The organism is Hallella colorans, assembly GCF_003096815.1.
Taxonomy (GTDB): Bacteria; Bacteroidota; Bacteroidia; order Bacteroidales; family Bacteroidaceae; genus Prevotella; species Prevotella colorans.
The window spans coordinates 57,672-105,304 of record NZ_QENY01000010.1 but is presented as its reverse complement, the minus strand read 5'-3'; the positions used below and the strand labels follow the sequence as shown (position 1 = coordinate 105,304).

General features: G+C 48.3%; 39 protein-coding genes and 1 tRNA gene (1 of these 40 only partly in view). 18 read left to right on the top strand and 22 right to left on the bottom strand.

The features are described 5' to 3' along the window. The first annotated feature begins 155 nt into the window (after positions 1-155). Positions 156-1,757, top strand: coding sequence for a helicase (locus C7379_RS06640; RefSeq protein WP_243406736.1), 1,602 nt, complete (start codon positions 156-158; stop codon positions 1,755-1,757). Positions 1,758-1,859: 102 nt separating this feature from the next. On the opposite strand, the gene C7379_RS06635 is transcribed toward C7379_RS06640, so the two are convergent. Both C7379_RS06635 and C7379_RS06630 read right to left on the bottom strand, forming a co-directional pair. Further along, positions 1,860-2,222: a hypothetical protein gene (locus tag C7379_RS06635; RefSeq protein WP_002561010.1), complete on the bottom strand. Its 363-nt coding sequence runs from the start codon at positions 2,220-2,222 to the stop codon at positions 1,860-1,862. A 12-nt stretch (positions 2,223-2,234) separates the two neighbouring features. Next, positions 2,235-3,470: a site-specific integrase gene (locus C7379_RS06630; RefSeq protein WP_002561011.1), complete on the bottom strand. Its 1,236-nt coding sequence runs from the start codon at positions 3,468-3,470 to the stop codon at positions 2,235-2,237. Positions 3,471-3,836: 366 nt separating this feature from the next. On the opposite strand from C7379_RS06630, the gene surE reads away from it, so the two are divergent. Next, positions 3,837-4,613 (top strand): 5'/3'-nucleotidase SurE, encoded by a 777-nt coding sequence (gene surE / locus C7379_RS06625; RefSeq protein WP_116616572.1) that lies wholly within the window; start codon positions 3,837-3,839, stop codon positions 4,611-4,613. Between the two features lie 11 nt (positions 4,614-4,624). After that, complete coding sequence (gene lpxB / locus C7379_RS06620) at positions 4,625-5,794, top strand: lipid-A-disaccharide synthase (RefSeq protein WP_116616571.1); 1,170 nt, start codon at positions 4,625-4,627, stop codon at positions 5,792-5,794. Positions 5,795-5,891: 97 nt separating this feature from the next. Here lpxB and C7379_RS06615 read toward each other — a convergent pair whose 3' ends face one another. The 4 genes from C7379_RS06615 to rsfS all read right to left on the bottom strand — a co-directional run bounded on the left by C7379_RS06615 (position 5,892) and on the right by rsfS (position 10,137). After that, positions 5,892-6,500 carry a porin family protein gene (locus C7379_RS06615; RefSeq protein WP_116616570.1) on the bottom strand — a complete coding sequence of 203 codons (609 nt, stop codon included), beginning with the start codon at positions 6,498-6,500 and terminating at the stop codon, positions 5,892-5,894. A 181-nt stretch (positions 6,501-6,681) separates the two neighbouring features. Further along, entirely contained in the window at positions 6,682-7,551 is an 870-nt protein-coding gene (locus C7379_RS06610) for a phosphatidate cytidylyltransferase (protein WP_116616569.1), read from the bottom strand. 118 nt (positions 7,552-7,669) lie between these two features. Next, positions 7,670-9,724: an ATP-dependent zinc metalloprotease FtsH gene (ftsH, locus tag C7379_RS06605; RefSeq protein ID WP_116616568.1), complete on the bottom strand. Its 2,055-nt coding sequence runs from the start codon at positions 9,722-9,724 to the stop codon at positions 7,670-7,672. Positions 9,725-9,777: 53 nt separating this feature from the next. After that, the gene (gene rsfS, locus C7379_RS06600; RefSeq protein ID WP_116616567.1) at positions 9,778-10,137 is read right to left on the bottom strand and encodes a ribosome silencing factor; all 360 of its coding nucleotides are present in this window, start codon (positions 10,135-10,137) and stop codon (positions 9,778-9,780) included. A 342-nt stretch (positions 10,138-10,479) separates the two neighbouring features. Here rsfS and C7379_RS06595 point away from each other — a divergent pair. The 5 genes from C7379_RS06595 to C7379_RS06575 all read left to right on the top strand — a co-directional run bounded on the left by C7379_RS06595 (position 10,480) and on the right by C7379_RS06575 (position 16,636). After that, a tRNA-Gln gene (locus C7379_RS06595) sits at positions 10,480-10,550 on the top strand. Positions 10,551-11,443: 893 nt separating this feature from the next. Then, positions 11,444-11,767, top strand: a complete 324-nt coding sequence (locus C7379_RS06590; protein ID WP_133241878.1) for a hypothetical protein — start codon at positions 11,444-11,446, stop codon at positions 11,765-11,767. Between the two features lie 149 nt (positions 11,768-11,916). Continuing rightward, positions 11,917-14,100, top strand: a complete 2,184-nt coding sequence (locus tag C7379_RS06585; RefSeq protein ID WP_243406735.1) for a TonB-dependent receptor — start codon at positions 11,917-11,919, stop codon at positions 14,098-14,100. Positions 14,101-14,176: 76 nt separating this feature from the next. Continuing rightward, positions 14,177-15,814 carry a hypothetical protein gene (locus tag C7379_RS06580; protein ID WP_243406734.1) on the top strand — a complete coding sequence of 546 codons (1,638 nt, stop codon included), beginning with the start codon at positions 14,177-14,179 and terminating at the stop codon, positions 15,812-15,814. Between the two features lie 93 nt (positions 15,815-15,907). Continuing rightward, entirely contained in the window at positions 15,908-16,636 is a 729-nt protein-coding gene (locus C7379_RS06575) for a M15 family metallopeptidase (RefSeq protein ID WP_243406733.1), read from the top strand. A gap of 74 nt (positions 16,637-16,710) precedes the next feature. On the opposite strand, the gene C7379_RS06570 is transcribed toward C7379_RS06575, so the two are convergent. The 5 genes from C7379_RS06570 to C7379_RS06550 form a co-directional block, all read right to left on the bottom strand. Continuing rightward, a complete protein-coding gene (locus C7379_RS06570) occupies positions 16,711-17,316 on the bottom strand; it encodes a glutathione peroxidase (protein ID WP_116616563.1) in 606 nt (201 codons plus the stop codon). 303 nt (positions 17,317-17,619) lie between these two features. Further along, positions 17,620-19,626: a DUF349 domain-containing protein gene (locus tag C7379_RS06565; protein ID WP_116616579.1), complete on the bottom strand. Its 2,007-nt coding sequence runs from the start codon at positions 19,624-19,626 to the stop codon at positions 17,620-17,622. Positions 19,627-19,794: 168 nt separating this feature from the next. Then, positions 19,795-20,721: a magnesium transporter CorA family protein gene (locus C7379_RS06560; protein ID WP_116616562.1), complete on the bottom strand. Its 927-nt coding sequence runs from the start codon at positions 20,719-20,721 to the stop codon at positions 19,795-19,797. Positions 20,722-21,049: 328 nt separating this feature from the next. After that, the gene (locus C7379_RS06555; protein ID WP_116616561.1) at positions 21,050-22,504 is read right to left on the bottom strand and encodes an aminoacyl-histidine dipeptidase; all 1,455 of its coding nucleotides are present in this window, start codon (positions 22,502-22,504) and stop codon (positions 21,050-21,052) included. Between the two features lie 34 nt (positions 22,505-22,538). Beyond that, positions 22,539-23,528 (bottom strand): lysylphosphatidylglycerol synthase transmembrane domain-containing protein, encoded by a 990-nt coding sequence (locus C7379_RS06550; protein WP_116616560.1) that lies wholly within the window; start codon positions 23,526-23,528, stop codon positions 22,539-22,541. A gap of 1,046 nt (positions 23,529-24,574) precedes the next feature. Between C7379_RS06550 and rsmA the strand changes: the two genes are divergently transcribed. From rsmA to C7379_RS06515, 7 genes are all read left to right on the top strand, one after another. Next, positions 24,575-25,369 carry a 16S rRNA (adenine(1518)-N(6)/adenine(1519)-N(6))-dimethyltransferase RsmA gene (rsmA, locus tag C7379_RS06545; protein WP_116616559.1) on the top strand — a complete coding sequence of 265 codons (795 nt, stop codon included), beginning with the start codon at positions 24,575-24,577 and terminating at the stop codon, positions 25,367-25,369. A 19-nt stretch (positions 25,370-25,388) separates the two neighbouring features. Next, complete coding sequence (locus tag C7379_RS06540) at positions 25,389-25,859, top strand: GAF domain-containing protein (RefSeq protein WP_116616558.1); 471 nt, start codon at positions 25,389-25,391, stop codon at positions 25,857-25,859. Positions 25,860-25,952: 93 nt separating this feature from the next. Next, complete coding sequence (gene frr / locus C7379_RS06535; RefSeq protein WP_116616557.1) at positions 25,953-26,513, top strand: ribosome recycling factor; 561 nt, start codon at positions 25,953-25,955, stop codon at positions 26,511-26,513. Between the two features lie 148 nt (positions 26,514-26,661). Continuing rightward, positions 26,662-27,600: a ribosome small subunit-dependent GTPase A gene (gene rsgA, locus C7379_RS06530; protein ID WP_116616556.1), complete on the top strand. Its 939-nt coding sequence runs from the start codon at positions 26,662-26,664 to the stop codon at positions 27,598-27,600. A gap of 330 nt (positions 27,601-27,930) precedes the next feature. Continuing rightward, entirely contained in the window at positions 27,931-28,221 is a 291-nt protein-coding gene (locus C7379_RS06525) for a hypothetical protein (protein WP_116616555.1), read from the top strand. Positions 28,222-28,397: 176 nt separating this feature from the next. Beyond that, entirely contained in the window at positions 28,398-29,552 is a 1,155-nt protein-coding gene (gene mnmA, locus C7379_RS06520) for a tRNA 2-thiouridine(34) synthase MnmA (RefSeq protein ID WP_116616554.1), read from the top strand. A 64-nt stretch (positions 29,553-29,616) separates the two neighbouring features. After that, entirely contained in the window at positions 29,617-29,934 is a 318-nt protein-coding gene (locus C7379_RS06515) for a heavy metal-binding domain-containing protein (RefSeq protein WP_116616578.1), read from the top strand. A gap of 75 nt (positions 29,935-30,009) precedes the next feature. On the opposite strand, the gene C7379_RS06510 is transcribed toward C7379_RS06515, so the two are convergent. The 11 genes from C7379_RS06510 to C7379_RS06455 form a co-directional block, all read right to left on the bottom strand. Next, positions 30,010-30,690, bottom strand: a complete 681-nt coding sequence (locus C7379_RS06510; RefSeq protein ID WP_116616553.1) for a hypothetical protein — start codon at positions 30,688-30,690, stop codon at positions 30,010-30,012. A gap of 126 nt (positions 30,691-30,816) precedes the next feature. Continuing rightward, positions 30,817-31,587, bottom strand: a complete 771-nt coding sequence (locus tag C7379_RS06505) for an inorganic diphosphatase (protein ID WP_116616552.1) — start codon at positions 31,585-31,587, stop codon at positions 30,817-30,819. A gap of 98 nt (positions 31,588-31,685) precedes the next feature. Next, positions 31,686-33,038, bottom strand: coding sequence for a glucose-6-phosphate isomerase (locus tag C7379_RS06500; protein WP_116616577.1), 1,353 nt, complete (start codon positions 33,036-33,038; stop codon positions 31,686-31,688). A 193-nt stretch (positions 33,039-33,231) separates the two neighbouring features. Then, positions 33,232-34,227, bottom strand: a complete 996-nt coding sequence (locus C7379_RS06495; protein ID WP_116616551.1) for an NAD(P)H-dependent glycerol-3-phosphate dehydrogenase — start codon at positions 34,225-34,227, stop codon at positions 33,232-33,234. Between the two features lie 211 nt (positions 34,228-34,438). After that, positions 34,439-36,175, bottom strand: a complete 1,737-nt coding sequence (gene lysS, locus C7379_RS06490) for a lysine--tRNA ligase (protein WP_116616550.1) — start codon at positions 36,173-36,175, stop codon at positions 34,439-34,441. Between the two features lie 734 nt (positions 36,176-36,909). Then, positions 36,910-37,107, bottom strand: a complete 198-nt coding sequence (locus C7379_RS06480; protein WP_116616548.1) for a hypothetical protein — start codon at positions 37,105-37,107, stop codon at positions 36,910-36,912. 119 nt (positions 37,108-37,226) lie between these two features. Beyond that, positions 37,227-37,421, bottom strand: a complete 195-nt coding sequence (locus tag C7379_RS06475) for a hypothetical protein (RefSeq protein WP_116616547.1) — start codon at positions 37,419-37,421, stop codon at positions 37,227-37,229. A 1-nt stretch (position 37,422) separates the two neighbouring features. Continuing rightward, a complete protein-coding gene (gene menB / locus C7379_RS06470) occupies positions 37,423-38,250 on the bottom strand; it encodes a 1,4-dihydroxy-2-naphthoyl-CoA synthase (RefSeq protein ID WP_036893456.1) in 828 nt (275 codons plus the stop codon). 58 nt (positions 38,251-38,308) lie between these two features. Then, positions 38,309-39,982 carry a 2-succinyl-5-enolpyruvyl-6-hydroxy-3-cyclohexene-1-carboxylic-acid synthase gene (gene menD, locus C7379_RS06465; protein WP_336469918.1) on the bottom strand — a complete coding sequence of 558 codons (1,674 nt, stop codon included), beginning with the start codon at positions 39,980-39,982 and terminating at the stop codon, positions 38,309-38,311. 8 nt (positions 39,983-39,990) lie between these two features. Beyond that, the gene (locus C7379_RS06460) at positions 39,991-41,040 is read right to left on the bottom strand and encodes an isochorismate synthase (RefSeq protein ID WP_116616545.1); all 1,050 of its coding nucleotides are present in this window, start codon (positions 41,038-41,040) and stop codon (positions 39,991-39,993) included. A gap of 15 nt (positions 41,041-41,055) precedes the next feature. Continuing rightward, positions 41,056-41,499: a PaaI family thioesterase gene (locus C7379_RS06455; protein WP_116616544.1), complete on the bottom strand. Its 444-nt coding sequence runs from the start codon at positions 41,497-41,499 to the stop codon at positions 41,056-41,058. A 142-nt stretch (positions 41,500-41,641) separates the two neighbouring features. Here C7379_RS06455 and C7379_RS06450 point away from each other — a divergent pair, with 142 nt between their 5' ends. The 3 genes from C7379_RS06450 to C7379_RS06440 all read left to right on the top strand — a co-directional run. Then, on the top strand, positions 41,642-42,673 hold the full coding sequence (locus tag C7379_RS06450) for an o-succinylbenzoate synthase (protein ID WP_116616543.1): 1,032 nt from the start codon (positions 41,642-41,644) through the stop codon (positions 42,671-42,673). After that, positions 42,652-43,632 carry an AMP-binding protein gene (locus tag C7379_RS06445; RefSeq protein WP_116616542.1) on the top strand — a complete coding sequence of 327 codons (981 nt, stop codon included), beginning with the start codon at positions 42,652-42,654 and terminating at the stop codon, positions 43,630-43,632. Before C7379_RS06450 ends, C7379_RS06445 begins: the two co-directional genes overlap by 22 nt. A 384-nt stretch (positions 43,633-44,016) precedes the next feature. Further along, on the top strand, positions 44,017-47,633 hold the 5' portion of the coding sequence (locus tag C7379_RS06440) for a hybrid sensor histidine kinase/response regulator transcription factor (RefSeq protein ID WP_116616541.1). 451 nt of this gene lie beyond the right edge of the window; 3,617 of the gene's 4,068 nt are visible here — the first part of the coding sequence; the start codon lies at positions 44,017-44,019; its stop codon lies beyond the right edge, outside the window.

Below are 47,633 nucleotides of genomic sequence, written 5' to 3'. Positions count from 1 at the left end.
GGAGAGAGCATTGCCTCAAGATCCCAGAATAATGATGCCTGACGGACTTTGGATGGAGATTTATACATCGTTGAATTGCAAGATTTTACTATACAAAGGTACAAAACTTTGTAGAAATATGCAAGTTTGGAAACGATTATTTTATTGATAACCAGATGATTAAACACTTTTCAAGGGGAGACTATATAGATAAACTTCCTTCAATTGATATTCTAATCGTTGATGAGTTTTATAAGGCAAGTACAAATTTTGATCTTGAAAGAAGCTCCACTTTACTCAGTTCAATGGTAGAACTCGGAAAGAAAGCTAAACAAAGATATTATCTTGCCCCAAATATCCATGAAATAGAAGAAAATGTATTCACTGAAGGGATGACATTTCTGCGTATGGATTTTAAGACCGTTGTAACGCATGCATGGCGGTTATATAAAAGCAGACCAAAGAATGAAGATAAACAGAGTTTTAAGACACGTAAACTTATTGAATTAATAAATACAGGTATAGGTAAAGCTTTGATATATACCGGCACATATAAGGGAATTGAAGAAGTAACAACAATTCTTAACAGAAATTTATATAATAAAGACTCTGAACTGCTTGCTAATTTTTCTGATTGGCTGGAATGCAATTATGGAGAAAAGTATATTCTTAAAGATTTAGTCAAACATGGTATTGGTATTCATAATGGTCAGCTACATCGTTCTCTTAGTCAAATTCAAATAAAACTATTTGAAGAACAGAATGGGTTAGATTATTTGGTATCGACCTCGTCTATAATTGAAGGAGTAAATACTCAAGCAGAGAGTGTCGTTTTATGGTCAAATAAGAACGGGGCTCATAAGATTGATTATTTTACCTTTCGCAACATCATTGGACGCGCAGGCAGAATGTTTCGTTATTTTGTAGGTCGTGTCTATATGCTTGAAGAGCCACCAAGTCAAGAAAATACTAAATTGAGATTAGAGTTTCCTGATGATGTAGTAAAAAAACTTGATGGAAATGACCCCGGTATAAAATTGAATAATGAACAATATGTAAAAATTCAACGATATCAAGATGAAATGATAGAACTTCTTGGAACGGATATTTGGCATAGAATTGAAAGAATACCACAAATCAGAAGTTGTAAACCATCAATGTTAAAGATAATTGCGGAAAAATTGAAAACTGATTCCAATTGGCCAACAAATTGCGATGCTTTACAAAACAATAATACATGGGAATGGAGGGATGCTTTAGGAGATATCATAGAAATTTTGGAATATCATCGAAAAGGACATTTACGGTATTATGCATGTGCATGTAGTAATGGATGGAAAATGACTATAAAAGAGCTATATAACACAGTAAAAGATTATGGTATTACATATGAGGATATATTTACATTTGAAAGATATGTATCCTTTAATCTCTCATCTATTATTGCGGTAATTAATATTATACGTCAAGAACTTTATCCTAATTCCTCAAATATCGCCAATTTTGTATATAAAGCATCAAATGCCTTTTTACCTAAAATTGTATTTCAACTTGAAGAATACGGATTACCGAGGATGATTAGTAAAAAGATACAAAATGCAGGTCTTATAAATCTTGAAGACGATTCTAAAGAGATTACAATCGTTATACAGGAATTTAACACGATAGGAATTGAATACCTTGAACAAAAAATACCTAATCTCCATTCATTTGACAAATATATATTAAAACATTTTATGAACGGAATTCGTTGCATAACGACAAATCAAAAGAATTAAATAATAGCCATATTATTACCTCTATATTTTTTGAGATATGATATGGCTATTTAGATAAGGATCCATATAGAAATTCTTTCGTATAATTTTCATTTGATATCTTCAACAGTACGCAGTTTTTCCGTTCTGTATAAACATCACGTATGTTTGCCGCTTCTCTTGTGAGAGAACCTTTCCTACCAGCCACATGCGGAACAGGTAGGTGTTGTAGGTGTTCAGCCGAAAAGCAATCAGAATAATGATTTCAGGCGCGTACACGTCCGCGTACAGCCCGTTTTCAAGCTGCATGTAGCGGCACACCTTGTAGTCGTTCAGCACGTCAGACTTGCGGACGGCTTTGATGACGGCGTTCACTGCCGGGACGGTCGTATGGAACAGTCCGGCTATTTCGGTGGCGGTCATCCACACATCGTTACCGGTTACGCTGACCGCCTTGTCCTCTATGATGATTATGTCACGTTTCATGGCTCCTCTTTTTTAGATGGTGCAACCTGCAAATTCCTCGACGTTGTTTAACCTTGCGGCAAGGTTTTCCATATCCTGATTGAGTTTTTCTTTGGTTATCTTCGCGTAAATCTGCGTCGTCTTTATGCTCTTGTGTCCAAGCATGGAGCTGACCGTTTCGATGGGTACGCCGTTGGAAAGGAAAACTGTCGTGGCTGCCGTGTGGCGGCTTTGATGCCACGTGATATGCTTGGTGATGCCGCAACGCTTGGCGACGGCACGGATACCGGCAAGGCACGTGTTATAATGCGGAACGGGGAATATCCTGCCGTTCTCGCATAGCCCACGGTATTTGCCGATTATGCGGTTGGCGATGTCAAGCAGGCGGATGTTGGACACCACGCCCGTTTTCTTGCGGTTGATGTTTATCCACTCGTGTTCGTCGAAATAGGTACGGATATTCTCTTCCGTGAGGTTGCGCATATCCGCGAACGACAATCCGGTGAACGCACAGAACAGGTAGAGGTCGCGGTACAGTTCCTGTTTGGCGTTTTTCAGTTTCCCCTCCATCAGCAGGCGTATTTCGTCTTTGGTCAGGAAACTGCGTGTCGTTTCCTCCTTCTTGATTTCATACTCGCGGAACGGGTCGCGTGTCAGCCACTCGTTGTTGATGGCTATGAACACCATTGTCCGTAGCGGGCAGACGTACAGCCACACGGTATTGGTGCAGCAGTGCTTGTCCGTGCGCAGGAACATCTCGAAGTCGGAGATGAAAGCGGGAGTAAGCTCTTTTAGGGCGATGTCCTTCACATGGTAGCGGATGTCGAGGAACTCTTGCAGGTGCTTGTAAACGACACGGTACTTTTCCAGTGTACCTTTTGCTTTCATGCCTGCTTCCACCTGTTTCTCATAGTTCTCGTTGTGCCGACGGAACACCTGCATCAGCGTGTGGTAGCGGTGTTCCAGTCCGAGAAAGGCGTTCTTTACCTTCTCCGCCGTGACGAAGTTGTCACGCTCCATGATTTCCTGATAGTGTCTGTTGATGCGCACCCGCATCTTGTCAAGCATACGGTTCGTTTCGAGTGCCGCCGCGCTTCTGCCCGTGACACGTCCCCCTTTGGTGTCCCACAGCTTCGGATCGACACTCAACTTGCAACTGAACTGCGTCTGGCTGCCGTCCACCGTGATGCGTCCCATGACGGGAACCGTCCCGTCCTTTTTCACTACCTGACGCTTGAGGTAGTAGATTACTGAAAATGTACTCTTCATCGTTCTTAATTTTTGGATTTCAAAATTAGTTGGTGAAGAGTCCGGTGTCGGTACGCAAAACGGGGAGGAACGGCGCAATCTTTTTTCCGTAACCGTATTTGTTACGTGAGTTGTGGGTAACTCACTATAACATAGTGTCTTGTTTCGCCATTCGTACCCGTTTGTCGCATTTTCGGACATGGTTACGAACAAGTAACGTTGCGGCGTCAAGATTTGGCTTCGGCAAGGATTGTAATGGCTTCACGAATTATCGCCACTTTAACTAAAACCCTTGTAACTCAATTCTATCACTATATCTTTCCGCATTTCACTTTTTTGTAGTAACTTTGCAATATTAATAAACAAAGATTTATAATACTAATATATATGCAAACAAACAGACCCTTGATATTGATAACAAACGATGATGGTTATCATTCTCCCGGAATACGCGCTCTTATAGATATGGTGAAATCTTTTGGCGACGTGCTTGTGGTGGCTCCCGAGAGCGCTCGGTCTGGTTATTCGCGAGCGTTTTCGGTCACCAATTACCTCCGACTCAAACCACGACACAATCTGGGCGACACCGAGGTATGGTCGTGCAGCGGCACGCCCGTAGACTGTGTGAAACTTGCTTTTCATCAATTTTGTGCTGAGCGGACGCCCGATTTAGTCATCAGTGGCATCAATCACGGAGACAATTCCACGGTGAACAGTCATTATAGCGGCACTGTGGGTGCTGCCATCGAGGGTTGTCTGAAGCGTGTGCCGTCTATCGCTTTTTCCTCATGCTACTATGATGAGCAGGCCAATTTGGAGCCTTTGCGCTCATGTGTTCGTCAAATTGTATCCAAAGTGTTGGCCGATGGGCTGCCTACAGGCGTTTGCCTGAATGTAAACTTCCCGGCGCGCGAGTCTTTCGAGGGTGTCAAGGTGTGTCGTATGACACAAGGGCAGTGGGTTAATGAGATAGAGCCTCGGCATCATCCTCGTGGTTACGACTATTTTTGGGTGGTGGGTGAGTATCATAATGACGAACCCAATGCGCCCGATACTGACCAATGGGCGTTAAACAATGGCTACGTGGCCATTACCCCCACGCAAGTGGACGTCACGGCTTACGACTTCATGGACGAAGTGCGTGGATGGAACATTAAATCTTAAAACCCCTATACATGAAGTACTACCTCATTGCGGGCGAGGCCTCTGGCGACTTGCATGCCAGCCGCCTCATGCAATGCCTGAAAAGCGAGGACAAAGACGCGCGGTTCCGATTTTTTGGCGGAGACCTTATGTCGGCTGTTGGTGGAACCCGTGTCAAGCACTACAAGGAACTTGCTTATATGGGCTTTCTGCCTGTATTACTGCATCTACGCACGATTATTCAAAACATGAAACTGTGCAAGGCTGATATTGTCAGCTGGCAGCCCGACGTGGTAATACTCGTTGACTATCCTGGCTTTAATCTCCGTATAGCCAAATATCTGCGTCGAAAAACGCGCATTCCGGTCTACTATTACATCTCGCCCAAGATTTGGGCGTGGAAGGAATGGCGCGTCAAGGCCATCAAACGAGATGTCAACGAGATGTTCTCCATTTTGCCTTTCGAGGTATCTTTCTATGAGGAGAGGCATCATTATAAAATTCATTATGTGGGCAACCCCACCGTGGAGGAAGTGGCCCAATTCCTTGAAGGTTACCGAGAGACATACGATACCTTCTGCCATCGATACGGCCTTGACCCACAAAAACGCATCGTCGCCCTGCTCGCCGGTAGCAGAGAGCAAGAGATCAAGGACAATCTTCCCGCCATGATAGAGGCTGCCCGCGCTTGCTGTGGCCCACAGGCTTCTTTCCAAATGGTATTGGCTGGCGCGCCATCGATAGGCCAAGAATGTTACTCGCCGTATCTTGCGGGCTCAAATGTGGTCAAGGTTGACAATGAAACCTATTCTTTGTTGGCCCATTCTACGGCGGCGTTGGTCACCAGTGGCACCGCCACCCTGGAGACGGCGCTGTTTAATGTGCCACAGGTGGTGTGCTACAAGACAGCCGTTCCGCGACTTGCGCGTTGGGGGTTCGAGCATGTTCTCAAGTGCGATTACATCAGCTTGGTCAACCTTGTGGCTGGGCGCGAGGTTGTGCCAGAACTTTTCGCCGACCGTTTCAGCGTGCCCAATATTACTAATGAACTTTCCAAAATTCTGCCAAACCAACCTGCTCGCGATGCTATGTTGCGTGGTTATGAGGACGTGCGTACCCTTTTGGGCCATGCTGTCGCACCCCAAAACGCCGCTCGCATCATGGTGTCGTTGTTGCGACAGCGTGCCACTGGTCGCATTTGAGCTTGTCGTTGCTTGTTATACCATACAGGCTCAAACCACATGCGGTGGTTTGAGCCTGTATGACTTTAAGAAAAATGTTGTTTATAAAGGTGTTGGGTTATAGCCCAAACTTATATCCTAACGTGAGTTGGAACACACTGTTCTTGCTGGTCGACTGGTCGATGATCTTGGTTAATCCCCAGTTGTAGCGAGCGTCCACGACAAAATTGCTGAACTCGTAAGATGCGCCGACAGGGATAGAAACATCTAATTTTTTAATCTTGGCATCGATACCAGATTGTCTGAAAGCATTTTCCAATCCCACTTCTGCGGTGACTCCATTTCTCGATACCTTAACTTTGTCATTGATCATGAAGCCGGGTTGCACGCCTAATTTGACGGCAAAGCCTTTGGCAATGTATACATTGGCGAGAATAGGAATGTTGATGTAATCAAGTTTAACTGTTCCGTCCACGCCGCCAATATTTCCTTTGGCTCCTTGCATGGAATAGAGCAAGCCGGCAGAAAGACTTACCATATCAGTGACTTGATGTTCAAATTCCGCTCCTATGACAGGAGCTAACCTTGGATCAGCGTCGTTATCTTTTGTGATTGTTGCGATGTTAAGGCCCACTTTAGGCTGAATGCTGGTGGTACCAACTTGGCGTTGTGCGTTTGTGGCAAGTGTTGTAAACAATACCAATGTACTAAGGATAATTCTTCTCATTTTTTATGTTTAAAGTTAGAAATATGTTATATGCCATTTTAAGTCTTTGTAAAGATGTGGAGAACTATGAAAAATTTTGTCATGTTTTCTGAAAAACAATGCCCCCGCGCACGGATAGCGTGCCTTGCCCATATTATTGGTGACGCGTCGAATTCCCAAGAATGGCGCCTCCCGGCCAACTTTAAAACATGGTGATGGTGTAGAGGTACACCACGGCGGCCGGAATGGCCATCAAACTGGAGTCGAAACGATCGAGCATGCCGCCATGGCCGGGCAAAATGTTGCCACTGTCTTTAATGCCGAGCGTACGCTTGAACAAGCTCTCCACAAGGTCTCCCCAAGTGCCAAATACACATACGGTGAGGCCGAGCCCCATCCATTGGTATATGTTCAGCGTGTGAGCGTCGGCGCCATTGTTGGCCAGATAGCCTATAACGGCAGCCACGACGAGCACCAAAACGCCTCCACCAACGCTGCCTTCCCACGATTTGGCCGGTGAGACGCGTGGAAACAGCTTGTGCTTGCCAAACAGCGAGCCGGTGCAATAAGCCCCCGTATCGTTGGTCCACAAGAAGATAAATACGCTCAGTGGCAATAGCATGTCATAGCGTGCGCCACTTCCATCGTGCGCCATCTCGAAAGCGAGGATATTGACCAAAGCCAAGGGCATGGCTACATACATTTGTCCAAGCATGGTGTACGCCCACGTGTTGACAGCGTTTTTTGTTCCAGTGTAAAGTTCGCAAATCAGTAGATATACGATGGTCAGCACGTATGGAACCATGATCGCGAAGTTAGACACGATGCCGGTACGCCATGCAGCCACCGCCACGAACAGGTATACGCCAGCCACGGTGGAAATAAATCGGTTCACTTGTACATCCTCGCAATGGTCGTTCACCAATCCGGTGTATTCCCATAGACTCAAGGCGGTGATAATGGCAAAGAGCAATATCATGGCCGATGGGTTTAGAAAGCCACACACCATGATGGCCACGAACAGAGTGCCCGTAATGGATCTAACGATCAAGTTTTTTTGCTTGTCAGTCATAACAGCTGTGTATCTATGCGTAAAAACTCCTCCCGGTCACAGCCATGAATGGTCAAGAAGATGGCTTTATGGCCATGTCGACAGCTTCTTCGCATCAGGGTGAGTCAGGAGGAGATGGTTAATTTTCTTTTTCTTTCGAGGCTTCGTGCTCGGCCTGGGCCTGTTTCACGATGTCTGGCATGTCTTCCAGTTTAGGTTCCTCTTCTTTTTCTTTGGCCTCGGCAATAGCTTTGTTCTCTTGCAAAATCTCGTCCGAGCGACTTATCCAAGGTCTCTTGCCAAATATTTTCTCCACATCTTCCGCGTATATCACCTCTTTGGCAAAAAGCAGGTCTGCCAATTTTTTATGACCCTCTTTGTGCTCGGTGAGGATTTGTTTGGCTCGTGCGTATTCCACATTAATGATTTTAAGCACCTCGTCGTCCATCACTTTGGCGGTAGTCTCGCTGTAAGGGCGTTGGAATTGGTATTCCTGATTGTTGTAGTAGCAAATGTTGGGCAATTTGTCGCTCATTCCTGCGTATGCCACCATGCCGTAAGCGCTTTTCGTGGCTCGCTCCAAATCGTTCATGGCGCCGGTCGAAATCTCACCTACAAAGAGTTCTTCTGCCGCTCGTCCGCCAAGGACGGCGCACATTTCGTCAAGCATTTGGTCTTTGGTGGTAATGACTCGCTCTTCTGGCATGTACCACGCTGCGCCCAGCGCTTGCCCGCGCGGCACGATGGTCACCTTGACCAAGGGGTTGGCATGCTCGCAAAACCAACTTATGGTGGCGTGCCCGGCCTCGTGGATGGCTATGCTCCGCTTCTCGGCAGAAGTCATCACCTTGGTCTTTTTCTCCAATCCTCCGATGATGCGATCCACGGCATTAAGAAAGTCTTGCTTGCTTACCACACGCTTGTTGTGGCGCGCGGCTATCAGCGCGGCCTCGTTGCAGACGTTCGCAATGTCCGCTCCCGAAAATCCTGGCGTTTGTCGAGCCAAGTAGTCAATGTCCAAGCTGTGGTCTGTCTTCAGTGGCCTGAGATGCACTTGGAAGATGGCTTTGCGCTCGGCAAGGTCTGGAAGTTCCACGTTTATTTGTCTGTCGAAGCGCCCAGCGCGCAGCAAAGCCTTGTCAAGCATGTCCACGCGGTTGGTTGCTGCCAGCACTATCACGCCCGAGTTGGTGCCAAAGCCGTCCATCTCCGTGAGCAAGGCGTTCAGCGTGTTCTCGCGCTCGTCGTTGCCACCCATCGATGGGTTTTTTGAGCGCGCGCGCCCCACGGCGTCAATCTCGTCGATAAAGATGATGCACGGAGCTTTTTGTTTGGCTTGCGCAAAGACGTCTCGCACGCGGCTCGCGCCCACGCCTACAAACATTTCGACGAAGTCTGAACCCGACATTGAGAAGAATGGTACGCCAGCCTCGCCAGCCACGGCCTTGGCCAGCAGTGTTTTACCGGTTCCCGGAGGGCCGATGAGTAGTGCCCCCTTAGGTATTTTTCCGCCCAGCTCGGTGTATTTCTGTGGATTTTTCAAGAAGTCCACGATTTCCTGAACCTCTTGTTTGGCACCCTCTTGGCCAGCCACGTCTTTGAACGTGATGCCCAGTTCGTTGCCTTTCTCAAATAGTTTGGCCTTGCTTTTACCCACGTTGAACACGCCGGCTCCTGCTCCGCCGCCACCCATTCGGCGCATGAGGAATATGATGATACTAATGAAAAACAGCAGAGGTAGCAGGTTTACGAGTATAGTTACGAAATCGCTGCCTTTTTCGTTGTTGTAACTAAAGCCCGTTATCTTGCCCCTTTTTTGTTGAATGGAGAGATACTTCTCAAGTTCGTCCACCGATCCAAATTGCACGCTCACGTATGGGTTTGCGCCTGTCTGTTTGGCGGTTTTCTCAAAAACATTGCGTATGAATTTGGGCTTTACATACATCCGGAGTGTGTTTTGGGTTTTATTGACCACCACGTTTTGGGCGTATCCCTTCTCCACGTAGGTCTTAAACTCGGTGTATTGCACCTCTTTGCCAGCTCCGGATCCGCTCGCGAGCATATCTCCGCCACCTGTGAAGAACAGCGTGGCGAGTAGCACCGCGATGCAGACGTAGAGCCAGTTCATATTGAACCGCGGCATCTTGGGCTGGTCGTCGTCGTTATTTTGTAGTTGATTTTTGTTGTTGTTCATCGTAGGATGATTGATGGTTGTACCTTTTAGGCTATCAAATGGTATGCCAAAGATTAGTCAATGTTTGGTATTTTGGTTAATTTAGCATCTTCCCACAGTTCTTCCAAATTATAAAATTCGCGCGTCTCGGGTTGGAAAATGTGTACTAACACGTCCACGAAGTCTATGGCTATCCATTGGTTGTTGCCCAGCCCGTTCACGCCTACGGGCTTTTCGCTCATCTCTTCGCGGCATGCACCAGCCACGGCCTCGGCGATAGCCTCCACCTGATTGGGTGAGGAGCCTTGGCATATCACGAAATAATTGGCTATGGCGCCGTCTATGTGGCTGAGGTCCGCGATAACGATGTCTTTACCCTTTTTGTCTTGGATGCCTTTGGTAATGGTCTTGACGAGTGTTGTTGTTTCTGTCATTGAAAAATCTTGAATAGGTTTGCCTTTTTTGTTTATAATATATGTGTAATGCAAAGTTACGTGTAAATATTGAGAAATGTTCGATTTTCTGTTAATATTTGGTTTTTTTAGTAACATGAAATCATATAGTTAGACATGGTGATGCCATGCTTTCGACTGGTTTTGTAACGGTTCTTGGACAATTCGTGGCATATCTTATAACATGGCTTTAGAGCATGGATAAACAGCCAATGCGTTATGTTTTTTGCGTGTAAAATAAAAAAAGATATCCAAACGCTTGGCTCATTAAAAAAAAACGCCTAACTTTGCACACGCAATTCAGGTTTGGGTTGTGGCGCGAATTGGGATATGGTGTAATGGTAACACTACAGATTCTGGTCCTGTCATTCCAGGTTCGAATCCTGGTATCCCAACTGTTACAAAGGGCAATTGGTTGTTGATCAACTGGTTGCCCTTTGTCGTTGTGTCTTGTTAATGGCATGTGCATGCGCCGTTCGGCTGTTTATTAGTAAGTCTTAAAAACATGGTTGTGGCACGCGCTGTGGGCATGGCGAGGTAGTATGACAGGTAGTTGTCGCAAGGTGCCTGATAAACGCCAAAGGGTGTAGTCCTTTTTCTTTTTTCCTCGGCTATGACCCAAGGTAAAGCTGGCTATGCTTTTTTGTTTAGAAAATATCACAAAAAGTGTATCATCTTTCTTCTTTGATTTAGAACAGAAAAAGTCAAAATAGTTTCTTAAATCGTTTCTCAGTCTTCAAACATTCAGGCGGCAAATTGCGATAGGTACCTATTCGTGTTTCCATAAGACCGTGAACGCATGGTGTTTCAGACTTGAACGCCTTGTGTTTAGGCCTTAATCGTGGCGCGATTAAGGCCTAATGGCAAACGCATGAGAAAACTTTTTTAGCAGAAAAACATTTCATTATTTGTAACTATCTGTATATTAAGAGGATGTTGAAAACTCAAAATACGGGCGTATTTTCGTGCGATACCCTTTTTGTTTGTAAATATGCGAAATCTGTGAGCTCTTTTGTCATAAATTTTCATGGCTTAAATCGTCTCTCGCAGTCTGTTTGCATCCTCCTTTTCGCAGACTTGTGGGTCTATTGGATAAACGCGTCTCGAAGATTGGTCGAAAGGTGTTGGTATTTTGAAGAGATGGCTGTTAATGGAGTTTAAAAATTGCAATTAAACGCATAAAAATGTGCCTTGAATAATTAATTTTACATACATTTGCAACTTGACGCATGAAAGGGGCTCTGAAGCAGGGCATGCTCGAAACATGCAAGCCTATGTGCGCGCAACGATGAAAAGTAAGAAGACCATAAGATTGTTTTACGCATGGATGTTGGCCACGACATTCATGACGGCTCTTCTTGTCAAAGACATGCACCTTCATGATGTTGCGCCACAATTCAAGCAAGAGGCACATGGCGCCCAACAAACTTCGGTGTCGGTCAATTGCTATATTTGCAATTTTGTGATGTGCAAGGCCAATGCCCCCAAACTGATGGTCTATGTACCCACAATCAGCGTGTCGCGCTTGGCGAGGGTCATATTTACGTCGCAAATAGTTTATCGTCAGGTTGACTCGATAAACAGCCATTCTCCTCCAACCATTCTTTCTTAAATCCTCGTAGCCTTTCGCTGTCCCGCTTTTTGGCATGGGGTACGTGGGCCGATTATCCCGTTTATATTGAGGGCGAGGTGTGTGTAGACGGTTCTTCCAATGACTGAAGGGCCAACTGATAAATATCTTTTTTTTTATTTTTTCTTGCAATGAACATAAATGTTTGTGTTCGGTTTGCGGTGTTGTTTGTATGCTTGCACATGGGTTGCGGCATGCGCTCATACGCCCAAACCGTGAGTGATGTTGCGCTATCGGATACCGTGGCGCATGGGCATGCCTCGGTATCGGAAACCAAAAAAGCCGAGCGAAAGTTGACTAACCGTATAAAAGACTCGTTGACCATTGCGGAGGTGGTGGTCAGCTCGCGACGCAAGACCGTGTCGGCCAATAGCGTTAGCGCCACCATGAACCACGAGGACATCGTGCGCGCAATGGGCAAATCGTTGGCGTCGATGCTGGAGAACACCTCTGGACTAAGCTCGATACAGACTGGTACCACCGTTTCCAAACCAGTGATACATGGCATGTATGGCAACCGTATATTGATTATGGCCAATGGGGCGCGCCTCACCGGGCAGCAATGGGGCCCTGACCACGCTCCCGAGGTGGACAAAAACGGCTTTGACCGCGTGTCGGTGGTGAAAGGGTCTGAGTCTGTCAGGTATGGGTCTGACGCCTTGGGGGGTATCGTGCTCATGGAGCGGAGCCGGCTGCCATACGGTCGTGATTGCGTGCACGGCGCCTTGACGGCTCTCTATGGCAGCAACGGCCGTCGATATGGCGTGGTGGGACGCGCCGAGGGAACCATGCCGTGGTGCCATGATTGGGCATGGCGCGCCCAGGCTACGTTTGAGAATGGGGGAGATCGTAGCACGGCGAGCTACCTGCTCAACAATACCGGCACGCGAGAGCGAGACCTCTCCGTGAGCATGGGTTACAGTCGAGGGCCGTGGCGATTGGAGGCTGGCTATGCGCTGTTTTGGCAAAAGATAGGCGTGATGCGAAGCGCGCAGATGGGTAGCGAGGAGCTGCTGCGCGAGCGAATCAGGCTTGGCAGGCCGGTCAGCGTGGCGCCATTCAGCTATGCCATAGACTATCCACACCAGAAAGTGGCGCACCAGACGGCTTTCGCCAAGGTGTACTACGATGGCGGCGCGATGGGCCAATTGGACTGGCAAGCCACCTTTCAGGCTGACGACCGGCGCGAGAACCGCATACGGCGCATGAACCATTCGGACATACCCACGGTGAGCTTGCACCTTAAATCGTTGCAAAACCTGCTGACATGGCAGCGAGGCTATCGGGCTTGGAAGAGCGAGGCAGGCTTGCAACTGCTCAACACCAAGAACTCCAACGAGCGCGGCACGGGCGTGGTGCCTATCATACCCAACTATGCGGAGGTGGCTTTTGGAGCCTATGGCGTGCAGAAATACACGGCCGAGAAATGGGGCGTGGAGGCTGGCGCGAGGTTCGACTGCCAACGGACGGAGGCCGACGGCTATGACTGGACGGGCCGGCGGTATGGTGGCAAGCGACACTTTGACAACCTTACATTCAGCGTGGGCGGCCATTGTCGGCCCGCCACCACCCTGACTTTCACCTCCAATGTGGGCTTGGCATGGCGCGCGCCGCATGTGTATGAGCTTTACAGCAATGGCAACGAGTTGGGCTCCGGCATGTTCGTCAAGGGCGATTCCACCCTCCAATCGGAGCGGAGCCTGAAATGGGTCACCTCCGCCGAGTATGCCACACGGCATCTCAACATGCGCGTGGATGGCTACCTGCAATGGGTAAGCCATTACATTTACGATGAGCCTACGCGCGAAAACATCGTCGTGGTATCCGGAGCGTATCCGGTTTTCCAGTACAAACAGACGGGGGCTTTTATCCGGGGCGTGGACGTTGACGTGCACATAAGACCGTGGAACGAGGTGGACTATCGGGTGTTCACGGCCTTGATTTGGGCCAACGAGAGCCAGACCGGCAACTATTTGCCTTATATCCCAAGCGCCCGCTTGACCCAACAAATGACATATACACCACGTGTGGGCGACAACCTGCGGTTGCGTTTGGGGATAAACCATCGCTTCGTGGCCAAGCAAACGCGTTTCAATCCAGACGCTGACCTTGTTGATTTCACCCCTGACGCTTACCACCTGCTGGGCTTTGAGATAGGAGCGGAGTGGAAATCGGAAGGTGGGCAAATGGTGGAGCTGGCCCTCATGGGCGATAACGTGCTCAACAAAGAATACAAAGAATACACCAACCGCAGTCGCTATTACGCCCACGACATGGGCAGGGATATCAGGTGCACGCTGACTTGGAAGTTTTGACACGCCATCGGCGCCCACCTGAGCGTGTGCTACATATAATATTTAACAATACATTTAAAACCATTTCAACATGAGAATGAGACAGTTAAAATCGGCGATGGCACTTGTCATGGTGTCGTTGCTGTCGGTATGGGCGGCATCGTGCAGCCCTGACGTGCCTACAAATGAGAAAAAAAACAAGTTGCACGAAGACCCCGTCAAGGCGGTTTTCACCCTACAAGAGGGTAAGCTGGACGACTTGGGCAAGTTTGACTCGGACCCAAGAATGGCTAACTTCACCGCAAGTTCAACCCCCGCCCAAGTGGTGGTGTGGGAGACTACGGCCGCTCGGGGGTGGCATGTGACAAGCCTCGCCAAGGGATTTAAAGTGAAAAACGTGAAAGACAATCCAAACGTGGTGTATGCGTTGAGGATAGATTATTACAACGCCAAGGGCGAGAAGATGAACCAACAGTTCTACGATTTAGGGCAAGACAAGATACACCAGCATTTCTTCTCGATGTACAGGGAATTTGAGTTTGGCGGTAGCAAGGGTATGGCGCGTGTCACAGACAAAAGCAAGCTGCCTTTCGACTATCGCTATGCTGACGAGCGCAACGGTGTGTTCATGGGCAAAGATAACCCGATGGGGTTCGAGGGGCTTATGAGGTTCGTGCGCCCGGGAGAGCGTTTCAGCCTGTCTGTGGAGTTGCTTCATGCCGCCAAGAGCAAGTTTGGCGACAACAACAAGCTCTCGCCGTTCTATGCGCCGGCCAACGTGCTGGTGAGCACGGGCCAGTGGGACATTGTGGTGAAACTGCCTGTCGAGGTGGATGGCGCCCCCGCCAAAGCTAACGAGGTGCCCAAGCTGGGCGATTTCGCCCCCACCAAAGCCGTGGTCGTGTTTTACGAGGGGCATCTTCACGGAACGTTCGCCTTTCACCAAAACCCACATTCCAAGCAAAACAAGTACCTGGGAGCCAATTATAAGTTGGTATATGAGTTGAGAAACGGACAATGGCGGCCTGCCGATGGCAACGCCAAGACGGTAAACCTTATTGGCTCCAAAAACAAGTACTGCGTGACGGGCGTTGCCATCAGGTACTATGACTCTCATGGAAACGACGTCACCGGAAAGTTAATGAGCGATGGGGAAGACCGTCGATGCCAGCATTTTTTTACGGTAAGCGACATAGAGCCAAGCTATGGGGGCAAGAAAGAGAAGACCGACGTGAACGGACCCGGTTTTTTTGACTATGTGTATTGCGACACAACCCCATGGGACAAGAGCAACAAGTTTGACGGGGCGAAGTTTACGGGCGATAAGAATCCGGTGGGATTGAAGGGGTATTTCACTTTCTTGCGTTCCCACAAGCGGTTCTTCCTCAACATCAAACTCATGCGAGCCAAGGTGGCCAAGGATGCCGAGGGCAAGGCTTCGCCGTTTTATGCCCCCACGAAGCGGCAACAGGTGGACGAGGAATGGATGCCCACCATCGCCATTCCTGTGAATGTTTATATGGATTGGGATGAGAAAGAGCTTGACGCTGACTTCGATTCGATGGACTTGTCGTCGCCTGCTTTGGATGAGAAGAGCTTTTCCGAGCGAGACCGTGAAAGAGTGCGCTCGCTGATGAACGCCTTTGGGCTGGCTGATTTCAAAGCTGGTTTGGCAGAGTTTTTCTGGAACTTGAAAGGTAGTGCCAAGCACGACAATAGTGGCTTTTGGTTCTGACACCATGTGGGACAGGTGTTTTTCGACTGTCCTTCGCGGTGGTTTGGGATAAAAGCGATACCTTTGCTACGTGGAAAATAGTGGCAAATGAATATGAACAGAATTAAAGAAAATAGATGGATTGCCACCTTGTTGTTATCATTGACGATGCTTGGCGGTATGCCTTTGGCGGCGAAAACCACGACAAGGCCGTGGAAAGCAGGGGATGTGGTGAGTGAGAAGATGGTCAGAGACCGTAATCTCAGTCAATGGTTCACGTGCGAACCAATCTCTGACGCGGTGTTCGCGCGGATGCGTGGCAAGTCTTATCCCACAGGTTGCGAGGTGCCAAGGGCCAGTCTGCGCTATCTCAAGGTGATACACTATGACGGGAAAGGTAACATCAGAAAAGGGGAGATGGTGTGCAACAAGCGGATAGCCAATGATTTGGTGGCTATCTTTCGTGAGCTGTTCGCCCATAGATACCCCATTGAGCGCATGTGTCTCATAGATGATTTCGATGCCGTGGACGAGCGGTCCATGCGCGCAAACAACTCCACGTGCTTTTGTTTCAGGCTGGTGAAAGGCTCCGCAAAACTGTCGGGACATGCCCGGGGAATGGCTGTGGACATTAATCCGCTCTATAATCCATACTATAGAAAGTATGCCGATGGGCGTGTTGTGGTGCAGCCTTCCAACGCATTGAGATACTGTGACCGCCGTGCCGGCTTCCCCTACAAGATAGACAGAGGAGACTTGTTGTACAAGGTTTTTGTGAGACACGGATTTCGCTGGGGTGGCGATTGGCACTCGCTAAAAGATTACCAACACTTCGAGAAATAAGGAACGCTCCCGTTTTCCTCGCCGACAAGGCAGGTAAACGGGAGCGTTTGACAATGTGGAGGGGGACGATAGGCTTATTTTAATAATTCGACAATGGTTTTTTCCACATCCGCGATGGGTTGGGTGGGTTCGAAACGAGCCACCACGCGGCCGCGCTTGTCTATGAGAAATTTGGTGAAATTCCATTTGATATCTGGCGTTTTGTCATAGTTCGGGTCTTTTTTTCGAAGCATCCGATCCATGAATTTGCCTTTGGCATCGTTGCCAAATCCCTGAAATCCACGCTCGGTTTTAAGATAGACGAATAGTGGGTCGGCGTTGACGCCATTGACATCGATCTTTGAAAACTGAGGGAAATGAATATCGTATTTCGCCGTGCAATACTTATGTATGTCCTCATAAGAGCCTGGAGCTTGCCCGCCAAATTGGTTGCAGGGGAAGTCAAGGATAATAAACCCTTTGCTTTTATATTTTTGATAGAGAGCCTCAAGCTCTGAATATTGTGGCGTGAAACCACATTGTGTGGCCGTGTTTACTATGAGTATGACTTGTCCTTCGTATGGGTAGAGACTTGTCATTTGCCCTGATGCGTCTTTCACTTTGTGCTGAAAAATGCTGTTTTGCGCCGAGATGTTGAGCGCGATAAAGAACAAGGAGAGTGTGATGAGTGTTTTTTTCATTTCAATTTGATTTTAAGTGACTATCCGTCACAAAGATAAATATATTTCCAAAAATTCGGTGACAAACACTGTGAAAGATGGTAAAAAAGACATTCTTTTATGGATACCGCTTTGTTATTGATTTTGGATTTGGCGTGAAATGGTGATTGAAGGGAGAGTTATGGGTGCGAATGGCAGGGGAAAGCTTGGTCAATCCTCCCAGGCGGTTACTTTAATGGCATCGAAGCAGCTATGTAAACGAGACATCCGCCACGCCGTTTCTATCGGTGTCGCGGATGTCGTCATTCCATGGTGGAAGTTATCTTATGCTTCGTCCTTTTTTTCTTCTTCCTTGGCTTGATTGTCGATGGCTTTTATTTTCTCCCGTACCAATTCGACCTCGTCTTTGAGTTTTTGCACTTTTCGGTTCATCTCGTCAACAAGGCTGTTGCCTTTTTTGCTCGAGATATTCAAGAAACCGAGATTGTTCTCATAAGTGATAATGTCTTGTTTGAGTTGCTCGTAACGTCTCACCAGCCTGCCTCGTTCGTTGTCCATGGCATCTTCGCCACGCTTGGCAACGCTCTTTAAGCTGTTTTTAAAATTATCCAACTTGCGTTTTGCGACAGAAATATGCAACTCATTATATACTTTGTCGAGGGCGTCGTGATATGCTTTGTATATCTTGTCTTTGTCTTTGAAAGGCACATGCCCCACGTTATTGTACGCCTCGGTGAGCTGGTGAACCTGTTCTTGGGCGTTTTCGGTAGCGTTTTCGGCAAGCGTGTTGAGTTTGTCTATGATTTCATATTTCTTTTTTAAGTTGTCGCGTTGCTCATGGCGGCTATCTGATGTAGCTGCGTTTCGAGCCTCAAAAAAATGGTTGCAAGCCGTCAAGAACTCATTCCAAAGCCTGTCTCCCTGTTTCTTTGGTACCATACCGATGGTTTTCCACTCCTTTTGCAGGGCTATAAGTTTGTCCGAAGTAGCTTTCCAATCGGTAGAGTTGGTCAAGGCTTTTGCCTTTTCTACCAATGCCTTTTTCTTTTCGGCGTTCTCCGCGAACTGCTCTTTCATGCCCTTGAAGAACTCGGCTTTGCGACCAAAGAAGTCGTCGCAGACAGCTCGAAAACGCTCGAATATCTTCACGTTCATTTTCTGAGGGGCAAAGCCTATGGTCTTCCATTCTTGTTGAATGGCGATTATTTGTTTGGTGTGCTTTTCCCAATCACTGGCAGTTTTGTTATCTTCTTTGGTAATGTTTTCTACCTTTTCGCACAGCTCTGTCTTTTTTTCAAGGTTTTCTTTCTCCTTTTCTCGAAGTACTTCAAAATGTTTTTGGTGCTTCTTGTTGATAATGGTGCTGGCTGCTTTAAATCGTGCCCAAATCTCGTCACGTAACTCTTTGGCTACCGGGCCAATCTCGCGATATTGAGCATGAAGCTCTTGCAATTGATGGAACGCGCTTACCACATCTGGCTCTTCGTCAAGTTTTTCGGCTTCTTCGCAGAGTGTTGTCTTCATCTCAATATTTTTCTTGAAATCGTATTCGCGTGCTTCCCTGTTGAGATTTAGCAGGTCGTAAAAGCGCTCCACGTACAGTTGGTAGTTGCGCCACACCTCATTGGCTTTTTCGGGTGGCACAGCCTTGATATCTTTGAACTCTTGTTGCAGGGCCTTAAACTCGTTGAATGACTTGTTTGCCTCGTCTGGAGACGTTGCCATTCCTTTTATTTTCTCTATGATATCGAGTTTCTTTTTGAGGTTTTCTGCTTTCTCTGCCTCTTGCTTTTCAAAAATTTTGGCTCTTTTTTCCTTGATTATTTGCATCTCCGCTTTGAAGGAGTCTTCATCCTCATCAGGTGTGATGACATATTTCTCAGGGTCTCCACCAGCCTCAAGGTAGTCTTTTTGGTGTTGCTCTCGCTCTGCAATATGAAACCTATAAAACAAAGATTTCAAGGTGTCTACTTCGTCTTTGTCCGGACTTTCCACACTTTTGGCTATTTCTTTGATGCGTTCGAGCACTTCTTTTTTGGAGGAATAAACTTTCTTTTCGGTTTTTCTCTCAGCGCTCTCATTTTCCTTTTCAGAATTGGTAGTGTTGTTTTCGTTGGCTGGTAGTTGCTCCGCTGGATTCTTTTCCTGCGTTTTTGGCTTCTCCTCCTCGACTTTTGGCGTTGTTGTTTCTGTGTTGGCGAGTGTTTCCTCAACGGGTTTGCCATCTTGGGTAGGCTCGTTGTTTTGGTTTTCGATATCAGTAGAAGGTTGAACCATTTTTTGTTCCTCGTCTTCCCTTATCTGCTCTTGGGCCTTGTCTTGAGAGTCCATCTTTAACTGTTTTAAAAGTTGATGATTTGGGTCTTTCATGGTCATGTCGTTGACATTCAGCAGTATGCCACACGTCATGCCAATCATTTATGTATACTTATGGTGTGCAAACTTATATAAAAAAAACGTAAATTCCTAATAAAAAACCGTTTTTTTATTATTTCCATTTTATAATAATCTTTTGTATCGCAGAATGAACCAACATAGCGTGCTTACCAAGAATGAGATAAAAAGCGTGGCTACAAAACCCCAACTGGCTTTTTCCAATCCGTTTATCACGTTCATGCCATAGAGCGATGCCACAAACGTGGCCGACATCATGATGATTGAAACCGACGTGAGGGTACGCATCACGGTATTCATATTGTTGTTGATGATACTGGAATAGGTGTCCATTGTCGATTCCAATATATCCGAATAGATATTGGTAGTCTCTCTCGCTTGTGTCATTTCAATATTGACATCCTCTATAAGGTCGGCGTCCAACTCATCCACTTGGAGTTTGAATTTCAGTTTTTGCAGTAAGTTCTCGTTGCCCCGAATGGACGTAATGAAGTAGGTGAGTGAGTCTTGCAGGCGTGATAATCCGATAAGACTCTCGTTGTTAACCTCATTGTCTAAGTTGTGTTTGGCTTTCTCGATGAGAGTGTTAATCTGCTTCAAACGTTTCAGGTACCACACCGCGCTGGAGAGGAAAAGTCTGAAAATCATGTCCACATAATCCGTAAAGCCTTCACCTCGTTTCTGTTGGAAGCTCACAAAATCAATCATCATGTTGGTCTCATAGAAGCACACAGTGATGGTTACGTCACGTTTGTGGATGATGCCCAACGGCACGGTGGAGTATGGTGTGCGACTTCTTATCTCTTTGACGTATGGTATACGGAGGATTATTAACATCCATCCGTCGTCGTATTCATAGCGCGCCCGCTCGTCGGTATCGCTAATGTCGCTAAAAAAATAGTCGGGTATGCTGAATCGTTCCACCAACTCTCGTTGGTCCTCGTCGGTCGGACAGGTCACCTGAATCCAGCAGTTGGGCTGCCATTCAGCAATTGATTTCAGGCTCTTCTCTATGTTCCAGAATGTTCTCATCGTAGTCAATCTCCTTGTATTAAACACTTGTGGGGATTAACTCTCAGAGAGTAATCCTCACGCTAATAGTTGAAGTTTTCGGCGTGATAGTCGTCCATATAATCGTTAAAAATTGATTTTGCTGTGCAAATGTACGTAAAATATAGTGTAAAGCCAAACAAAAATATAAATAAAAACGAGCCTACGGTGTAAAAAAGATGTTTCACGCGCCATGTCATCGCTTTTTGAGGGTCGCATGTGTGTGGTTTATGATAAAAAAAGGCAGGCTCTGTCCATTGCGTGAAGAGCCTGCCATAATGACGCTATATGTTTGATATTAGCGTGCGTCTTATTTGTTTGGAACTTCTTCCAGGGCCTTGACGAGCAGTTTCCAGAACGGTTCGCATGAGGCCACCTCGCAGCGTTCGCCCGCTGTGTGAGGGCTACGAATGTTGGGACCGAAGCTCACCACGTCCATGTTGGGGTATTTGCCGAGGATGATGGAGCATTCCAGCCCGGCGTGGTCAACCTGTACGATAGCGTCCTCACCATTCTGGTCACGGTATATTTGCATGAGCATCTTTAGTACCTCGCTGTCAGGATTGGGGTCCCAGCCGCCGTAGCTGGCGCTACATTCCACCTTCATGCCAGCCATGTTAAAGCAGCATTGCAGTTGGGTGGCGAGGTATTCTTTCATGTCCTCACGAGCCGAACGCGCCAAGATCTTGAAGTCGGCCCTTCCCTCGTTGATATCTATGATAGCAAGGTTTGACGATGTTTCCACCACGTTTGGATAAGCGGGTATCATGCGCAGCACGCCGTTGTGGCAAGCGTAGATGGCGTCGATGAGGTTGTCTTGGATTTCCTCGGGCAATATATACTGTGGTTTTTCTGTTTCTTCGGCAAAGAGTTCCACGCCTTTTTCGATGGTCTTGTACTCGTCTTCGATGGCAGCGCGCTGCTCTTCGACGAGTTTTTTCAAGTCTTTCACTTTATCTTTGGCCAATGCCAATACCACTTCAGCCTTGAACGGTATGGCGTTGCGCATGTTGCCTCCATGCCAGCAGGCCAATCGTGCGCCGAGCGTAGATACAGCCTTGTGTACCAATCGCACCATCTCTTTGTTGGCGTTGGCGCGACCTTCGTGTATCTCCAGCCCAGAGTGTCCACCACGCAGACCTTGCAATGTGACTTTGACGGCGGCCTCTTGGTCGTTTTCCATCTCTTTGTATTCCAATGAGGCGGTGATGTCCACGCCGCCTGCCGAACCGATGACAAACTTGCCCCAAGTCTCCGAGTCGAGGTTCATCAGAATGTCTGCCTTTAGCTCTCCCTTGGGCAGGTCATTGGCTCCAAACATTCCTGTCTCCTCATCGGCGGTGATCAAGGCTTCCACAGGGCCGTGCTTCAGGCTCTTGTCTTCCATGATGCCCATGATGGCGGCCACGCCCAGACCATTGTCAGCGCCGAGCGTGGTGCCCTTGGCGTGCACCCATCCGTCCTCTATGTAGGTCTCGATGGGGTCGGTCTCGAAGTTGTGCTTGCTGTCGGGGGCTTTTTGTGGCACCATGTCCATGTGCGATTGTAGCACCACGGTCTTGCGGTTCTCATAGCCGGGGGTGGCCGGCTTGCGCATCACGATGTTGCCCGCGGGGTCTTTCATGGCCTCTACGCCAGCTTTCTTGGCGAAGTCCAACAGGAAGTTCTGCACCTTGTCAAGGTGTCCCGATGGGCGGGGTACTTGCGTTAAAGCGTAAAAGTTGCGCCAGATGGCAGCGGGTTGCAAATTTTTAATTTCACTCATACATATTAAATTTAGAAGTTAATAGATAATGTTTTTATAATTTTTTAGGTGTAAAACTCAATGTAAGCCATCCACACAGGCCCAAAAGCACTACTAACAGTGTTTGCACGCTGTGTACGATGAGCACGAAGAACAGGGCGTCGTTGGCTGTCACGCCATAGAGTATGAGCATGGTTTTCACGGCGAAATGCCATGGCCCGGCTCCGTTTGGCGTGGGCACTACCACGGCAAGCGAACCTACGACAAATGTTACGATGGCGCAATCCAATCCCAAGCTCGTTGTGGACTCGAAGCAGAAGAACGTGAGATAATAGTGCAAGAAGTAACTGGCCCATATCGCCAATGTAAAGAAAACGAACAAAGGTACGTTCCTGACCTCTCTCACCGACATGACACCCTGCATCAATCCCTTGAGCATCTCCACCACCTTTTTATATATAGACAGTTTGCGCGCCAGCATATAGAGCAGCGCGAGCACCGCCAACGCGCATGCGACGGTGACCATCCAGCCCGTAGAGGTAAACCCTGCCAACATCTCATCAAAGCGAGTGCCGGTCTTTTGGAAAAACTTGTCGAAGACAGCGAACTGTGACAACAGCGTCAAAGCGATGATGACGAGCAGCAACAGAGAGTCGATGGCGCGCTCGGTGACCACCGTGCCCAGCGCTTTCGGAAACGACACCTTGTCCCATCGCCTCAGCGTGCCGCACCGTGCGAACTCGCCAATGCGTGGCACTATAAGGCTGACGGCGTAAGATATGAATATGGAAGAGACCAAAACCACGCCGCGAGGTTGTTCGCCAAGCGGTTGCAAAGTCTGTCGCCATCGCCACCCACGAAATGCTTGGGCCAATATGCCGAACGGAAAAGAGAGCAACATCCACCACCAGTTCATCTCGTGAGTCAACACGTGACTGACGCGATTAAAGTCGAAGTTGCGATACATCCAATAAAGAATCGCGCCGCCCAAACACAGTGACAGTGTTATCTTCGAAATGTCATTGATGGCTTTTCTCATCTCCATTCTGTTCACAAAGATACGGCAAATCAGATAGAATCGCAAAAGAAATGACTTTTTTTTCTTGTCTGGCGCACTGTTGGGCACTACTTTTAGCCTTTTCTTTCGTGGTTGTTGGGAGTGTGAGGAAACCTGCTCGCAATGTGAAGTGCAGGTTTGAAAATAGCTGACAAAAGCCCTCTCATATTTCGCGTATTTACAAGCCAACCTTCTGTCGCTCCGAAATACGAGAAAAATGGACGACTTTCTTAATAGTCTGTAAATTAACGATATATAAAGATTGTGCAGTCCTCATGCTATGATTGTACGTTATCCATGTTGCCATTAGGCCTTATTGCCATTGCGATTAAGCATTAAACGTCATCTCGTTAGGTTCGAAACGCAAGCCAATTAGAGTCTAAACGGCTGGCGAATAAGTACTAATGGCATGTTGGAGGGTGTGGGGCAAACATAAAAAAATGCCGTTTTAACAGTTTGGTCAGTCTTTTGCGTCGCTAAAAGGGTGTGTTGCGCGTGTGCTTTTTTGATGACTATTTATTTACATTTATGATGTTTGGTTGCATGCGCTGTGTGTGAAATGCCACTTGTCTTATGTCAACCTGCTTGATTTTTGTCAATAAAAGCGATGTTTTTAGACCTTAAAAACGAGAATTGTTTGCGAACACAGAAAATATGATTATCTTTGCATCGTCTTAAGAAAAAAAGGAAAGACAGTCAGGATAATAGCCACAGCGGGTGGCTAAAGGATAACAAATAAAAAATAAGAAAGGAAAAAATTATGAGTATGATGACATTTATCACATTGGCCATGGCCTCTTTTGTTGGTGCCTCTTCATTGGCATTAATCATGGACAAGATGGTTGAGGGAAAAAAATAACCCTCTCTTTTTTGTAGAAGAATAAGCACTAAGTGCTAAAAGTATATAACCAAGCTGGAATCGATTATGTCGGTTTCAGCTTTTTCTTTGTGTAAGTGGTATATAAATCTTCATCCATGCGCACGGTTTATATATTATTTTTTGTATTTTTGTGGCATTAATATCACTGTTGTTCATGTATCGAGTAAAGCCCAAGAAAAATTTAGGCCAGCATTTTCTGACCGACCTTAACATAGCCAAACGTATTGCCGACACTGTGGATCGATGCCCCTCCATTCCAGTTTTAGAGATTGGGCCCGGCATGGGCGTGCTCACGCAGTTTCTCGTGGATAAGCCACGCGAGGTGAAGGCCGTGGAGATAGATACCGAGAGCGTGGCCTACTTGCATGAGCATTACCCCATGTTGAGGGAGCGTATTATCGAGGGCGATTTTCTCAGGATGGATCTTAGCGATGTCTTTGAGGGGAGACCATTTGTGCTTACGGGCAATTATCCGTATGACATCTCGTCGCAAATATTCTTTAAGATGCTCGAATACAAGGATCTTATACCCTGTTGCACGGGTATGATTCAGCGTGAGGTGGCGCAGCGGATGGCCTCGAAGCCTGGCAATAAGGCGTATGGCATACTGAGCGTGATGGTGCAAGCGTGGTATGACGTGGACTATCTTTTCACGGTAGACGAGGGCGTTTTCAACCCGCCCCCTAAGGTGAAGAGCGCCGTGGTCAGCCTTGTGCGCAATGGGGTGACCGACCTTGGTTGTGACGAGACGCTGTTCAGGCGAGTGGTCAAGACGGTTTTCAATCAGCGACGCAAGATGCTACGGGTGTCGCTCAGGCAGCTTTTCAACAAGGAGACGTTGCCGGGCGTGGAATTTTTTGGGCGTGACATGATGACAAAAAGGCCTGAGCAGTTGGATGTCGCACAGTTTGTGCAGCTTACCAACATGGTGGCGGAGCAGTTGAAATGATAAACCTAAAGATATAATTATGAGCGAACGCAAACGAGCGTACAGCCTGCTGCTCCGGCAGATGGAAGCGCTTATTGACGGCGAGCATGACGAAACGGCGGTGCTCTCCAACGTGACCGCCCTGCTGCGCGACACTTTCCCAGAGCGGTTTTTCTGGGTAGGCTTCTATCTGGTGAGGCTCGACGCTTTACTGTTGGGCCCGTTTCAAGGCTCGGTGGCGTGCTTTCGCATAGAGCGCGGAAAAGGTGTTTGCGGAGCGGCATGGGCGCGCGGAGCGTCCATCGTGGTGCCAGACGTGGAGCGATTTGCCGGGCATATAGCTTGCAGTGACCTGTCAAGGTCTGAGATAGTGGTACCCATGCTCGACCGCGACGGAACGGTTTGGGGCGTGATAGACGTGGATAGCGCGATGGCGGATGCTTTCGACGAGACCGACAAAGAGGGGTTGGAGGGTGTGGCAACGCTGCTCTCCGCCCATTTGCGACCGTAAAAACCATGATAAAAGCTGTTTTTTACGAAAATTATTGCACTATCAGAAAATAATCTTTATATTTGTAAGGAAGAATTTTAATACTATAATAATATGTTAGACGTAAAAGAAACCCTCAAGAGTGCCGAGGAGAAGATGAAGAAAGGCGCGTCGTTTTTGGCAGAAGATTTGGCCCGCGTTCGCGCCGGTCGCGCCAATGCGGCTATCGTAGACGGTGTTCGTGTGAATGCGTATGGACAGGTGGTGCCACTTAACCAAGTGGCTACGGTCTCTGTGCCAGACGCTCGCACCATTACCATCAAGCCTTGGGATCGCAAGCAAATACAAGATGTGGAAAAAGGCATCATGGACAGTGACGTAGGCATTACGCCTGAGAACAATGGCGAGATGGTCATCTTGCACCTGCCACAACCCACTGAGGAACGCCGCAAGGAATTGGTGAAGCAATGCAACAAGTTGGGCGAGCAGACCAAAGTGCAAATACGTGGTATACGCTCTGACTTCAAAGACAAATTGAAGAAGGCTGTCAAGGACGGTCTTTCGGAAGATGTGGGCAAGGACGCCGAGAACGAGTTGCAGAAGTTGCATGACAAGTACGTCAAACAAGTGGATGACACACTGGCTGAAAAGCAGAAGGAAATTATGACCATATAATGTGGCTCTAATGCTTAATGCCTATTCAAGAGAGCCATGCTTTCATAATGCAGGGTGGCAAATGATGATTTGCCTTTCCTGTCGTTGTGTCTTCGTCGAATAGCGAAATTAGAATCTTGAAATATGTATTTTGAATTAAAGATTGCTTATGCGTGGCTTGGTCATTAAGAATACAGGCTCTTGGTACACCGTGAAAACCGATGACGGCAAAGTGGTGGAGAGCAAGATAAAGGGAAACTTCAGGCTAAAAGGCATTCGGAGCACCAATCCTGTGGCCGTGGGAGACCATGTGCGGATAGTGATAAATGCCGAGGGTACGGCATTCATTACGGAGATAGAAGACCGTAAGAACTATATCATCCGCAAATCGTCCAACCTCTCTAAGCAGAGCCATATATTGGCGGCAAACGTAGACCAAGCGTTCTTGGTGGTCACAATCAATTACCCAGAGACCTCCACCACGTTTATAGACCGTTTCCTCGCTTCGGCCGAAGCCTATCGAGTTCCTGTGGTACTGGTGTTTAACAAGGTGGACCTGTTGAGCGATGAAGAGTTGCGCTATCAGCAAATGATGATGGAGCTTTATGCCAATATTGGTTACGAGTGTCATCAGGTCTGCGCCATCAATCAGGATGACGGTACGACCGGAGGGTTCAACTCCCTGCTTGAGCTGCTGAGAGACAAAGTGACGCTGTTCGCAGGAAACAGTGGTGTGGGCAAGTCGACGTTGCTCAACGCTTTTGTTCCACACGCCGAAGCGCGGGTCGCGGCTATAAGTGCGGCTCACAATACGGGCGTTCATACCACCACCTATTCGGAAATGCACGAGCTGCCTTGCGGTGGATATATCATTGACACGCCCGGTATCAAGGGCTTTGGCACGTTTGATATGAACCCAGAGGAGATTACAGGCTATTTCAAAGAAATATTTAGATTTTCAAAGGATTGCCGTTTCAGCAATTGTACACATACGCACGAGCCAAACTGTGCCGTGCTGAAGGCTGTGGAAGAGCATTACATCGCGGCCTCAAGATACGAGAGCTATCTCGGCATGTTGGAAGATAAAGAGGAGGGCAAATACAGATAGCGGGCAAATATTGAAAGCTTGCGTTTTTCGGGTAAAGGTGGCAAAGGGGCTTACGCTACGCAAAAACGGCTAACGCCAGATGCTTTTACGCTAAAGCGATGGCGCGCGGAGATTCTGTTTTTGTGATTTATTCTTGATGTCTTTCTGATTCAATCGGCTGTCCATGCCAAATGTGTGGTATGTGGTGGATGGCTTGGTGGCAGAGGGATATAAATGTTTTGCCCAAACAATACCATCCTTTACAATAAAGCTCCAGCTTTTACCCTAATTCGCCCCCATGCTATTCCAAGCTACGAAACCAACACGACGTTCTGCCGTTTATTGCTGTTTATGGCGAGTTTTCTCATGGCACGAGCGGCCATCGAGGCCAAAGCGCGTCTTGCGCATGTCGTTGTCGACGATATGGTGGCGCGGCGACAAACCGCCGTTAGGCTATGGGGATGGGGCGCGACTGGCTTTGAGGCGCGCGCTGGCCAAAGTGACATGGAGATGCCCATGGGTTTATTTTTTTGCGTCTGCCCAGTGGAGGGGAACTATGGGGTCGTCGTAGAGGCGCCGGGAGAAGCTTGCAGGGATTGGCTCGCTCGTCGATGCGCGCGCAATAGTAGCTTGAATGAATGAGCATTAGATTGGTCGCGTGGTAACGCAAAGGTACGATTGAACGATTGATGAGGTAAGAATGGGATGATAAAAAGGCGAGAAACCATTGTTCTCTTTGTGGAAATAGATGCAAAAGGATATGTCAAACGGTGCAAAAATTCTTGGGCATGAGCGCAAAAAGAGGTACTTTTGCATCTATGAACATAGATGAGTTGAAAGATAAGCGCATAGCTGTTCTGCTTTCGGGTGGCGTTGACAGTTCTGTGGTGGTGCACGAGTTGGCGAGTCGTGGGCTTCGTCCCGACTGTTTTTACATACGTATTGGCCCTGAGGAGAAAGAGGCGTGGGATTGCAATTCTGAAGAGGACATGGAGATGTCTACGGCTGTCGCGGCTCGGTATGGGTGCAAGTTGCAGGTGGTTGACTGCCACAAGGAGTATTGGAGTGAGGTGACTCGTTACACCATGGAAAAAGTGAAGGCGGGCTATACACCCAATCCCGACGTGATGTGCAACCGCTTGATAAAGTTCGGGGCGTTCCATGAGAAGATGGGTTGGCAATACGATCTTATCGCCACGGGGCACTATGCGCAGACCGAATGGATAGACGGTAAAAAATGGCTAACCACGAGTCCGGATCCCGTGAAGGACCAAACCGACTTTCTCGCGCAGATAGAGGGTTGGCAATTGCGCAAGGCTATCTTTCCCATAGGGCACTACGAGAAGGGCGAGGTGCGCCAAATCGCCGAGCGAGAGCACCTTGTCAATGCTCGCCGCAAAGACTCGCAGGGTATCTGTTTCTTGGGCAATATAGACTACAATGAGTATGTGCGACGATACGTTGGAGAGCTTGAGGGCTATATCATTGAGCTTGAAACGGGACGCTTGGTGGGTCGTCACAAGGGCCATTGGTTCCATACCATCGGGCAGCGCAAGGGGCTTGGCCTTGGCGGCGGGCCGTGGTTTGTGGTGAAGAAGGATGCGGCGCGTAATATTTTGTATGTCAGTCATGGTTACAATCCAGACTCCGCATACAAGAAAGACTTCAAGATTCACGACCTGCACTGGCTCACGGAAACGCCCAAACGTGACGGGCGAGCCTCGCTGCATGTTGGAGATTTCGAACGGAGCGAACTGCCCGAGGGTTATATTCCTGTCACGTTTAAGATTAGGCACACTCCCGAATACCACCTTGGGTATCTTAAAATGACAAGCAAGAGTATGGTGTTGGACGGTGGTGAGGCCATGATTCATTCGCTTGACAAAATTCATGGCGTGGCCCCGGGGCAGTTTTGCGTGATTTACGATGAGCACCACCATCGATGTTTTGGGTCGGCCGAGATAACGATTTGATAGTTTGAAATGCCGTTATAGACGGCTATCAATTTATATTTAACAAAAAAAACATGCTATGGAAATGATTTTGACAACCACGCCTCAAATAGAGGGGCGTCGCATTTTAGAGTACAAAGGCTTGGTGACTGGTGAGACAATTATCGGCGCCAACGCTTTCAAGGATCTTTTCGCAAGTATAAGAGACATCATCGGTGGGCGCAGTGGCTCGTACGAGAAAGTGCTGCGGCAAGCCAAAGACACGGCCGTTGCGGAGATGCAAGAGCGTGCCCGGCAACTCGGTGGCAATGCCATCGTGGGCATAGACCTTGACTATGAGACCATTGGCGCTAACAATTCCATGCTTATGGTGACAGCGAGCGGAACGGCCGTGGTGATTTGACCCATGCCCCTGATAGACATGACACGCGCCTAAGACACACGTGAGACCATGTGTTGCTGGCGCGTTTTTCGTATCCTACCGTTCCAGTCGCGTGGCCGTTTTCTCGGTTTGGCGTTTCTTTTCCTCTATGGCTTTCTGGCCTTCTTGGCGCGATTTCTTTTTCTGTTCCTCCAAATTTTTGGCTCTTTCAGCCGCAAGCCGACGTTCCTCGAGTTCTTTTTTATAGGCGTTTACGATGGGGTCGTCGTCGTATTTGTCCATTTGGTTGAAAGTGCTACGTACCTTTTGTAGTTGTTTTTGGTCTCTTTGGTAACGTTTGTCCAACAATCTGGCCATGTCAAAAGTTACCACAATCTGGCCCCCTGAGTTTGCGGGCGGCGCGTTTCTCTGCCTTGTCCAATCGTTGACATTGTCTTGCAGCTCTCTCTTCCTGTCTTTTCCCCAAATTGTCACCTCGTTGATACGGTTGTGATTGGGCAGCAAAAACGTGGTGTCTTTCACCTCTCTGTATGACAACCGCTCTGTCAAATAGTTGGCTTTGTACACGGTTAGCGTGTCGAATTTGTCGGGAATGTGGCACACGCCGCGATAGTTGGTGGTATCTCGGCCGTTTTTCCCCCAAGCCACGATGACGTTTCGGATGGGCACGCGCGTTTCCATGTCAGCCACGACAAATTTTCTCGATGGCTCCGGTTGCCCTTGAGCATTGGCTGCTAATGAGGCAATTAACAATATGTAAACACATACGCCTCTCATAATAATATACAAATATAGTGTTTTAAGATGATAAATGACAGGTCTGTTAACTACTTTTATATTATGGATACCCTCATGTGCCAGCCATTAACGCATACGGAGCTTGGCATGGCTTGTTGTGGATGGCTATGGCGCGCAACATTTAGCTAAGTTTTCCCAGTCGTTGCAGAAGTCGGCGATTGTCGCGTATAATAAGTTGGCGCCTTCGTCAAGCAAGTCGCTGTCTGGAAGAGGCCCGCTGTTGATGGCCACTGTAAATATCTTCGCGGCCACGCCGGCGCGCACGCCCAAAGGCGCGTTTTCTACCACGATGCCTTGCCAAGGACGCAAATCACCTGCTCTTTCTAACCCCATGAGATATGGGTCTGGATGGGGTTTCCCTCGATTTACGTCGTAGGCGGTAACGATGTCGCTTTCTGTCAGAAATGCCTTGAAGTCGCGAGCCACCCTCCGAATGAGTGGCTTTTGTCCAGAGCCGGTGACAATACAGACACGCATGCCACAGGCTTTAATCTTTTGCATCAATGGCATCACGCCATCAAAGATGGGCGCTTCGCCCATACTGTGAAAAATTTCGGTCTTTACATCGTATATCTTTTGTGCTTCTTCAATGGATATTTCTTTGCCTTTTTGTTGCTTGACAAACATTCTGATGGTGTCAATTCCACGCGCCCCCTCGGTGGCGTAAGCGTCCGCCGCTGTCATGTCAAGGTCGAAACGAGCCATCGCCTCTTGCCATGCTACGGCGTGATGGGGCATGGAGTTGTAGAGCACCCCATCCATGTCGAACAATACGGCATGCGGCGAGAAAGCCCGGTCGCCTGTTTCTGGCGGTGCGACGGCGTTGTGTTGCCATTGTTTGTTGTATGCCTTGATAGCTTTGGAAATATTCATCATATCTTAAAATAAATGTGGGTGTAATCGAAACTACACCCACGATTCGTTGTCTTTTTTACCATAAGCCATTATGGTAGCGTTCTGTTTGCGATGCCTTCTTATTTGGAGAGTCTCTCCTTGATAGCTTTGCTCTCCGCCTCGTAGCCTGGCTTGTTGAGCAGCGCGAACATATTTTTCTTGTAGGCTTCTACTCCGGGCTGGTTGAATGGGTTCACCTCTTGTATCAATCCACTGATACCACAAGCTATCTCGAAGAAGTAGATGAGTTGTCCCAAATAGCGCTCGTCAAGTTTAGGAACGCTCACGCGGATATTGGGCACGTCGCCGTCCACGTGTGCCAAACTTGTGCCCAGCTCCGCCATCTTGTTTACTTCGTCCACGCGTTTGCCTGCGAGAAAGTTCAATCCGTCGAGATTTTCTTCGTCTGAGGGGAAGTCTAAACGATGGTTGGGGTTCTCAATGGAGAGCACAGTCTCAAAGATGGAGCGTTCTCCTTGCTGTATCCATTGGCCCATGGAATGCAGGTCGGTGGTGAAGTCGCACGCGGCGGGGAATATTCCCTTGTTGTCTTTGCCCTCGCTCTCGCCGTAAAGTTGTTTCCACCACTCGCCTATGAAGTGCAATTTAGGTTGGAAATTGACCACGATTTCTATTTTCTTGCCAGCTTGTTGGTATAGCGCCTGTCGCGTGGCGGCATATTGGGCGGCAATATTTTGGGCAAGGGGTACGTCTTTTCCAGTTGCTTTTTCCATATCCTGAGCACCCCTTATGAGTGCCTTGATGTCGTAACCGGCCACAGCTATGGGCAGCAATCCCACTGGGGTGAGCACTGAAAAACGTCCACCCACATTGTCTGGGATGACAAAACTCTTGTACCCTTCCTTGTCGGCGCATGTGCGAGCGGCTCCCTTTTTGGCGTCGGTGATAGCCACGATGACCTCTTTCGCCTCTGCCTTGCCTCGTTGGTTCTCGCATTGTTTCTTCAGCAGTCTAAAGGCCAATGCTGTCTCTGTGGTTGTTCCAGACTTGGAGATGTTGATGATACCAAACTTCTTGTCTTTGAGATATTCGGTCAGCTCGTAGAGATAATCCTCCCCGATGTTGTTGCCAGCGAACAGTATAGTTGGGTTTTTCTTGTCGTTGATGAGCCATGAGAAACTGTTTCCCAACGCCTCGATGACAGCCCTCGCTCCGAGGTACGACCCACCAATACCGGCCACTACCACCACTTCGCACTTCTTGCGCAGTGTGTTTGCCACCGCTTGTACCTCGTCAAGGAATTTGTCAGAAGTATTTGTTGGCAAATGCAACCAGCCGAGGAAGTCGCTACCCTCGCACGAACCGCTCTCCAAAGCCTCTTGGGCGGCTTTCACTTTGGGTTCTAAACCCTCCACCGCTCCTGCCTTGAGGAACTTGGTGGCCTTTGTAATGTCTAATTTGATCATTTCCATTATTTTTGACATTAAGACAGATTTTCAGACAGAAAGATGTGCAAACGCATTTCGCTGTCCGTTTATCCTGTGAATATTAAAAGTGTTTTTTAGAATCTCTCCCTCTTTCTTTTTACCTCGATTCGAAGTCCTCCCGGCTTGATGGGCGTAGGGGCCATCGACATATCTTGGCCTAATCACGCGCTCTGCCAAATCACCTGAACGAGTCTGTCAAGAGTTTTATCTCTCTCTTGGGATTGATACGCTCATACAAAATATTGTAGACGGCATCGAGAATGGGCATGTTGACATGCAGGTGTCGGTTTATTTCTTTCATACATTTGGTGCCGTAATATCCCTCCGCAATCATTTCCATCTCTATTTGCGCTGTTTTCACGCTATACCCTTGTCCAATCATCATACCAAAAGTGCGGTTTCGTGAAAAGTTCGAATAGCCTGTCACTAAAAGGTCTCCGAGGTAAACGCTGTCAATAATAGAGCGTTCCAGTGGGTGCACCACGGTGAGAAAGCGGTTCATTTCTTGTACAGCGTTGCTCATAAGCACCGCTTGAAAGTTATCGCCATATTTCAAACCATTGCAAATGCCCGCAGCTATGGCATAAACATTTTTCAGTACGGATGAGTATTCGATGCCCACGACATCTGAGGATAGCTTAGTCTTGATCACGTCAGAGTCCAGCACATCCGTAAAAGCTTTCGCTTTGACAAGGTCGCGGCAGGCTACCGTGAGATAGCTCAACCTGTCTAAAGCCACTTCCTCCGCATGCGAAGGGCCACCTATACAAGCCAAGTTGTCATAGCCCACATCAAATCTCTTGTGGAAATATTCTGAGCAAATCAGATTCTCATCTGGCACGATACCTTTGATGGCCGTGACGATAAATTTGTCTCGTATGTTTGTCTTGAGCTTCTTAAGATGGTTTTTCAGATAGGGCGATGGTGTGACGAACACCAACGTGTCGTAGGTCTTGGCTATCTTGTTGAGGTCTGACGAGAAGAATATCTCGTCCACGTCAAAATGCGCCGACGTAAGGTAGGCAGGGTTATGACCGAGGCGAATGAAATCCTCGATACGATCGTCTCGACGCATGTACCATCCAATGTGATGCGTATGGTTCACCACTATCTTAGCGATGGCCGTGGCCCACGATCCTCCTCCGATTATTGCTATCTTACCAATGTCGAACATAACTTATGACATTAGGACATGACGTTGGACATAAAGACATAAGAACAATTTTCTTTTTAGTTTCATTTTCATGCGAAAGAACATCAGTACATATTTCTATTGTGATTTTATGATACTGGACAACGCATTTGACCATGCTTGGGTCAATATGCCGTTCATGCCCATTTCATTAAGAAACTTATAGCGTTGCTGTCCTTTGTTTTCTTGTCTTTTAGTCTTTGTTAGCCTTGTCTATCCACGATTGGATTTCGTCGACAGACGGTTTTTTGTAATCTAACTTATATTTTTTGACGATTTCGCCAAGTTTTTGCTGTAAGCCTTGGGCTTTCTCGTCTTTGATGTCAGGTATAAGATTGAAACCTGCTTTGCGCAGCACGTACACCCAATCTTCCTCTACGCCAAGCTCCGCCCACTCGGCAATGGCGCTCTGGGGTATCTTCTTCTCCGGTTTTAGTTGTGGGAAGAGTATCACTTCCTGAATGTTCGGCTGCCCCGTCATCATCATTACCAATCGGTCTATCCCAATACCGATGCCCGAAGTGGGTGGCATGCCGTATTGCAACGCGCGCAAGAAGTCGTGGTCTATGACCATAGCTTCGTCGTCACCTTTGTCTGCAAGCAGCATTTGGTCTATGAATCGCTGTTCTTGATCGAGAGGGTCGTTCAGCTCAGAGTAGGCGTTAGCCAGTTCTTTGCCGTTCACCATCAACTCGAATCGCTCCGTAAGCCCCGGCTTGGAACGGTGCATCTTGGTCAGTGGAGACATCTCCACGGGATAGTCTATGATAAAGGTGGGCTGTATGAACGTACCCTCGCAAAACTCGCCAAATATCTCGTCGATGAGTTTGCCTTTGCCGAACGTCTCATCCACCGATTCCATTTTCAGGTTCTCGGTGGCTATCTTGTAAATCTCTTGTTCGGTTTTCCCCGTGAGGTCAAATCCTGTTTTCTCTTTGATGGCGTCTAATATGGGTAGCCGTCTGTATGGAGCCTTGAACGAGATGACATGCTCTCCGTTTTTTACCTCGGTGCTGCCGTTGACAGCCATGCAGATGGTTTCGAGCAATTTCTCGGTGAAGCTCATCATCCAGTTGTAGTCTTTGTACTGCACGTACAGCTCCATGCACGTGAATTCGGGGTTGTGAAACTTGTCCATGCCCTCGTTGCGAAAGTTCTTTCCTATCTCGTACACACCCTCAAAGCCACCCACTATCAGCCTCTTGAGGTATAACTCGGTGGCAATGCGCATATACATGTCTATGTTGAGAGCGTTGAAATGGGTGATGAACGGGCGTGCGCTCGCGCCGCCTGCGATACTTTGCAGCGTGGGCGTCTCCACCTCGGTGTACCCTGCCTCGTCAAAGAAGCGGCGCATGGTTCGCAGCACGGTGGCCCGTTTGAGGAACGTGTCTTTCACGCCATCGTTCACCACGAGGTCCACGTAGCGTTGGCGAGCGCGCAACTCTGGGTCGTCAAACTTGTCGAAAGTTTCGCCATCTTTATATTTCACGATGGGCAGGGGCTTGATGCTTTTGCTCAGCAACGTGAGTTCTTGGGCGTGTACAGACACCTCGCCGGTTTGGGTTTTAAACACAAAACCCTTTATGCCGATGAAGTCGCCAATATCCATCAGTTTCTTAAAGACCTTGTTATATAGCTCTTTGTTGTCTTCAGGGCAGATGTCATCACGGGTCACATAAACCTGGATGCGACCTTTGCTGTCTTGCAATTCCACGAAACTTGCCTTCCCCATCACCCGTCGGGTCATCATTCTTCCGGCTATCACGACTTCTCGTTTCTCATCCTCTTTAAACTCGTTGATGATATCCACGGAGAATGCGTTGGTCGGAAACTCGTTGGCGGGGTAGGGTGTTATACCCATATTGATTAGTTCTTGCAAGCTTTGGCGACGGCCTATCTCCTGCTCGCTCAATTCCAAAATGTTCATATTTATACTATTCCAATATATTCTTTCTAACGTGCAAAGTTAATAAAAAGTATTTAGAAAGAGGATGGTTTAATTAAATAATAATGTTCCCGGCATGCAATGCGCGTGCCACTTTTTGCATAATATTGGTTTGTGTCAATGCCAAAGGTGGTGGTTGGCGTGCCACGCTATGAGATGACGGCCCCTAAAAATGGGCGCGACTATACGTGGCGGGTTTGCGTCGCAACATTTATTGCATACGCCGCTCCGTTTGCCACTTGTTTGCGTTGTGAGCTTGCTGTCGTGTGTGTGGCATATCGTCGGAGTGAGGAAAACATGTTGAAAAATTCTGACAAAAGCCTCTCTGTGCTTTGCGTATTTGCGAATGGCGGACGCCTTGGCCGCAAATTCGTCAAAAATGGAGCTGTTTCGCAATTTGCTAAAAATCAGACTGTTAGTGTCTTTCGGTCGAAAATTTAGTGGATTTGCCCTTTAGCCAGCTTGCGATTCGGTTCTAATCGTGTCGTGATTAGGCTTTAATGGTCTTGCGTTTCATGCTTGAACGGCTTACGTTTCGGTCTTAAACGCAATGCCTTTGAGCACTAAACGCTCGATGCCGTGGCCATGTTTTGAGCCGGAGGCGTTAGAAATGGTGTCAAATCCGGTTTTCGCTTGGCTAAAAGAGGTTGTTTAGAGACGCTCGTTTTAGTGATAAAATATTTACGTCAGACACGTCTTCCGTGTATGGGCGAGCGTCACAACTTGATGTATAGGCGTTGTCTCCACAGTGTGTTGCCCATCGGCGCGCGCGGCGACACAAACAGGGCGGCATAGGCCATGCTGGCCCAATAGCCATCGGTGATCATGGCGTGGATAAGGTCGTAAAATGGTGTTTGTGATGCCCAAAACCGATGAGCAATAGCAATAGCGTATGTTTTTGCCGTTTTGTACACTATTTAGGCCACCATTTGAAGACATTTTTTCAGAGGCTAAGGCAGGCGGGCATGCCCATGATGAACAAGAAAGACAGAAACATGGGGGCGCGTTAGCTCATCCTGCTCCACTCGGCGTGTTATGGTATGGAGAATATTTGGTCGCCAGTATTGTTTTTTACAAATATCATGAGCATGACGGTGAATGAGCGAAGCGTATCGATGCCAACGTGGCATTGTGGTTGCGTGATTACGAAAGGATGGAGTTTTTGCGGATAGATTTTGGTGGGAAAAATGAGCGTGACCGTCCAATCGGACAGCCACGCACATGCCATGTTATGGAAATTTTGGGTATTTGTCGAAGTCTGGCTTTCGTTTTTCGAGAAATGCTTGGCCGCCCTCGTGGGCCTCGTCGAGCGTGTAGTAGAGCATGGTGGCGTCTCCTGCCAGTTCTTGTATGCCCGCTTGGCCGTCAAGTTCGGCGTTGAAGCCAGCTTTCATCATGCGCAAAGCCAATGGCGAACGCTCCATCATGATCTCCGCCCATTCCACGCAGGTGTCTTCAAGCTGGTCTATGGGAACCACCTTGTTGACCAGTCCCATGCGCTCCGCCTCCGTGGCCGAATATTGTTGGCAGAGAAACCATATTTCTCGCGCCTTCTTTTGGCCGACGATGCGGGCCAGGTAGCTGGCGCCAAAACCAGCGTCGAAGCTGCCTACCTTGGGGCCCGTCTGTCCGAATATGGCATTGTCGGACGCCACGGTGAGGTCGCACATCACGTGCAGCACGTGTCCGCCACCGATAGCGTAGCCGTTCACCATGGCTATGACGGGTTTGGGCAGCCGCCTGATTTGCATCTGCACGTCCAGCACGTTGAGCCTCGGCACGCCGTCTTGTCCCACGTATCCGCCCTTGCCCTTGACGTGCATGTCGCCCCCCGAGCAAAAGGCTTTGTCGCCGGCGCCGGTCAAAAGCACCACGCGTATGTCCAAACATTCGCGGCAATAGTTCAGTGCGCGCCCCATCTCCATGACCGTAAGCGGCGTAAAAGCGTTGCGATAGCGTGGCCTGTTGATGGTGATTTTGGCAATTTGATGAAACTCTTCAAAGAGGATTTCTTGAAAATCGAAGCCCTCTATTTTCTTCCATTCACGATGATTCATAAGCGTTTGTGATATTTAAATGTCGTTACGGGCGCGCATCGGTGAGGTGCGCCCATTGTTAGTTGGCTTGTTTTTTCTCGGCATAGAGATAGTCGTACAGCACCTTCGCGTCAGTCTCGGCGTTGGTGAAGACTTCGAGCAACACGGGTAAGGGGCAGTCTTCGTCGATGAGCTCTTCCAACCCGTCTCGAAGTTCTCGTGTGTTGCGAGCGGAAAAATATCGCACGTTGTTCTGTTCGCAAATGCCCTCAGCCGACGTGACGTGCGCGCCGCAAATTTCTTGCTCGCTCGCCGGACTGTCCGCCAGTCCTGGCAGCCCTCGAAAGATGGCGCCCTCGCCATTGTTGAGCAACAGTATGCGCAGGTTGCTGGTGAGGTTGTTGTTCCACAATGCGTTTTGATCGTAGAAGAAACTAAGGTCTCCGATGACGCAAAACACCAAGCAGTCTATGCCGCACGCATAGCCTACGGCGGTGGATAGCGAGCCCTCTATGCCGTTCATGCCGCGGTTTACGAACATGTATCTGAACAAGTAGGCCATACCCAAGCGTACCGATGTGCTGTTGGCAAAATGACATTCACATTCCAACGAGTTGGTGATGGCACAAAAATCGCGCACTGCGCTCATCTGCGAGAAACATGGGTCAAAGCTGTCCAAACGGTCACAACATCTTTGCATATATGTCATCCATAGATTGTTATACGGTGTTGTCGAGGCACCCTTGATGGTTGTGGCCAAGGCCTCCAACATGTCTGTGGTAGAGGCTTGGACAATGTCGGTGGCGTGCATGAATATGTCTCGCGCCGCACCGTCTTTGTTGACGATGAATGTCCGCGCGTCTTTGGCTTTCCTCAAAAACAGTCTTAGCCGTTTGCTCACGATGTTCCCGCCCATAAACACGATGACGTCGGGCAGGAATTTCTCTTCGTCACACTCCGCCTTGATGAGTGTCTCGTCAATGAAATAAGGTTCTGGATCGATAGCGTTACCCAATTGTTCCACGATCAGCGCGCAGTAATCGCCGAGTGTGCGAAACGAGTCGTCGACACCAATAAAATCCTCGTATTTGCTTTGTCCTATGACTATCATAGGCCGTTTGGCTTTTGCGAAGCAGCTAACAACCTCCGCCAGCGCTCCAATGTCGCATTGTGGCTCGTGCAAATGCATGACCCGCTCGGTGGGAAGGTGTTTTGCGGAGAAATCGAACAAGGGCTCGGAGATGGGCACGTTGATGTGCACCGGGCCGCCATCGCCCCGTTCAAGCTCGATGAGCGCCTCGTTGACAAGACGGTTGCAGTACCAATGCTCGGTGTCGTCGTGTGGCTCGGGCAGGTTGACGGCCTTGCGCACAAAGTGGGTCAAGGTCGTGGGCTGGTGCATGGTTTGGCCTTGTAGCTGCCCTATCATCGACGCGGGACGGTCGGCCGAGATGATGATGAGCTTGCGACGCTGGTACAGGGCTTCGGCCGCCGCGGGCGCTACATTGAGCAGTGCCGATCCAGAGGTGACGCAAACCACTACCGGCTCATCGGCCACTTGGCTCAAGCCCAAGGCGAAGAACCCTGCGGAACGCTCATCAGTAACGGGATAACATGTGATGGAGCCGCATGCCTTGAGGTTGTGAACGATAGGGGCGTTTCTGCTTCCGGGGCATACTACAGCGTGAACGACACCCCATTGTTGCAACAATGCCGTGAGAATGTTAACGTTTTCTTTGCTTGAATACATCATGATATGGTTTAGCAGATAAGCAAACGTCGCATGGTTTGCAGTTTGAACAGTGTTTCATCCCACTCGGCTTCTACCTCGCTGTCTGGCAAAATGCCACCTCCGGCATATAGGTTAAGGTGGTCGTGACATATCTCCATGCACCTTAATGAAACCAAAAGATGGGTATAATCTTTCAGAAATAGCGGACCGCAAAATCCGCTGTAATATTTTCTTTCTATATGTTCGTTGTCAAGTATGAATGCCTTGGCGTCTTCTTTGGGCATGCCACACACGGCGGGCGTGGGATGGAGAGCTTGTAACAAATGGCCAATGTGTTCGGGCTGGCGCAGCGAAAAGGTGAAATCTGTGCGTAAATGCAACAGCTGCGCTGCCACGGTGGTATAAGGCCCGTGATGTGAAACGTTGTCGGCGAATCGCTCAAGAATGTCTTTTATGTAAGAGGCTACATACCGTTGCTCTTGCAAATTCTTCTCGGACCAAATCGCGTTGGGCTGTGACGGTCGTCGTTGTTGCGCCCTCATGGTTCCGGCCAAGGCCATGGTGTGCCATTGGTTGGCTTTGCCACGTAGCAACAATTCGGGTGTAGCCATCAACCAAGTGCCGGCTTGGCGCATGGATACAAGTGCGATGTTTTGGTGTGGATACATGGCGCAGGCACGATGGAACAACATTTCCGGAGTCATCGTGGAGATGTGCTCCGTTCGGGCTTGACGCGACAAGACCAGCTTGCTGAAGCGTCCTTGAGCCACCGCGGCATGAAAAACGGCAAAGTCGCGTGTGTAATTGGCTTTGCCTGCGTCTTGTTGGCATGTTTCGTTTGGATGCTCTTGGACAAATGGTGACAATACGTTTTCGTGCTGTTCGACGATGTCTGGCCTCATCAACAAGATGGGGTGGCGCGGTGAGATGGCGAACGGGGCCATGACAAAGCCATTCTTTCCATCCAATTGGAGCATTGATTGAAGTGGCGAAGGCTCGCCCTTAGTCTGTGCGATAAATGTAAAATGGTTTTGCTCGGGCAATCGAAAATATGCGTAATTGTACAGTTTTTTGTCCACGAGTAAAGATTTCTTTTAATCCTTTGAGGCGCTCTCAGGCTTGTCTTTTTTAATAGTAGCCATCACGTAATTGGTGACATGCACGGTTGAGACAAGATTGCCAAGGGTGTCTTTCACGTCGATTTGCCATTCGTGAAATGTGCCGCCTTGATGTTGTAGCTTGCCATAGGCTGTGACAGTGTCGCCTTCCATGACAGCCCTGACGTGCGATCCACTAACGTTAATGCCCACACAAATTTTGTCTGGACATAGCGACATGGAACCCACTCCGGCCAAGTTTTCGGCCAAGGCCAATGTCGCGCCACCAGAAAGAAAACCGAATGGCTGACGGTTTAGTTTGTCAACCTTCATTCGCGCCATACAAGTGTCAGGCTCGGGCGTGGATATAAACTCGATGGCAAGGGTGTTGGAGAGTCCGTCTTGACTTGCGATGACTTTCTTTTGATGTTCTATATTCATGGATGTTTGTGTTTAGAGGTTGTTATTGCAAAGTTAATAAAAAGATTGGACAGAAGTTTATCCGCGTGCGTTTTTTTTGCTATCTTTGTGCGAAACTATTTGGTTGCCCATTCTTTCAATATACAGTAAAGTCGTTCGCAAGTTGAAAATATCATATATAGACAGGCTATTGCGTTTCAAACAACCCGCCGGAACGAGTCGAGGCGTGTACACAACACATCGTTCTTACTATGTACGCATAGAGCAAGATGGTGTTGTCGGCATAGGCGAATGTTCTGTATTGCCAGACCTTAGTTGTGACGCCATGCCCCAGGACCGTTACGAGCGGACGCTCGATAGGGTGTGCGCGTTTGTCGAGCGGACGGGCGGCATACCTTATGAGATGCTTCGTGGTTATCCATCCATTCTTTTCGGACTTGAAACAGCCTTTGCCCAGATTGACGCAAGAGGCTCCCTTGCTTTTTTTGACACGCCTTTTGCGCGAGGTGAAGAAGGTATTATTATCAACGGATTGATATGGATGGGCACGTTTGATGAGATGTTTGCGCGCCTTGAGGAGAAGTTGGAAGCAGGTTTTCGTTGTGTCAAACTCAAAATAGGCGCCATCGATTGGGAGAGAGAAATAGCTTTAATTCGTCATATTCGGGCGCGCTATGACAGTGGAACGATAGAGCTTAGGGTGGATGCCAATGGTGGGTTCACGCCAGAAAACGCACTCAATCGATTGGAGGAGTTGGCCCAATATGACATCCATTCCATTGAGCAGCCCATCCGTCAGCACCAGTGGCGCGAGATGGCTTGGCTGTGTGGCAAGTCGCCTGTGCCCATAGCCTTGGACGAAGAGCTCATTGGTGTGAACCAACTGAACATGAAATCCAACTTGCTTGATACGATAAGCCCTGATTACATCGTGCTTAAACCCAGTTTGCACGGGGGTATGGCGGGTTGTCGCGAATGGATAAAGATGGCCAAGGAGCGTAACATTGGCTCGTGGATAACATCTGCGTTAGAGAGCAACGTGGGGCTCAACGCCGTGGCTCAGTTCTGCGCGGAGGTGTACGGTTCGGAGCTCTTGTTACCCCAAGGGTTGGGCACGGGCATGCTCTATACCAATAATACCAAGACGCCATTGCGGATTGAGGGAGACAAACTATGGTTCTTGAGGAATTCTTAACCGCTTGGAATGATGGTGGAGATACCGTGATGGTCCAGACCAGCGGCTCCACCGGCATGCCCAAGGCCATGCGCGTGGAAAAGCGACGCATGCTTAACTCGGCTCGGATCACATGTGACTTTTTGGGCTTAACGTCCGCGGATACAGCCCTGCTCTGTATGAACCTTAAATATATAGGCGCCAAGATGATGGTGGTGAGGAGCTTGGAGCGTGGCATGCGATTAGTGACGGTCAGACCATCCGGGCATCCTTACGCTGAGTTGCCAACCGATTTTCGTGGTCCGGGACGCGTCACTTTTGCAGCGATGGTGCCACTTCAGGTTTACAATACGTTGCAAGTGCCCGAGGAAAACCGATGGTTGCGTGGCGTTAACCATCTCATTATTGGTGGCGGCGCTATCGATGCCCGTCTCGAGGAACAGCTCAAGACTTTTCCTCACCATGTTTGGAGCACCTATGGCATGACCGAAACACTTTCGCATATCGCCTTGCGCAGGCTTAATGGCAAAGCCGCAAGCGAGTGGTATAAACCTTTCCGCACGGTTCAAATTAGTCAAAATGCTGATGGGTGCCTTGTCATCGACGCCCCGCTGGTGCACGATGGGCCTCTCGTGACCAATGACAGGGTGGAGATAAAGCAGGGCAAAGGTTTCAGAATTTTGGGACGGAGGGACAATGTTATAGTCTCAGGCGGCGTGAAAATCCAGATAGAAGAGGTGGAAAAAAAACTCCAACGCATACTCGCCGCCCCTTTTCTCATTACAAAATCACGATCTGAAAAATTTGGCGAGCAGGTGGCGTTGCTCACCGAGGACACCGATATTGACAAGGTTATGGGCGTTTGCTTGGCCACTTTGCCCAAATATTGGGTACCTCGCAAATATGTTCATGTGGACCGAATACCGCTTACGGATAACGGCAAGCCTGCCCGAAAGATTGCCGAGCAGATGGTCTTGTGAAGGCAAGTATGAACCATTGTTTGCCTTTTTTATTTCTATACCTTATTATATATGTATTTGATGGCGTAGCCTCGCGTCTGCCATGCCAATATTGTGTGTGTAAGATGATGGTGCCCGCCTGTTCTTTTTGTTCTTTGAATGATGATGTAATTTTTTTTCATCTATCGCGAAAGATATGCCGTTCACCATTTTTTTTGTCTTTAAATATCAAATCGTGGCAAATAAACTTGGTAGTATCTCTTTTTTTGTTGTATCTTTGTCGCATACTTTTATTCGTTAGAAGATTTGCGTTATGACTTTTACAAGCGCGAACATAAAAAATCTATCGATTAAAAACAACAAACGACTTCTTGAATGTTGTATTGATTATCAGAACAGCTACAGATGCGATTTAGACTACTTTTATTGATTATTCTTTTTTGCAGCCAGTCTCTTTTTGCTATCCAATTCAAGCATTTAGACAGCAAGGACGGCCTGTCTCAGCTATCTGTTCTGTCTATTTACCAAGACAAATTGGGCCGAATGTGGTTTGGTACAGAGGAGGGAGTCAATATCTTTGATGGCTATAGCATCATTCCTTATAAGACATTCATTAGCAATGACGATCGCAATAAGCAGCGCAAAACGAACATTGTCACTGATGTAAGCGCTATTGTTGGCGACACGGCTGGCAATGTTTATTTCATTTCCAACCATTCGGTGGTACGCTATGACTTAGCCTTGCAGAAATTTCGATTTGTCGTTCAAGGCGGCGTTTACAGCCTTTACAGCATTGATAATATGTTGTATGTGGGGCGACACAATACTTTGCTTTGTTTGAGCACTACAGGAGGCTCTCCCAAAACCATTTGCAAGGTGCCGGCCGGCCGGCATATCACCTATATATATAGGGACGGTCGCAAGCGTTTGTGGATAGGAACCTCCAATGGACTCTATCGAAAGGATGGCGGAAAGATGCTCCGTGAGATCATCCCCCAATGCGAAATCTACGAGATTTTCGAGGATTCGCGTCACAATGTATGGGTGTCCACGCGCGACAACGGTTGCTTCCTTTTGAGGAACGCGGGTGGAATGGTCAACTTCTTGGCGCATGACAAAGACGCTTGGCAGTCTTATTACAACTTCTCGCAGTCTGAAACGTTTACCAGTGGGCGCATAGCCGGTAACATGGTGCGTGGCATCAATGAAGATTCTGATGGTAATATCTGGATAGGCACATTCATGGGACTTAACAAATACGACTACCATACAGGCCTGTTCACGGTTTACGCCCACACTAACAATCCATACAGTTTGAGCCACTCATCGGTCTTCCCGGTGTACAAGGATAGGAACGGCACTATATGGGTAGGCACTTATTTTGGTGGCGTGAACTATTTCAACCCACGTACAGACATGTTCACCTTCTACTCGGCAGACGTCAATCGCACCGATTGCCTTAGCTATCCGTTTGTTGGGCACATGGTGGAGGATAAAAACGGATACCTATGGATTTGCACCGAAGGTGGCGGCCTAAATAGGCTGGACCGAAAAACTGGCAAGATAACCCATTACATGAAGGGGCGAAATGGTAACGACATTGTGCATAACAACCTTAAAAACATAGTCTACGACGCTAAAAGGAACAAACTCTATATAGGAACGCATACCGGCGGATTGACATATTATGATATTACCGCCAATCGTTTCCATAACATTTGGAACATTCATCCCGATTATCGGTCGCGTTTTGGCGATCAAATTTTTGGCATGTGCCTCATCGGTGACATGTTGGTCTTCACCACTCCACAGGGTATTTGGAAAGCCAATGTAGAGACAGACCGTATAGAACCGCTCTTCCCTTCGGGGAAAAACTATGGCAATTCTTCCTTCCATATTGACCACAAAGGGTATATATGGATTGCTGCCGACGCAGGACTGTATAGGATAAAACTCAACAACGAGCGCGACCAGCGGTATTATAAGGCTGGAACCAAGGGATTAAGCCCCTATTATGTTACAGACATCAACGAAGATAGCCATCGCCGCATCTACGTGGTGACACGTGGAGGAGGTATGGCACAATATGATTCAAAGGCTGATTCGTTCATTGTCATGAATGTGCAAAATTGCGGAATTGTTAGTAATTTCTGTTACGAGGTAGTGCCTTCTGGCAAGTACTTGCTCATCAACTCTGACCGAGGCATCAGTATTTTTGACCCTTCGACACGTTTGGCACGCAATATCGAGTTCTCACCTGACTTCCCCCTCACGGGCATGCACCGTGGTTGTGGTATGGTGACTTGTCGCGATGGTAGCGTATTTGTGGGTGGAACCAACGGGCTCGTGTCGTTCAGGACTGAGAAAATCAGGGATGCCCGTAATGGTTGCAAGCTGTATGTGTCACGCCTTTTTGTCAAGAACAAGGAGGTATTGCCTGGCGATGACACAGGCGTGCTCAGTGTCGCGGCCTATCGCACGAAACGCATCGACCTCAAGCATAGCCAGAACGACCTGACTATTATGTTTGCCAAAACCGACTATGTGGGCACATATCATAACACTGTGTACGAATATATGATGGAGGGCTACGAGGACCGATGGGTGCAAACCACTTCGCACCGTATCACTTACACACAGATAGTGCCCGGATCGTATACCCTTGTCATCAGGGAGAAGCCACGTATGGGGCAGAGAGAAACGCCCGAGTTGAGGTTGAGGGTGGTGGTGCATCCGCCCTTGTACAAGACATGGTGGGCTTACCTCGTTTACATGGTGCTCTTTCTTGGTGGCGTTTACTATGTGTACCGTTTCAAAAGAGCTGAACTTTTGCTTCGCACTTCTTTGGAAATGGAGAAAAAAGAAAAAAAGAACATAAATGAATTGAACAAGGCCAAGCTGCGTTTCTTTACCAGTATATCCCATGAGTTCCGGACACCGCTCACGCTACTCATCACCAAACTTGATGCCATCATCGCCGAGACCACATCCGGAACGACGCTGCACAAGAAGGTCAAGGCCCTGAGCCAGCATGCCAACCAGCTGATGGAGCTGATCAATGAGCTGTTAGACTTTCGTAAGATGGAGCAGGGTTTCACCCGTTTGGAGGTGGCAGAGACCGACATGGTGGCCTTTGCGCAAAATGTCTACCAGGGTTTTGTGGCGTATGCCCAGACTCACAACGTGACCTATCGTTTCTCGTCGACAGAACCTTCCATCCTATGCTGGTTTGATGCCAAGCAGATGGAGAAAGTGCTTTACAACTTGTTGTCCAACGCTTTTAAGTATGTGAACAAACAACAAGGCATGGTAGAGGTGCAGGTGTCGGCCGAGCAAGACAGCGTGATCCTAAAAGTCATGGACAATGGTGTGGGTATTCAGCGCAAGGATATGAACAAAATCTTTGACCGCTTCTACCAGATTGGCGAGAGTCCAGATGGCGTTGGTCATGTCATGGGCACAGGCATAGGCTTGGCGCTGGTAAAGGAGATTGTGGATTTGCATCATGGGTTGGTGCACGTGGAGAGTTCGCCCGGCTATGGCTCCATCTTCATCGTCACGCTGCGCAAGGGTAGGGAAATGTTTTCTGATGATGAGATAGTTGAAGCCAATCGTGAGGCGGTTCCTCTCAAACCATACAATGAAAAAGTTTTGACAGACCAAGACGAGACTGTTGACGAGCTTATTCCGCTGCCTCCGTCCGAGAATGGCGGGTCGTACACCGTGCTCTTGGTGGAAGACAACGAGGATTTGCTCATAACCCTAAGCGAGCTTTTCGGAAAGACTTATCGTGTGTTGACAGCCCGTGATGGGGTGGAGGGTCTGGAAATGACGCGGAAAGAAATGCCCGACTTGGTGGTTAGCGACGTGATGATGCCCCGCATGAGTGGCACAGATATGTGCAGACGCATCAAGGATGATATTACGGTGTGCCATATACCCGTGGTGCTGCTTACAGCTATGGGTTCCACGGAGAGCACCATTGAGGGCTTCAGGTGCAATGCCGATGAGTATGTGCCCAA

Excerpts from the sequence above, each read along its gene's own strand:
- menD (WP_336469918.1), bottom strand. The coding sequence starts at position 39,982 with ATGATGTATTCAAGCAAAGAAAACGTTAACATTCTCACGGCATTGTTG.
- C7379_RS06515 (WP_116616578.1), top strand. The coding sequence starts at position 29,617 with ATGATTTTGACAACCACGCCTCAAATAGAGGGGCGTCGCATTTTAGAG.
- C7379_RS06585 (WP_243406735.1), top strand. The coding sequence starts at position 11,917 with ATGAACATAAATGTTTGTGTTCGGTTTGCGGTGTTGTTTGTATGCTTG.
- C7379_RS06505 (WP_116616552.1), bottom strand. The coding sequence starts at position 31,587 with ATGATGAATATTTCCAAAGCTATCAAGGCATACAACAAACAATGGCAA.
- C7379_RS06540 (WP_116616558.1), top strand. The coding sequence starts at position 25,389 with ATGAGCGAACGCAAACGAGCGTACAGCCTGCTGCTCCGGCAGATGGAA.
- menB (WP_036893456.1), bottom strand. The coding sequence starts at position 38,250 with ATGAATCATCGTGAATGGAAGAAAATAGAGGGCTTCGATTTTCAAGAA.
- C7379_RS06500 (WP_116616577.1), bottom strand. The coding sequence starts at position 33,038 with ATGGAAATGATCAAATTAGACATTACAAAGGCCACCAAGTTCCTCAAG.
- C7379_RS06445 (WP_116616542.1), top strand. The coding sequence starts at position 42,652 with ATGGTTCTTGAGGAATTCTTAACCGCTTGGAATGATGGTGGAGATACC.
- C7379_RS06630 (WP_002561011.1), bottom strand. The coding sequence starts at position 3,470 with ATGAAGAGTACATTTTCAGTAATCTACTACCTCAAGCGTCAGGTAGTG.
- C7379_RS06570 (WP_116616563.1), bottom strand. The coding sequence starts at position 17,316 with ATGAAAAAAACACTCATCACACTCTCCTTGTTCTTTATCGCGCTCAAC.
- rsmA (WP_116616559.1), top strand. The coding sequence starts at position 24,575 with ATGTATCGAGTAAAGCCCAAGAAAAATTTAGGCCAGCATTTTCTGACC.
- C7379_RS06565 (WP_116616579.1), bottom strand. The coding sequence starts at position 19,626 with ATGGACTCTCAAGACAAGGCCCAAGAGCAGATAAGGGAAGACGAGGAA.
- frr (WP_116616557.1), top strand. The coding sequence starts at position 25,953 with ATGTTAGACGTAAAAGAAACCCTCAAGAGTGCCGAGGAGAAGATGAAG.
- C7379_RS06560 (WP_116616562.1), bottom strand. The coding sequence starts at position 20,721 with ATGAGAACATTCTGGAACATAGAGAAGAGCCTGAAATCAATTGCTGAA.
- C7379_RS06555 (WP_116616561.1), bottom strand. The coding sequence starts at position 22,504 with ATGAGTGAAATTAAAAATTTGCAACCCGCTGCCATCTGGCGCAACTTT.
- C7379_RS06510 (WP_116616553.1), bottom strand. The coding sequence starts at position 30,690 with ATGAGAGGCGTATGTGTTTACATATTGTTAATTGCCTCATTAGCAGCC.
- surE (WP_116616572.1), top strand. The coding sequence starts at position 3,837 with ATGCAAACAAACAGACCCTTGATATTGATAACAAACGATGATGGTTAT.
- C7379_RS06455 (WP_116616544.1), bottom strand. The coding sequence starts at position 41,499 with ATGAATATAGAACATCAAAAGAAAGTCATCGCAAGTCAAGACGGACTC.
- C7379_RS06525 (WP_116616555.1), top strand. The coding sequence starts at position 27,931 with ATGGCGAGTTTTCTCATGGCACGAGCGGCCATCGAGGCCAAAGCGCGT.
- lysS (WP_116616550.1), bottom strand. The coding sequence starts at position 36,175 with ATGAACATTTTGGAATTGAGCGAGCAGGAGATAGGCCGTCGCCAAAGC.
- C7379_RS06495 (WP_116616551.1), bottom strand. The coding sequence starts at position 34,227 with ATGTTCGACATTGGTAAGATAGCAATAATCGGAGGAGGATCGTGGGCC.
- ftsH (WP_116616568.1), bottom strand. The coding sequence starts at position 9,724 with ATGAACAACAACAAAAATCAACTACAAAATAACGACGACGACCAGCCC.
- lpxB (WP_116616571.1), top strand. The coding sequence starts at position 4,625 with ATGAAGTACTACCTCATTGCGGGCGAGGCCTCTGGCGACTTGCATGCC.
- C7379_RS06640 (WP_243406736.1), top strand. The coding sequence starts at position 156 with ATGATTAAACACTTTTCAAGGGGAGACTATATAGATAAACTTCCTTCA.
- mnmA (WP_116616554.1), top strand. The coding sequence starts at position 28,398 with ATGAACATAGATGAGTTGAAAGATAAGCGCATAGCTGTTCTGCTTTCG.
- C7379_RS06635 (WP_002561010.1), bottom strand. The coding sequence starts at position 2,222 with ATGAAACGTGACATAATCATCATAGAGGACAAGGCGGTCAGCGTAACC.
- C7379_RS06550 (WP_116616560.1), bottom strand. The coding sequence starts at position 23,528 with ATGGAGATGAGAAAAGCCATCAATGACATTTCGAAGATAACACTGTCA.
- C7379_RS06580 (WP_243406734.1), top strand. The coding sequence starts at position 14,177 with ATGAGACAGTTAAAATCGGCGATGGCACTTGTCATGGTGTCGTTGCTG.
- C7379_RS06475 (WP_116616547.1), bottom strand. The coding sequence starts at position 37,421 with ATGGCATGTGCGTGGCTGTCCGATTGGACGGTCACGCTCATTTTTCCC.
- C7379_RS06575 (WP_243406733.1), top strand. The coding sequence starts at position 15,908 with ATGAACAGAATTAAAGAAAATAGATGGATTGCCACCTTGTTGTTATCA.
- rsfS (WP_116616567.1), bottom strand. The coding sequence starts at position 10,137 with ATGACAGAAACAACAACACTCGTCAAGACCATTACCAAAGGCATCCAA.
- C7379_RS06590 (WP_133241878.1), top strand. The coding sequence starts at position 11,444 with ATGAAAAGTAAGAAGACCATAAGATTGTTTTACGCATGGATGTTGGCC.
- C7379_RS06610 (WP_116616569.1), bottom strand. The coding sequence starts at position 7,551 with ATGACTGACAAGCAAAAAAACTTGATCGTTAGATCCATTACGGGCACT.
- rsgA (WP_116616556.1), top strand. The coding sequence starts at position 26,662 with ATGCGTGGCTTGGTCATTAAGAATACAGGCTCTTGGTACACCGTGAAA.
- C7379_RS06615 (WP_116616570.1), bottom strand. The coding sequence starts at position 6,500 with ATGAGAAGAATTATCCTTAGTACATTGGTATTGTTTACAACACTTGCC.